At 56.1% G+C, this 54,804-nt stretch carries 59 protein-coding genes and 1 tRNA gene (2 of these 60 running past the window's edge); 39 read left to right on the top strand and 21 right to left on the bottom strand.

Going from position 1 to position 54,804, the window contains the following annotated elements:
- A protein-coding gene (locus tag ACXJGX_RS01445) for a winged helix-turn-helix transcriptional regulator (RefSeq protein ID WP_474778357.1) crosses the window boundary here: on the bottom strand, nt 1-321 show its 5' portion. The gene continues 51 nt to the left of window position 1, outside the view; 321 of the gene's 372 nt are visible here — the first part of the coding sequence; it begins with the start codon at nt 319-321; its stop codon lies beyond the left edge, outside the window.
- Nucleotides 322-417: 96 nt separating this feature from the next.
- Between ACXJGX_RS01445 and ACXJGX_RS01440 the strand changes: the two genes are divergently transcribed.
- The 7 genes from ACXJGX_RS01440 to rarD all read left to right on the top strand — a co-directional run bounded on the left by ACXJGX_RS01440 (nt 418) and on the right by rarD (nt 5,894).
- Complete coding sequence (locus tag ACXJGX_RS01440) at nt 418-1,554, top strand: NADH:flavin oxidoreductase (protein ID WP_474778356.1); 1,137 nt, start codon at nt 418-420, stop codon at nt 1,552-1,554.
- 98 nt (nt 1,555-1,652) lie between these two features.
- Nucleotides 1,653-2,441 carry an alpha/beta fold hydrolase gene (locus ACXJGX_RS01435; RefSeq protein WP_474778355.1) on the top strand — a complete coding sequence of 263 codons (789 nt, stop codon included), beginning with the start codon at nt 1,653-1,655 and terminating at the stop codon, nt 2,439-2,441.
- 121 nt (nt 2,442-2,562) lie between these two features.
- Nucleotides 2,563-3,162: a superoxide dismutase gene (locus ACXJGX_RS01430; protein ID WP_474778354.1), complete on the top strand. Its 600-nt coding sequence runs from the start codon at nt 2,563-2,565 to the stop codon at nt 3,160-3,162.
- Between the two features lie 120 nt (nt 3,163-3,282).
- Complete coding sequence (locus ACXJGX_RS01425; RefSeq protein ID WP_474778353.1) at nt 3,283-3,474, top strand: hypothetical protein; 192 nt, start codon at nt 3,283-3,285, stop codon at nt 3,472-3,474.
- Nucleotides 3,467-3,919, top strand: a complete 453-nt coding sequence (locus ACXJGX_RS01420) for a host attachment family protein (protein WP_474778352.1) — start codon at nt 3,467-3,469, stop codon at nt 3,917-3,919. The genes ACXJGX_RS01425 and ACXJGX_RS01420 overlap by 8 nt, the downstream gene beginning before the upstream one ends.
- A gap of 62 nt (nt 3,920-3,981) precedes the next feature.
- Nucleotides 3,982-4,959, top strand: a complete 978-nt coding sequence (locus tag ACXJGX_RS01415; protein WP_474778351.1) for a threonine ammonia-lyase — start codon at nt 3,982-3,984, stop codon at nt 4,957-4,959.
- Entirely contained in the window at nt 4,956-5,894 is a 939-nt protein-coding gene (gene rarD / locus ACXJGX_RS01410) for an EamA family transporter RarD (RefSeq protein WP_474778350.1), read from the top strand. The genes ACXJGX_RS01415 and rarD overlap by 4 nt, the downstream gene beginning before the upstream one ends.
- Here rarD and ACXJGX_RS01405 read toward each other — a convergent pair.
- A complete protein-coding gene (locus ACXJGX_RS01405) occupies nt 5,831-6,388 on the bottom strand; it encodes an LOG family protein (protein ID WP_474778349.1) in 558 nt (185 codons plus the stop codon). The genes rarD and ACXJGX_RS01405 overlap by 64 nt on opposite strands.
- 112 nt (nt 6,389-6,500) lie before the next feature.
- Between ACXJGX_RS01405 and ACXJGX_RS01400 the strand changes: the two genes are divergently transcribed.
- The 6 genes from ACXJGX_RS01400 (at nt 6,501) to der (ending at nt 14,497) form a co-directional block, all read left to right on the top strand.
- Nucleotides 6,501-7,670 carry a LysM peptidoglycan-binding domain-containing protein gene (locus tag ACXJGX_RS01400; protein ID WP_474778348.1) on the top strand — a complete coding sequence of 390 codons (1,170 nt, stop codon included), beginning with the start codon at nt 6,501-6,503 and terminating at the stop codon, nt 7,668-7,670.
- 64 nt (nt 7,671-7,734) lie between these two features.
- Nucleotides 7,735-9,561 carry an ABCB family ABC transporter ATP-binding protein/permease gene (locus ACXJGX_RS01395; RefSeq protein ID WP_474778347.1) on the top strand — a complete coding sequence of 609 codons (1,827 nt, stop codon included), beginning with the start codon at nt 7,735-7,737 and terminating at the stop codon, nt 9,559-9,561.
- A 152-nt stretch (nt 9,562-9,713) separates the two neighbouring features.
- Complete coding sequence (locus ACXJGX_RS01390; RefSeq protein ID WP_474779151.1) at nt 9,714-10,904, top strand: multidrug effflux MFS transporter; 1,191 nt, start codon at nt 9,714-9,716, stop codon at nt 10,902-10,904.
- A 116-nt stretch (nt 10,905-11,020) separates the two neighbouring features.
- Complete coding sequence (locus ACXJGX_RS01385) at nt 11,021-11,689, top strand: hypothetical protein (protein ID WP_474778346.1); 669 nt, start codon at nt 11,021-11,023, stop codon at nt 11,687-11,689.
- Nucleotides 11,690-11,708: 19 nt separating this feature from the next.
- Nucleotides 11,709-13,004 carry a PQQ-like beta-propeller repeat protein gene (locus ACXJGX_RS01380; RefSeq protein WP_474778345.1) on the top strand — a complete coding sequence of 432 codons (1,296 nt, stop codon included), beginning with the start codon at nt 11,709-11,711 and terminating at the stop codon, nt 13,002-13,004.
- 50 nt (nt 13,005-13,054) lie between these two features.
- Nucleotides 13,055-14,497, top strand: a complete 1,443-nt coding sequence (gene der, locus ACXJGX_RS01375) for a ribosome biogenesis GTPase Der (protein WP_474778344.1) — start codon at nt 13,055-13,057, stop codon at nt 14,495-14,497.
- On the opposite strand, the gene ACXJGX_RS01370 is transcribed toward der, so the two are convergent.
- On the bottom strand, nt 14,487-15,197 hold the full coding sequence (locus ACXJGX_RS01370; RefSeq protein WP_474778343.1) for a hypothetical protein: 711 nt from the start codon (nt 15,195-15,197) through the stop codon (nt 14,487-14,489). The genes der and ACXJGX_RS01370 overlap by 11 nt on opposite strands.
- A gap of 113 nt (nt 15,198-15,310) precedes the next feature.
- Between ACXJGX_RS01370 and ACXJGX_RS01365 the strand changes: the two genes are divergently transcribed.
- Nucleotides 15,311-16,507, top strand: a complete 1,197-nt coding sequence (locus ACXJGX_RS01365) for a DUF2235 domain-containing protein (protein ID WP_474778342.1) — start codon at nt 15,311-15,313, stop codon at nt 16,505-16,507.
- Here the strand turns inward: ACXJGX_RS01365 and serS are convergent.
- Both serS and ACXJGX_RS01355 read right to left on the bottom strand, forming a co-directional pair.
- Complete coding sequence (gene serS, locus ACXJGX_RS01360; RefSeq protein ID WP_474778341.1) at nt 16,504-17,796, bottom strand: serine--tRNA ligase; 1,293 nt, start codon at nt 17,794-17,796, stop codon at nt 16,504-16,506. The genes ACXJGX_RS01365 and serS overlap by 4 nt on opposite strands.
- A gap of 206 nt (nt 17,797-18,002) precedes the next feature.
- Nucleotides 18,003-18,359, bottom strand: a complete 357-nt coding sequence (locus tag ACXJGX_RS01355) for a cupin domain-containing protein (protein ID WP_474778340.1) — start codon at nt 18,357-18,359, stop codon at nt 18,003-18,005.
- Nucleotides 18,360-18,671: 312 nt separating this feature from the next.
- Here ACXJGX_RS01355 and yajC point away from each other — a divergent pair, with 312 nt between their 5' ends.
- From yajC to ACXJGX_RS01310, 9 genes are read left to right on the top strand one after another with little or no spacing between them, the layout of a single operon-like run.
- A complete protein-coding gene (gene yajC, locus ACXJGX_RS01350) occupies nt 18,672-18,950 on the top strand; it encodes a preprotein translocase subunit YajC (protein WP_474778339.1) in 279 nt (92 codons plus the stop codon).
- A gap of 19 nt (nt 18,951-18,969) precedes the next feature.
- Nucleotides 18,970-20,631 carry a protein translocase subunit SecD gene (secD, locus tag ACXJGX_RS01345; protein WP_474778338.1) on the top strand — a complete coding sequence of 554 codons (1,662 nt, stop codon included), beginning with the start codon at nt 18,970-18,972 and terminating at the stop codon, nt 20,629-20,631.
- A 1-nt stretch (nt 20,632) separates the two neighbouring features.
- On the top strand, nt 20,633-21,601 hold the full coding sequence (gene secF, locus ACXJGX_RS01340; protein WP_474778337.1) for a protein translocase subunit SecF: 969 nt from the start codon (nt 20,633-20,635) through the stop codon (nt 21,599-21,601).
- Nucleotides 21,602-21,610: 9 nt separating this feature from the next.
- Nucleotides 21,611-21,964 (top strand): Mth938-like domain-containing protein, encoded by a 354-nt coding sequence (locus ACXJGX_RS01335; protein WP_474778336.1) that lies wholly within the window; start codon nt 21,611-21,613, stop codon nt 21,962-21,964.
- Nucleotides 21,964-22,575 (top strand): heme ABC exporter ATP-binding protein CcmA, encoded by a 612-nt coding sequence (gene ccmA, locus ACXJGX_RS01330; RefSeq protein ID WP_474778335.1) that lies wholly within the window; start codon nt 21,964-21,966, stop codon nt 22,573-22,575. The genes ACXJGX_RS01335 and ccmA overlap by 1 nt, the downstream gene beginning before the upstream one ends.
- Nucleotides 22,572-23,228, top strand: a complete 657-nt coding sequence (gene ccmB / locus ACXJGX_RS01325; RefSeq protein ID WP_474778334.1) for a heme exporter protein CcmB — start codon at nt 22,572-22,574, stop codon at nt 23,226-23,228. The genes ccmA and ccmB overlap by 4 nt, the downstream gene beginning before the upstream one ends.
- A 31-nt stretch (nt 23,229-23,259) precedes the next feature.
- Nucleotides 23,260-23,988 carry a heme ABC transporter permease gene (locus tag ACXJGX_RS01320; RefSeq protein WP_474778333.1) on the top strand — a complete coding sequence of 243 codons (729 nt, stop codon included), beginning with the start codon at nt 23,260-23,262 and terminating at the stop codon, nt 23,986-23,988.
- The gene (ccmD, locus tag ACXJGX_RS01315; protein ID WP_474778332.1) at nt 23,981-24,124 is read left to right on the top strand and encodes a heme exporter protein CcmD; all 144 of its coding nucleotides are present in this window, start codon (nt 23,981-23,983) and stop codon (nt 24,122-24,124) included. The genes ACXJGX_RS01320 and ccmD overlap by 8 nt, the downstream gene beginning before the upstream one ends.
- Entirely contained in the window at nt 24,117-24,656 is a 540-nt protein-coding gene (locus ACXJGX_RS01310) for a DsbE family thiol:disulfide interchange protein (RefSeq protein WP_474778331.1), read from the top strand. The genes ccmD and ACXJGX_RS01310 overlap by 8 nt, the downstream gene beginning before the upstream one ends.
- Nucleotides 24,657-24,701: 45 nt before the next feature.
- Here the strand turns inward: ACXJGX_RS01310 and ACXJGX_RS01305 are convergent, their stop codons facing one another.
- The 3 genes from ACXJGX_RS01305 to acnA all read right to left on the bottom strand — a co-directional run bounded on the left by ACXJGX_RS01305 (nt 24,702) and on the right by acnA (nt 28,774).
- Complete coding sequence (locus ACXJGX_RS01305; protein ID WP_474778330.1) at nt 24,702-24,830, bottom strand: hypothetical protein; 129 nt, start codon at nt 24,828-24,830, stop codon at nt 24,702-24,704.
- Between the two features lie 285 nt (nt 24,831-25,115).
- Entirely contained in the window at nt 25,116-25,775 is a 660-nt protein-coding gene (locus ACXJGX_RS01300; RefSeq protein WP_474778329.1) for a MarC family protein, read from the bottom strand.
- Between the two features lie 227 nt (nt 25,776-26,002).
- Nucleotides 26,003-28,774 (bottom strand): aconitate hydratase AcnA, encoded by a 2,772-nt coding sequence (gene acnA, locus ACXJGX_RS01295; RefSeq protein WP_474778328.1) that lies wholly within the window; start codon nt 28,772-28,774, stop codon nt 26,003-26,005.
- 230 nt (nt 28,775-29,004) lie between these two features.
- Between acnA and ACXJGX_RS01290 the strand changes: the two genes are divergently transcribed.
- The gene (locus ACXJGX_RS01290) at nt 29,005-29,697 is read left to right on the top strand and encodes a DUF1223 domain-containing protein (RefSeq protein ID WP_474778327.1); all 693 of its coding nucleotides are present in this window, start codon (nt 29,005-29,007) and stop codon (nt 29,695-29,697) included.
- Here ACXJGX_RS01290 and ACXJGX_RS01285 read toward each other — a convergent pair.
- The 3 genes from ACXJGX_RS01285 to ACXJGX_RS01275 form a co-directional block, all read right to left on the bottom strand.
- The gene (locus ACXJGX_RS01285) at nt 29,694-30,572 is read right to left on the bottom strand and encodes a lysophospholipid acyltransferase family protein (protein ID WP_474778326.1); all 879 of its coding nucleotides are present in this window, start codon (nt 30,570-30,572) and stop codon (nt 29,694-29,696) included. The genes ACXJGX_RS01290 and ACXJGX_RS01285 overlap by 4 nt on opposite strands.
- Nucleotides 30,573-30,673: 101 nt before the next feature.
- On the bottom strand, nt 30,674-31,717 hold the full coding sequence (locus ACXJGX_RS01280; RefSeq protein WP_474778325.1) for a FliG C-terminal domain-containing protein: 1,044 nt from the start codon (nt 31,715-31,717) through the stop codon (nt 30,674-30,676).
- A 46-nt stretch (nt 31,718-31,763) separates the two neighbouring features.
- Nucleotides 31,764-32,279, bottom strand: a complete 516-nt coding sequence (locus ACXJGX_RS01275; protein WP_474778324.1) for an autoinducer binding domain-containing protein — start codon at nt 32,277-32,279, stop codon at nt 31,764-31,766.
- 113 nt (nt 32,280-32,392) lie between these two features.
- Here ACXJGX_RS01275 and ACXJGX_RS01270 point away from each other — a divergent pair, with 113 nt between their 5' ends.
- Together ACXJGX_RS01270 and ACXJGX_RS01265 are read left to right on the top strand one after the other, a co-directional pair.
- Nucleotides 32,393-33,001 (top strand): helix-turn-helix transcriptional regulator, encoded by a 609-nt coding sequence (locus ACXJGX_RS01270; protein WP_474778323.1) that lies wholly within the window; start codon nt 32,393-32,395, stop codon nt 32,999-33,001.
- A 124-nt stretch (nt 33,002-33,125) separates the two neighbouring features.
- On the top strand, nt 33,126-33,797 hold the full coding sequence (locus ACXJGX_RS01265; RefSeq protein WP_474778322.1) for an acyl-homoserine-lactone synthase: 672 nt from the start codon (nt 33,126-33,128) through the stop codon (nt 33,795-33,797).
- A gap of 51 nt (nt 33,798-33,848) precedes the next feature.
- On the opposite strand, the gene purB is transcribed toward ACXJGX_RS01265, so the two are convergent.
- Complete coding sequence (purB, locus tag ACXJGX_RS01260; RefSeq protein WP_474778321.1) at nt 33,849-35,156, bottom strand: adenylosuccinate lyase; 1,308 nt, start codon at nt 35,154-35,156, stop codon at nt 33,849-33,851.
- 79 nt (nt 35,157-35,235) lie between these two features.
- Here purB and ACXJGX_RS01255 point away from each other — a divergent pair, with 79 nt between their 5' ends.
- Complete coding sequence (locus tag ACXJGX_RS01255) at nt 35,236-35,667, top strand: DUF6314 family protein (protein WP_474778320.1); 432 nt, start codon at nt 35,236-35,238, stop codon at nt 35,665-35,667.
- A 61-nt stretch (nt 35,668-35,728) separates the two neighbouring features.
- On the opposite strand, the gene ACXJGX_RS01250 is transcribed toward ACXJGX_RS01255, so the two are convergent.
- Nucleotides 35,729-36,934, bottom strand: coding sequence for a bifunctional alpha/beta hydrolase/OsmC family protein (locus ACXJGX_RS01250; RefSeq protein WP_474778319.1), 1,206 nt, complete (start codon nt 36,932-36,934; stop codon nt 35,729-35,731).
- A 105-nt stretch (nt 36,935-37,039) separates the two neighbouring features.
- Here ACXJGX_RS01250 and ACXJGX_RS01245 point away from each other — a divergent pair, with 105 nt between their 5' ends.
- Nucleotides 37,040-37,912: an endonuclease/exonuclease/phosphatase family protein gene (locus tag ACXJGX_RS01245; RefSeq protein WP_474778318.1), complete on the top strand. Its 873-nt coding sequence runs from the start codon at nt 37,040-37,042 to the stop codon at nt 37,910-37,912.
- Between the two features lie 53 nt (nt 37,913-37,965).
- On the opposite strand, the gene glnA is transcribed toward ACXJGX_RS01245, so the two are convergent.
- Together glnA and ACXJGX_RS01235 are read right to left on the bottom strand one after the other, a co-directional pair.
- Nucleotides 37,966-39,372, bottom strand: a complete 1,407-nt coding sequence (gene glnA, locus ACXJGX_RS01240) for a type I glutamate--ammonia ligase (protein ID WP_474778317.1) — start codon at nt 39,370-39,372, stop codon at nt 37,966-37,968.
- 100 nt (nt 39,373-39,472) lie between these two features.
- On the bottom strand, nt 39,473-39,811 hold the full coding sequence (locus tag ACXJGX_RS01235) for a P-II family nitrogen regulator (RefSeq protein WP_474778316.1): 339 nt from the start codon (nt 39,809-39,811) through the stop codon (nt 39,473-39,475).
- Nucleotides 39,812-39,980: 169 nt separating this feature from the next.
- Here ACXJGX_RS01235 and ACXJGX_RS01230 point away from each other — a divergent pair, with 169 nt between their 5' ends.
- From ACXJGX_RS01230 to ACXJGX_RS01215, 4 genes are all read left to right on the top strand, one after another.
- Nucleotides 39,981-41,579, top strand: coding sequence for an NAD(P)H-hydrate dehydratase (locus ACXJGX_RS01230; RefSeq protein ID WP_474778315.1), 1,599 nt, complete (start codon nt 39,981-39,983; stop codon nt 41,577-41,579).
- Nucleotides 41,580-41,690: 111 nt separating this feature from the next.
- A tRNA-Leu gene (locus ACXJGX_RS01225) sits at nt 41,691-41,775 on the top strand.
- A gap of 19 nt (nt 41,776-41,794) precedes the next feature.
- Nucleotides 41,795-43,126, top strand: a complete 1,332-nt coding sequence (tig, locus tag ACXJGX_RS01220) for a trigger factor (protein WP_474778314.1) — start codon at nt 41,795-41,797, stop codon at nt 43,124-43,126.
- Nucleotides 43,127-43,269: 143 nt separating this feature from the next.
- The gene (locus ACXJGX_RS01215; protein ID WP_474778313.1) at nt 43,270-43,746 is read left to right on the top strand and encodes a hypothetical protein; all 477 of its coding nucleotides are present in this window, start codon (nt 43,270-43,272) and stop codon (nt 43,744-43,746) included.
- Nucleotides 43,747-43,790: 44 nt separating this feature from the next.
- Here the strand turns inward: ACXJGX_RS01215 and ACXJGX_RS01210 are convergent, their stop codons facing one another.
- Complete coding sequence (locus ACXJGX_RS01210) at nt 43,791-45,749, bottom strand: bifunctional 2',3'-cyclic-nucleotide 2'-phosphodiesterase/3'-nucleotidase (RefSeq protein ID WP_474778312.1); 1,959 nt, start codon at nt 45,747-45,749, stop codon at nt 43,791-43,793.
- Nucleotides 45,750-46,198: 449 nt separating this feature from the next.
- Between ACXJGX_RS01210 and ACXJGX_RS01205 the strand changes: the two genes are divergently transcribed.
- Nucleotides 46,199-46,690: an EF-hand domain-containing protein gene (locus ACXJGX_RS01205; protein WP_474778311.1), complete on the top strand. Its 492-nt coding sequence runs from the start codon at nt 46,199-46,201 to the stop codon at nt 46,688-46,690.
- Nucleotides 46,691-46,843: 153 nt separating this feature from the next.
- Here ACXJGX_RS01205 and rplI read toward each other — a convergent pair whose 3' ends face one another.
- The 3 genes from rplI to rpsF are packed head-to-tail and all read right to left on the bottom strand — an operon-like array spanning nt 46,844 to nt 48,046.
- A complete protein-coding gene (rplI, locus tag ACXJGX_RS01200) occupies nt 46,844-47,425 on the bottom strand; it encodes a 50S ribosomal protein L9 (RefSeq protein ID WP_474778310.1) in 582 nt (193 codons plus the stop codon).
- Nucleotides 47,426-47,438: 13 nt separating this feature from the next.
- Nucleotides 47,439-47,666, bottom strand: coding sequence for a 30S ribosomal protein S18 (gene rpsR / locus ACXJGX_RS01195; protein ID WP_474778309.1), 228 nt, complete (start codon nt 47,664-47,666; stop codon nt 47,439-47,441).
- Between the two features lie 26 nt (nt 47,667-47,692).
- A complete protein-coding gene (gene rpsF / locus ACXJGX_RS01190) occupies nt 47,693-48,046 on the bottom strand; it encodes a 30S ribosomal protein S6 (protein WP_474778308.1) in 354 nt (117 codons plus the stop codon).
- Nucleotides 48,047-48,318: 272 nt separating this feature from the next.
- Here rpsF and ACXJGX_RS01185 point away from each other — a divergent pair, with 272 nt between their 5' ends.
- Both ACXJGX_RS01185 and ACXJGX_RS01180 read left to right on the top strand, forming a co-directional pair.
- Nucleotides 48,319-48,897 carry a hypothetical protein gene (locus tag ACXJGX_RS01185; protein ID WP_474778307.1) on the top strand — a complete coding sequence of 193 codons (579 nt, stop codon included), beginning with the start codon at nt 48,319-48,321 and terminating at the stop codon, nt 48,895-48,897.
- A gap of 125 nt (nt 48,898-49,022) precedes the next feature.
- Nucleotides 49,023-49,598, top strand: a complete 576-nt coding sequence (locus tag ACXJGX_RS01180; RefSeq protein WP_474778306.1) for a YceI family protein — start codon at nt 49,023-49,025, stop codon at nt 49,596-49,598.
- Between the two features lie 59 nt (nt 49,599-49,657).
- On the opposite strand, the gene ACXJGX_RS01175 is transcribed toward ACXJGX_RS01180, so the two are convergent.
- Nucleotides 49,658-50,836, bottom strand: a complete 1,179-nt coding sequence (locus ACXJGX_RS01175) for a cytochrome b/b6 domain-containing protein (RefSeq protein WP_474778305.1) — start codon at nt 50,834-50,836, stop codon at nt 49,658-49,660.
- A 178-nt stretch (nt 50,837-51,014) separates the two neighbouring features.
- Between ACXJGX_RS01175 and fabD the strand changes: the two genes are divergently transcribed.
- The 3 genes from fabD (at nt 51,015) to ACXJGX_RS01160 (ending at nt 53,135) form a co-directional block, all read left to right on the top strand.
- Nucleotides 51,015-51,953: an ACP S-malonyltransferase gene (fabD, locus tag ACXJGX_RS01170; RefSeq protein ID WP_474778304.1), complete on the top strand. Its 939-nt coding sequence runs from the start codon at nt 51,015-51,017 to the stop codon at nt 51,951-51,953.
- A gap of 21 nt (nt 51,954-51,974) precedes the next feature.
- The gene (gene fabG, locus ACXJGX_RS01165) at nt 51,975-52,712 is read left to right on the top strand and encodes a 3-oxoacyl-[acyl-carrier-protein] reductase (RefSeq protein ID WP_474778303.1); all 738 of its coding nucleotides are present in this window, start codon (nt 51,975-51,977) and stop codon (nt 52,710-52,712) included.
- Nucleotides 52,713-52,901: 189 nt separating this feature from the next.
- A complete protein-coding gene (locus ACXJGX_RS01160; protein WP_474778302.1) occupies nt 52,902-53,135 on the top strand; it encodes an acyl carrier protein in 234 nt (77 codons plus the stop codon).
- Nucleotides 53,136-53,185: 50 nt separating this feature from the next.
- Here ACXJGX_RS01160 and ACXJGX_RS01155 read toward each other — a convergent pair whose 3' ends face one another.
- Nucleotides 53,186-53,956 carry a PilZ domain-containing protein gene (locus tag ACXJGX_RS01155; protein WP_474778301.1) on the bottom strand — a complete coding sequence of 257 codons (771 nt, stop codon included), beginning with the start codon at nt 53,954-53,956 and terminating at the stop codon, nt 53,186-53,188.
- Between the two features lie 273 nt (nt 53,957-54,229).
- Between ACXJGX_RS01155 and fabF the strand changes: the two genes are divergently transcribed.
- A protein-coding gene (fabF, locus tag ACXJGX_RS01150) for a beta-ketoacyl-ACP synthase II (protein ID WP_474778300.1) crosses the window boundary here: on the top strand, nt 54,230-54,804 show its 5' end (the start). 688 nt of this gene lie beyond the right edge of the window; only the first 575 of its 1,263 coding nucleotides appear in the window; it begins with the start codon at nt 54,230-54,232; the stop codon falls past the right edge of the window.

Here is a 54,804-nt window from a genome sequence, read left to right as displayed (position 1 = left end):
GATGCAGGTCCACTTGTAAATCGCACGGTACGGCGCGAGCAGGGAACGACCAAGCGGGGTCATCGCATATTCAACGGCAATCGGGGATGTATTGCGGACGGTGCGGGAAATGATTCCGTTGCGTTCAAGTTTGCGCAACGTCTGCGTCAACGACTTTTGCGATACACCCTCTAGACATCTTTTAATGCTGTTAAAACGGTGTGGCCCGGCGTCCAGAACCGTCAAAATCATCATCGACCATTTATCTGCGATCTCGGCAAAAAGAAGTCGGTTGGGGCAGTCAACGGTGAAATGACGCGTTTCGCTGGTGTCTTTGGGCATAAGGTTTCCTTTGATACACTTAGTGTAGGAATAGTGCCTAATTGAAACCAGGTCTACAAAATATACTTAGGTGCGATAGCAATAGGAGCATCACCAATGTCACTCGACACACCCGCCACCTCGGCCGAAGTCGCACCTCTTTTCCGTCCGTTCAAGCTTGGCGGGTTGAACCTCAAAAACCGCATCGTCATGGCACCGATGACACGTGCGATGGCCCCGAACGGGGTTCCGGCGCAGCAAAACGCCGACTATTACCGCCGCCGTGCGCAAGGCGGGGTTGGCCTCATCCTGTCCGAGGGCACCGTGATCGACCGGCCATTGTCGCGTAACGAACCGGGCATTCCTTTCTTTCATGGAGAAAACGCGCTGGCTGGCTGGAAAACTGTCATTGATGCTGTCCATGATGCAGGGGGCCGGATGGGACCACAGCTGTGGCACACATCCACCGCGCCAAGCTCCAGCGGATGGACGTCTGAGATACCGATGGAAAGCCCTTCTGGTTTGTTCGCGCCGGGCAAGCCCAGCGGTAAGGCCATGACCGAAAGCGACATCGCGGATACGATCGCAGCATTCGCAAGCGCTGCCGCTGACGCAAAGCGGCTTGGTTTTGACGTGGCCGAACTGCATGGCGCGCATGGCTATCTGATCGATCAGTTCTTCTGGTCCGGCACCAACCAGCGCGCCGATCACTGGGGCGGTAAAACGTTGCCAGAGCGGTCGCGCTTTGCGGTCGAGGTGGTCAAAGCTGTGCGTGCGGCGGTCGGCCCGGATTTCCCGGTGATCTTGCGGTTAAGCCAATGGAAACAGCAAGACTATGCGGTGCGGTTGGCCGAGACGCCAGCCGAAATGGAAGCATGGCTTGCGCCGCTCTCGGATGCAGGTGTGGATATTTTCCACTGTTCGCAGCGCCGCTTCTGGGAGCCGGAATTTGCCGACATCGATGGTGAAGACGGCTTGAACTTTGCCGGTTGGGCCAAAAAGATCACGGGCAAGCCCACGATCAGCGTTGGATCTGTTGGGCTGGACGCGGATTTCTTTACGGCCTTTGCCGGCGGTGGGTCTGCGAACGTTGGGTTGGACAAGCTGCTTACGCGGATGGACCGTGACGAATTTGACCTGATTGCGGTCGGGCGTGTGCTGCTAAGCGATCCGGATTGGGCCGAAAAAATTCGGACCGGTGATACCGACGCCCTGATCGGGTTTAACCCAGCCGATTTAGGCAAATTGACCTGATGTGACCCCATCGCGGCGGGCGCCCTACACGGTCGTGCTGCCGCAGATGGAACGATGTAAGCCGATTGGCGTTAGGCCTGTAAGAAAGGCCTAACGCCATGACCCCACCCATGATTTTCATCCCCGGACTTTTCGAGACGCCCGACATTTGGGCGCCCACTCAAGCCCGTCTTGGCCTGTCTGCCGCCCGCTGCCTGAACCTGCCGTTGCCGGGTCACGACCCGACGCGTCGCGCGCTGACTGTGGCGGAATGGACCAACGACGCGTCGGCCCGTATCGCAGACTTTGCGGGTGGCGAGCCTGCGATGATTGTGTCGCATTCCACAGGCGCAATGCTAAGTTTGCTTTTGGCGCAACAGAACCCCGCTGCGATTGACAGTATTGTAATGGCCGGCGGTCTGACGTGTGGACACCGCGGCCGCGCCGCATGTTTTTCAACCGAAGTGATGAAGTGGCCAAAAGTGGCGCGCCCATTGTTTGGTGTCTTGTGGCGCTATTGGCTGTCGAACCGCACACGCTTTGAACAGGGGCTGCGCAGTGTCACAACGCCTGCCGTCGCGGCAGAGTTTTCCGAACAGATGCGGTCATCGCTGCAGGCGTGCCGGGCAGAAGACATTCGACTGCTTGCGGACTGGGTGTTGCGGCATTCTTTAATCGACGTGCTGGAAAATATCTCGACGCCCGTGCTTGCCGTGATCGGAAGCGCGGATGCCGTGGTGCCAGCGCGGCACCAGTTGAATATCTTGCGCGGGGTGTCCCATGCGCAGGGGTACCTGATGGACGCCGGACATTTGCCGTTTCTTGAAAACCCGCGTGCCTTTGACAGCGCGTTACTGGGGTGGATGACAATGCGTCAGGCGGCGCGCCCATTTGCAGCTGCTGCCTGACAGATGTGCATCGGCGCACAGGTGATTGTGAACGACCCGCCAAGACCGATCTAACCCTTGACCTCTCGCAACCATGTGACATGTATCAATGCATACTGTCCCTAACACAGAAAGTAAGAAAATGGCTTTTACACTCCCCGATCTTCCATACGCACACGACGCTCTTGCATCAAAGGGCATGTCTGCTGAGACGCTCGAATTTCACCACGACCTGCACCACAATGCCTATGTGACCAACGGAAACGCCGCGATCGCCGGCACCGAATGGGAAGGCAAGTCCCTTGAGGAAATCATCACAGGCACCTACAACCCGACGGCTGTGGCGCAGAGCGGTATCTTCAACAACATTTCGCAGCTTTGGAACCACAACCAATTTTGGGAAATGATGGGTCCAAACGGCAATGCAATGCCTGGCGAACTTGAAAAGGCGCTTGTCGAAAGCTTTGGATCCGTTGACGAATTCAAAAAACAGTTTAGCGCAGCAGGCGCTGGGCAGTTTGGTTCCGGCTGGTGCTGGTTGGTGAAAGACACCGATGGCGCGCTGAAAGTGACCAAAACAGAAAACGGCGTGAACCCGCTTTGCTTTGGGCAGACCGCGCTGCTGGGCTGCGATGTTTGGGAACATTCCTATTACATCGACTTCCGGAACAAGCGTCCGGTCTATCTGACGAACTTCCTTGATAACCTTGTGAACTGGGAAAACGTCGCGGGCCGTATGTAATTTCCCATCGTGTCGCGTGTTTTTGGCCTGCCGCAATTTGCGGTGGGCCTTTTTTATGGAACGAACGGCGTGACCTTAGGGTTGTGTCAGTAATCGAACCAGAACACGGAAGGACAAGTTATGGCAGATCGCAAACGTTCCCAAGATGGCACGTCAGACACCGAACAAGAGGTGAATGGGGCGCCGCAGTCGAACGCAGTTCCGGGTGCACATGGTGGCGCTGACGGTTCGGACCGCCGCGCAACGGGCGTTTCTAAAGTCCGTAGCCAGCCTAGCGAAATAGCCCCGTCAGAGGATGTGTCTGATGACTGAGATCGCAAAGGGCACATGGGTATTGGTCGCGGATAGTGAAAAGGCGCTGTTTCTTGAAAACCAGACAGACGCTGAAAATCCGCATTTGCAGGTCGTCAGAAAGAAGGAGCAAGACAATCCTTCGAACCTTGAACAGTCCGCTAATCGCCCCGGCCGGATGAACGACGGCGGCCCCGGCCAAAAGTCGGCTTTTGATGATACTGATTGGCATGAACTTGCAAAAGACCGTTTTGCCGTCGAATTGGCTGACCTTTTGTATGGCCATGCGCACCGCGGTAATTTTTCGCAAATCGTTCTTGTTGCTGCACCGGGGGTGTTGGGTGCATTGCGCGACAACCTGCACCAAGAGGTGAGTGACAAAGTGATTGGCGAAATTCCAAAAACACTGACCAATCATCCGTTGAACGAAATCGAAAAAATCGTGATGGCGGACCTCGCGGGTTAATACCGGATGGACAAAGACTTAGACCCGTGGGACACCTGCGGGTCTTTTGCTTTGAGGCTACTATGTCCGGACCTTCACGAAACGAAATTCACGCGGCAGCCGCGATGCTGCGGGGGGCTGTCGTGGAAACACCTGTGCTGCCGCTGACATCGCATCGGTGGGGCGGCACGCTTCCTGACTGCGCCAGCGTCACTGTTAAGCTTGAATTGTTTCAGCAGACGGGATCGTTCAAGGCGCGCGGCGTTCTGTTGGGTATCCGCAAGTTAACCCAAGACCAACGCAAGGCAGGTGTCGTCGCCGCGAGTGGTGGCAATCATGCGCTCGCGGTGTCTTGGGCCGCGCATGCCGCAGGTGTCGACGCGGTCATTTGCATGCCCAGTACCGTGGACCCATCGCGGATTACCGGCTGCAAAGATCTGGGTGCCACTGTCGAACTTTATGACGATATGCCTGCGGCATTTGCCGCGATGAACGCTGCTGCTGACGGTGGGCGCACGCTGATGCACCCGTTTGAAGGGTCACACATGACGCTAGGGGCCGCGACATGTGGGTTGGAGTATGTGGATCAGGCCCCGCAAATAGATACATTTGTTGTGCCCATCGGCGGTGGCGGCCTGATAAGCGGTATGGCCTGTGCAATCAAACAACTGCGGCCGGGTGCCACCGTGATCGGGGTGGAACCTTATGGTGCTGACGCCATGTTCCGCAGTTTTGAAGCGGGCAGACCTGTCACGTCGGACCGCATCGATACCATTGCCGATAGTCTGAGTGCGCCATATGCGCTGCCTTATTCGTTTTCCGTCACCAAAACCTATGTGGACTGCGTCGTGCGTGTTGACGATGATGAATTGCGGCATGCGATGAACCATTACCAACGCATCTTGCGGCTGACCGCAGAACCGGCTTGCGCCGCGTCACTGGCCGCAATCCTTGGGCCTTTGCGCGATGAGCTGGGTGGTCGGCATGTTGGCATTATCGCCTGCGGATCGAATATTTCCATCAGCCGCTACACAGCAATTATGGGGGATCTGGCGCAGTGAATGACAGCACCAAAGGGATCGTCGCGATCATCGCCACATGTGTGATCTGGGGGTTGTCCCCGATCTACTACAAAGCCCTGAGCCATATTCCACCGCTTGAGGTGTTATCACATCGGGCCGTGTGGTCGTTTTTGTTCTTCGGGGTCATCTTGGTTATGCAGGGGCGGTTCAAACAAATGCTTGCGCTGATCCGTGACCAAAGTGCGCTGATGGTCGTCGCGGCTTTGATGATTTCCGCGAATTGGTTTTTGTTCATTCTGTCATCGCAAATTGATCGCTCCACCGAGGCAAGCGTGGGGTATTACATCTATCCGCTGCTGTCCGTCTTGATCGGGCGCTTTGTCTTGTCCGAACCGTTAAGCCCATTGAAATGGATTGCAATCGGGCTGGTCTTTGCGGCGGTGACCGTGTTGACCGTAGGCTTAGGTGTTGTACCGCTTGTGGCGCTGTCTTTGGCGGTGACATTCGCCATCTACGGGTTGATCAAAAAAGGCGTGTCCGCTGGGCCCGTTCTGACGGTCGCCGCAGAGGTGGCATTGGTGCTGCCATTGGCCGTTATCTGGCTGGCAGGCGTTCACTTCGCGGGCTTCGAAGGGTTCAAGCCGACGACAGGTGGCGCGTTCGGTCAGAACTGGCATGACAGTATCTTGCTGATATGCGCCGGACCGATCACATCGATCCCGCTGTTGATGTTCAGCTATGGCGCGCGCCGCGTGTCGATGGCGACCACAGGCATCGCATTCTACATCAATCCGACGCTGCAGTTTCTGGTCGCCGTCCTGATCTTTGCAGAGCCATTCGGCACCGTGCATATGGTCGCATTTCCAATGATCTGGGCGGCGGTGATCCTGTATTCGGTGACCGCCATCCGTCAGGATAAAGTGGCGCGCAGATTGGCCTCTAATGCGGCGACGTCCGGGACGATTGTCACATAAGACAGGATATCGTCGCCAGCAAAGCCTTGTTTGACGACGTGTTCCAACAATGTCCAAAGCGGGTCCCAGAAACCGTCGGTATTCAGCAGCACGATCGGTTTCGCGTGCAGTTTGAGCTGCCGCCATGTGAGCGCCTCAAAGAACTCGTCCAGGGATCCAGCCCCACCCGGCAGGACGACCACCGCATCGGCGTTCATGAACATGACCTTTTTGCGTTCGTGCATGGTTTCGGTAATGACAAAACTATCAAGGTCGCGCTTGCCGACCTCCCAATCCAGCAGGTGGGTGGGGATGACCCCAAAGGTTTTGCCGCCCGCAGACTGCACAGCATTCGCCACCCGACCCATCAACCCGACATCACCTGCGCCGTAAACCAGCCGCCAGTTGTTGCGGACCAGCATTTTGCCGGTTTCATCGGCAGCTACAGCATAGGTGGCGTTGGACCCGTCACGGGACCCGCAATACACACAGACAGATTTTTGATATGTTGGCATGATATGTCTTTTCTTACAGCTTCACTTTGACGCCTGAGGGTGGCGTTGCTACGGTAGGTGCACCATGTGAGGTGGTGGAGCCAATTACAATGGGCCGATCAGGGGAATTGATGTGAATAAGGCAACCAAATCAAACGCAATGCCATTGGTGCTTGGCGCGTTAGCTGCAATTGTGTTGGTTGTTGGCATTGTCATTTTTGTCCCCCAAGCACCTGTGCCGCAAACGTCAGGGGAGGCAGTTGTCGATAGCGGTGCCGCCGACACGGGTTTTGCCGCAGATACGCCCGCGTTACCTGTCCCGCAGGCCCCGCGGTTTGATACATTTCGCGTCGAAGCGGACGGCAGCATGGTTGTAGCAGGACGTGCAGAGCCGGGGCAGGTTGTTGCGATTGTACTGGGTGGGGATGTGATTGACACTGTGACGGCCGACGCATCGGGTTCTTTCGTCGTCTTCCCGACCGCTAGTCCATCGCCAGATCCACGGTCCCTGACTTTGGTGGGGGATCCGGACGGTGCGGCGTTGCGTTCCGACACAAGCTATATCGTGGCCCCGATTGCGCAGCCACAGGTCGTCATCGCCCAAGTCGCGCCGCCAGCCCCGGACACCGCACCCGCACCACTTGATCGTCCTGACGCGCCTGCGATGGTTGCCGAACCGTCCCCGACAGCGCCGGCACCACAGACGTTGCCAAATTTGGGCACGCCATCCGCCACGTTGCCGCAGGTCCCTGTCGCGCCGACTGTCTTGAAAGCAGACGGCGACGGGGTGCGTGTTGTTCAGTCAGGGCCAGACCTGTTGTCCCCCAATGTTGCGCTTGATGCGATCACATACGATCCGCAAGGCGAGGTGCAGCTGTCAGGCCGTGCGGTCGGTGACGGATCAGTGCAGGTCTATCTCGATAACCAGCCTGTGAATGCTTCTCCGGTGACGCAAGGGGGTGATTGGCGCATCGACCTACTGGATGTGGCGACAGGTGTTTATACATTGCGTGTCGACGAGGTAAACACGGATGGTGCTGTGGTTTCGCGCATTGAAACGCCATTCAAGCGCGAAGAACCGCGTGATGTCGCCGCAGTCTTGGCAGAAGAGACATCGCAAGACGGGTTCGACGTTGCCGTGCGGACGGTGCAGCCGGGGGCAACGCTTTGGGCGATTGCAGAGGAAACCTTGGGGAACGGCATCTATTATGTGCAGGTCTATGAAGCCAACGCCGATTTGATCCGCGATCCTGACCTGATTTACCCCGGTCAGATTTTCCGGATGCCTGACGTCAATCAATAGCGGCATAGGGCTGGTGTTTCTGAAGGGGCCATCCTAACTAAAGGGGCCATCAGCTGGAGTGCCAATGCGCCGTTTATCCACCACATCTGAAAATCTTGAAAATTCCAATGTCAAAGGATGGGCTGTCATCCGCAGGGTCGCGCCGTATCTTTGGCCAGACGGAGAGCCATGGGTAAAGCGCCGGGTCGTCATCGCGCTAATCATACTTTTCACCGCAAAGCTGATCGCGGTCGCAACGCCGCTGTTTTACAAACAAGCCGTGGATGCTTTGGCGCAGGACGGTGCGTCCGCCGCGACCATTCTTGGTTTAGGCGCGGTAGGGCTGACGCTGGCGTATGGATTGGCCCGCCTGATGAACGTCGGTTTCCAGCAGTTGCGCGATGTTATCTTTACCCCGGTGGGACAGCGCGCACTGCGTCAACTGGCGCTTGAAACCTTTACCCATATTCACCGTCTTTCGATGCGCTATCATATCATGCGCAAAACGGGCGGGCTGAGCCGTGTGATTGAACGCGGCGTCAAGGGCGTCGAATTCCTGCTGCGTTTCTTGCTGTTCAGTATCGGACCGCTTGTGCTGGAACTGCTGATGATTGCCGGCGTTTTGTTTTTTCTGTTTGATGTTTGGTACTTGGTCGTCGTTTTTGTCACCATCGCGCTGTATGTGGCCTTTACATTTACCGTCACGGAATGGCGGGTCAAAATCCGCAAAGTGATGAATGAACAAGATACCGACGCAAACCAAAAGGCGATCGATAGCCTGCTGAACTTTGAGACCGTCAAATATTTTGGCGCCGAAAAGTGGGAGGCCGACCGCTATGACAGCGCAATGGCCAAATACCAAAAGGCCGCGATCACCACAAATTATTCGCTGGCTTTCCTGAATTTCGGACAGTCGCTTTTGATCACAGGTGGTCTTGTGGCTGTGATGGTCATGGCTGCGATTGGCGTTGAAAAAGGGACCCTGACGGTCGGCGATTTTGTCATGGTCAATGCTTATATGATCCAGATCACCATGCCGCTGAATTTTCTGGGCACCGTGTACCGCGAAATACGCCAAGCGTTGATTGATATGGGGGATATGTTTGATCTGCTGGAACAACCCGCCGAGGTTCAAGATCGCGTTGGTGCCACCCCGCTCAAGGTTTCGGGCGGCAGGGTCACACTGGACAATGTCGTTTTCGGGTATGATGATGCGCGCCCGATCCTGAAAGGGGTCAGTCTGACGGTCGAACCCGGTCAGACAGTTGCGATTGTAGGGTCATCCGGTTCGGGAAAGTCCACCATCGGTCGCTTGTTATTCCGGTTTTACGACGTGAATGCGGGTGCATTAACCATTGATGGCCAAGACGTGCGGGACGTGACCCAAGACAGCTTGCACGCACAAATCGGCGTCGTGCCGCAAGACACGGTGCTGTTCAATGACACCGTGCATTATAACATCGCGTATGGCCGCCCGACCGCCACCGAGGCCGAGATCGTCGCGGCCGCCAAAGCCGCTAAAATTCATGATTTTATCATGAGTATGCCCGACGGCTATCAAACTACAGTGGGTGAGCGCGGTCTCAAGCTGTCGGGCGGCGAAAAGCAACGTGTTGGTATCGCGCGCACGCTTTTGAAGAACCCTCCGATCTTGCTGTTGGACGAGGCGACATCGGCGCTTGATACGCAAACCGAAATGGAAATTCAGGCCGAACTTAAGGAAATGGGCGAGGGACGCACCGTGATCACCATCGCCCATCGGCTGTCAACAATTGCTGATGCCGATTTGATCGTTGTGCTGGAAAACGGCGTGATCGTCGAACAAGGAACCCAAGACGCGCTGCTGGCCAAGGAGGGGCGTTATGCGCAATTATGGAACCGCCAATCCGAAGAAACCGTTGCGCCAGTTTAACGTGACCCGGCCAATTGTTTATCGGATATGACGCATTTCGGCAGGGTGATGGTGCATCTACGCACATCCCTTCGCGCTTTTTTCGAAGGTTGAGGTGCCGGTAACCTGTGGGTACGTTCAGGGGAAATTTTCAGTTAGGTCCTTCCATGCCCATGTTGCGCGCTGCCCTGATCCTCGGGCTTCTTTCTGCTGTCGGTCCCTTTGCAATCGATATGTATTTACCCGCTATGCCGAGCATCTCCGCGAGCTTGGACGCAGATGTCGCCTTGGTCCAGATGACACTGACCGCCTATTTCGTGGCCTTCGGGCTGGCGCAATTGTTTTACGGGCCTTGGGCAGATCAAGTCGGTCGTAAAATACCGCTTTATTTTGGGCTTGGTGTCTTTTTGATGGGGGCTGTGGTCTGCGCGGTTGCGCCGACCATCGGCTGGCTGATTGCGGGCCGGATCATTCAGGGGTTAGGGGGCGCCGTCCTGATGGTGGTTCCGCGTGCGATCATTCGCGACATGCATACCGGGACACAAGCGACAAAACTGATGGCGATGGTTATGCTGGTCATTTCTGTTTCGCCTATGCTGGCACCTTTGGCGGGCAGTGGCATGATTGCGATTGGCGATTGGCGCGGTATTTTCTGGATACTCGCATTGGCGGCGATCCTAAGCCTGACCTTGGTCGGGACAATTCTGCCTGAAACGCTCGCACCGGAACACCGGGTGCGTGTCAATCTGCGCAACCTTTGGCAAGGCACCAAGGTGTTGGTGCGTGATCCGGTCTTTATGGGGCTGACGTTTATTGGCGGCTTTGGATTCGCAAGTTTCATGGTGTTCATCGCCAGCGCCGCATTTGTCTATACCGAAGAATTCGGGCTTAGCCCGACGGGGTTCAGCATTGCATTTGCTGTGAATGCGCTCGGGTTTTTCGGTGCGTCGCAGGTGGCGGGGCCGATGGGCGAAAAATACGGGATTCTTCCAGTGATGCGCTGGGCCATCATGGGGTTTGCAGGGTTTACTGTCGCGCTCTTTCTGGTTGGTCTTGCCGGCTTTGCAACGCTGCCGGTGATCATTGCCGGCCTGTTTCTGGCGAACGCGTGTTTGGGGTTGATTTTGCCGACAACAATGGTTGTGGCGCTTGATCCACATGGTGATATTGCCGGGCTCGCGGCAAGTCTGGGCGGCACGTTGCAGATGGTTGCTGCGGGTGCGATGGTTGTGGTGACCGGGTTGTTCTTTGATGGCACGGCAGTCCCGATGGTCGGGGCGATTGCGTTGTGTGCTGTTTTGGCGCTGGTTCTTGCGCTGCGGACGTTCGCCGTGATGTCACGTACATCCGGTTCGACGGCGTAACGGGTTACAAAACTTCGTGTGTTTGGGATTAGGTGGCTATTTGGGCGCCTTCTGACTTGTCCACGTGGCGTGCTTCACGATATGAACGCGCCAACAGCATTTTGCTGATGCGTTAAATGGGGGCCAAGGTGAGCAACTCGGACAGTTTTATCGATGAAGTCACTGATGAAGTGAAACGCGACAAGCTATTTGCACAAATGCGCCGTTATGGCCCAATTGCGGTGCTTCTGATTTTGGCTCTTGTGGGTGGTGCGGCTTGGACGGAATATCGCAATGCGCGCGACGCCGCCGCCGCTGCCGCGACAGGCGATGCAATTTACGCTGCGATTTCAGAAGCTGATGCGACAGCCCGCGCTGCGGCGTTGTCAGCGTTGCCAGTCGCAGGGGACGCGGGCGCCATTGCTGCGCTTTTGGCGGCTGCGGCGCAGAATGAAGCAGGCGATACAGATGCTGCGGCCGCGGCGCTGAATGCCGTTGCCAGCAACGCCCAATATCCGCAAGCCTATCGCGATTTGGCTGCATTCAAAGCGGCGATGATACCCGGCGATGATGTGGCAGCGCGTATTGCGGCCCTTGAAGAACTGGCGCGCCCTGGTCAGCCTTATGCCCCGCTGGCACGCGAACAGATTGCCTATGCACAGCTTGAAAGTGGCGACACGGTCACTGCCTTGGCGACGATGCGCGAAATCGCAGAAGATGCGGCCACGTCGCAGGGCTTGCGTGATCGGATGCAAACCTTGATGCTGTCGCTCGGGGAACCGATGCCGCAACCAGTGACGCAGTAGGCCCGGATTGGAACGCACCGTGACAGTAAAAACAATCATTGGCGCAAGTCTATTGCTCGGCTCGTTGGCAGCATGCGGCGAAAAAGACGTGATTCTGCCCGGTGAACGCTTTTCGCTGCGCAATGCGCCGGTATTTGAAAATACAGTGCAAAGCGTATCGATACCCGTTGCGCAAGAAAATATCGACTGGACGCACCGCAATGGCAGTCCGTCACATCAAATTAGCCACCCAGCGCTTGGGCTAAGCCTGCGCGAAGTGTTCGCAGTGCCGATCGGAGAGGGCGATAGCCGCCGCGCACGTATTACGGCTGAACCCGTGGTTGCAGGCGGTGTGATCTATACCGTTGATGCACGTGGCACTGTCACCGCGACGTCGGCTGCGGGGCAAACGCTGTGGTCACGTGGTTTGGTGCCGGCAGCTGATCGGGTCAGCGATGCCTCTGGCGGCGCTGTGGCGGTCGGTGGTGGCCGGGTCTATGCCGCAACCGGATACGGGGAAGTCACATCGCTGGACGCCGCGACAGGCGCTGTGATCTGGGTTCAGGATTTGGGCGCCCCGGCACAGGCGGCGCCAACACTGCGTGGCGATTTGCTGTATCTGGTTGCGCGCGACAGCACCGCGTGGGCGTTGGATGTCAACGACGGGCGCATTCGCTGGCAGGTCAGCGGAACACCTTCGCAAGCCAATTTCGATGGCGGGGCGTCACCCGCCGTATCAGGCGAGACGCTGATTTTGCCATTCCCGTCGGGTGAGGTGATAGCGACCTATCCCGACGGCGGGTTGCGCCGCTGGTCGACCGTGATTTCGGGCGATCGGTTGGGCCGCGCCGTTAATCTGGTCAGCGGAATTGCCGCTGACCCTGTGATCGTCGGTAACCGTGTTTATGTCGGGAACTTTTCCGGGCGAATCGTTGCGCTCGATTTGACCGACGGCAGCCGTTTGTGGACAGCCCCAGAGGGCGCGATTAGCCCGGTTTGGCCGGTTGGTGACGCTGTGTTCTTGATCAATGACCTGAACGAATTGGTCCGTTTGAACGCGACAACAGGCGACCCGGTCTGGCGAGTGGGCTTGCCAAATTTCACCGATGGCAAAACGGCCCGCCAGCGCGCTGTTTTTGGGCATTATGGGCCGATCTTGGCTGGTGGCCGCCTGATTGTCACCTCGTCTGATGGCGTGATCCGACAGTTTGACCCGACCTCTGGTGCGTTGATTGGTACTGTTGATTTGCCCTCTGGCGCAGCCACTGCGCCTGTTGTTGCGGGGCAAACGCTGTACGTCGTCAGCAAGGACGGCAAATTGCACGCTTTCCGTTAAGCGCTGATTGGTGTATCGGCGGGCCTCAACATCCGTCAGGAGCCGAATAAATGAGTTTTACCCTTGCAATTGTGGGCCGTCCAAATGTGGGCAAGTCGACGCTGTTCAACCGTCTGGTTGGAAAAAAGCTGGCGTTGGTCGATGATCAGCCGGGGGTAACGCGTGATTTGCGCGAAGGCGAAGGGCGGATTGCCGACTTGCGCTTTACCGTGATCGACAGTGCCGGCCTTGAAGAGGCCACTGACGACAGCCTGCAGGGCCGTATGCGCCGCCTGACCGAACGCGCTGTGGAAATGGCCGACGTCTGTCTGTTTATGATCGACGCCCGTGTTGGTGTGTTGCCCGCAGATATGGTTTTTGCCGAAATCCTGCGCAAGAAAAATGCCAACGTCATTCTGGCCGCCAACAAAGGCGAAGGCCGCGCCGCTGATAATACCATTCTTGAAGCCTATTCGCTTGGCCTAGGCGAGCCGATCCGTATGTCTGCCGAACACGGCGAAGGCATGGGCGAATTGATGGACGTTCTGCGCCCGATCTTTGATGCCCATGAAGAACGTGCCGCGATTGACGCCCCAGAGGTGGACGTGGACGTCGGGGACGATGACGAAGACGCGCCGCGCGTTCCGACCAAAGCAAAACCTTTGCAAATTGCTGTTGTCGGACGCCCGAACGCAGGCAAGTCCACACTGATCAACAAGATCATCGGTGAAGAGCGGCTGCTCACTGGCCCCGAGGCCGGCATCACCCGCGACGCAATTTCCGTGCAGCAGGATTGGGACGGCGTCCCGATGCGGATTTTTGACACTGCGGGTATGCGCAGAAAGGCAAAGATCCAGGAAAAGCTGGAAAAGCTGTCGGTGTCTGACGGGTTGCGTGCTGTCAAGTTTGCCGAAGTTGTTGTTGTCTTGCTTGATGTTGAAATTCCGTTTGAACAGCAGGATCTGCGGATCGCCGATCTGGCCGAACGCGAAGGCCGTGCGGTGGTGATCGCAGTCAACAAGTGGGACACAGAAGACGAAAAGCAAGACAAGCTGAAGGAGCTGCGCGAGAGCTTTGAGCGGCTGCTGCCGCAGTTGCGCGGCGCACCTTTGGTGACGGTCTCCGCCAAAACAGGCAAGGGGATCGATAAGCTGCAACAGGCGATTATGCGGGCGCATGATGTCTGGAACCGCCGTATCACCACGGCCCAGTTGAACCGCTGGCTGGTGGGTATGCTGGAGCAGCATCCGCCTCCCGCGCCGGGCGGCAAGCGGATCAAACTGCGCTATATGACCCAAGCCAAGACGCGACCACCTGCGTTTGTCGTGATGACGTCGCATCCCGATCTGATGCCAGAAAGCTATAAACGCTATTTGGTCAACGGGTTGCGCGCTGACTTTGATATGCCGGGTACGCCGATCCGGCTTTATCTGCGCGATCAGGGCGACAAGAACCCTTACAAGGATAAAAAGTCGTCGCAGCCATCGCGTTTGTCAAAGCACCTTAAGAAATAACCTGGCGTTGGCTGACCATCAGGGTCAGCCCCGCCAGAACCATCGCACCCAAAGCCGCGAGCAGTGTGACCGACATTTGATCGCTGCCGTTGGCAACGATAATGCCCACCAATGCCCAGATCACGGCAAGCCCGTAGGCGGGACACCGGGTTTTGGTGATCACAAATGTGGCCACCGTTAACGCGCCGATGATCCCTGCGTAGGCCCAATAAACCTGACCCATCAAAACGCCGTATCCGGCTGCGGTTGTGCCCAGTGATACAAAGCTCGCCGCAGTAAGCCATCCAGCGTACAGCCCGACAGGGACTTTGAACGCCCAAAGATCATGCGGTGCTTTGAACAGCGCAACAATTGCTGATCCTGTCATGACAAAAATCAGGATGGTCGCCCAAATCGCGCTCGTGTTCGCAACAGCGAGCCACGGTGTACCGACAGCAAGGCTGACGATCAACGCGGGGCGCGCACGGTCCCAGCCCGGATGATCGGCGCGTTGCCAGACGCCATAGATCGCAGCGCCAACCAACCCTGCGTAGATCAGCCCCCAAATCGCAAAAGCATAGCCCGCAGGCTGAACGGGTGGGGCAATTTGTGGAATCGGCAATTGATCCGCCCGAAAGCCTGAAAAAGGGCGGGTTAATGCGGGCGACACGACAAATGTCACCGTAAAGAAAAGAGCCAGGTACGCGCGGAGATGTTTCATGGTTCACCAGATAGGGTCAATTCGCAGATATCAAATGCACAGTCAGGAATAGCTGACTTGCGCGGCCAGATGCTGTGTTCCAGCATGTTGCCATTGATAGGGATGAATTACCAATGAAACGCATCGCGATTTTTTGCGACGGGACATGGAATCGCCATGACGCCGCGCACCCGACCAATGTTGTGCAACTGGCGCAGGCCGTGAAACACACATCAGACGATGGCCACAAACAAGAAGTGTTTTACGTTCTCGGTGTCGGTGCAGGCCGCGGATCGACAAAATTAGCGCGCTTTGCAGATCGCAAGATCGGCGGGGCGCTGGGGATCGGCCTTGTCGAGAATATAGAGGATGCTTATCGCGGCCTTGTGTTTTCCTACGAGCCGGGTGACGAAATATACATCTTTGGGTTTTCGCGTGGTGCGTATACGGCACGGTCATTGGCGGGGTTGATCCGGTCGTGCGGGATACCTCCGCGCGGCAATGTCCACCGGATCAACGATGCGATTGCCCGGTATAGATCGCGTGATCCCAATACCAAACCGGACGATCCCGCCAGCTTTCTATTTCGCGCTGATTTCGCACCCTTTACCGCAACCAGCAACGCGGAATGGAATTGGCGGCTGAAGACGCGCCCGGGTCTATGTGTCAATCTGGAAATCAAATATCTGGGCGTGTGGGATACCGTTGGTGCGCTTGGGGTGCCGGCCCATTGGTTGACGGCAAAGTTTTTCAATCAAAAGTACCAGTTCCACGATCAGCACCTTAGCACCATGGTGAAATCTGCTCGGCATGCGGTCGCAATTGATGAACACCGCAAAACGTTCCCGCCTGCGCTGTGGTCTGAAAAGTTGGGGGTCATGAACCGGATGGCTTTGGGGGTAGAAAGCGATGTCGCGCTTGACCCGCGCAGCCGCGATGACTGGGCATACCGTCAAGAATGGTTTCCGGGTGATCACGGATCGGTTGGCGGTGGTGGCGACCGACTAGGGTTGTCGTCGTTTGCATGTGACTGGATTGCCGAAGGGGCGCAGCGCGTCGGGCTTGAGATGGACCCGCGTGTCTTGGACGCGATCCGCAACACACGAAATATCCGCGAACAGTTATGCAATAAGTCATCGCTTGATTTGATATCACGGCTGATGATGCGCAAAAAAGTTGACCGCGATGGTCCGATAACGATCGAAGATCTCAGCCAAGTCGCGATTGATCGCATTGCCTGCGACAAGGACTATCAGCCGAAAACTCTAAAAAACGTGCTGAAAAAACTGCAAGAGCAGATCACCCAAGATGATCTGCTCCCACGTGCTTAGGCCAATTGGCCGTCTGCGTTGATACGGGTTTTGTTGCCCAGGTAGCGGTGCAAAACGGCAGGCAGATCAACGGATCCGTCTTCCTGTTGACCGTTCTCGACCACCGCAATCAGGCAGCGCCCAACCGCAAGGCCGGAGCCGTTCAGCGTATGCACGAACTCTGGCTTGCCGCCACCCGAGGGTTTGAACCGCGCATTCATACGGCGGGCCTGATAATCGCCCGCGACCGAGATTGACGCGATTTCGCGGTAGGCATTTTGACCGGGCAGCCACACTTCGATGTCGTGGGTTTTGCGCATACCCGCACCCAGATCGCCTGTGCATAACACCACCGTGCGGTAGGGTATGCCGAGTTTATCCAAAATTGTTTCGGCCCGCTTTGTCATCGCGTCATGTTCTGACGCGCTGTCTTCGGGTTTGGTGATGCTGACCATCTCGACCTTTTCGAACTGGTGCTGGCGCAACATGCCGGATGTGTCGCGCCCGGCAGAGCCTGCTTCGGAACGAAAACACTGTGTATGCGCGACAAAGCGGCGGGGCAGATAGGATTCGTCGACAGTTAACCCATTGACAATATTTGTCAAAGTGACCTCGGCGGTGGGGATAAGCCACCAACCGTTGGTGGTTTGATAGCTATCGTCGCCGAATTTGGGCAGCTGGCCGGTGCCGTACATCATTTCTTCACGCACGAGTACGGGGGTGATGGTTTCCGTAAGCCCGTGTTCGTCGACATGGGTGTCGAGCATGAATTGCGCAAGGGCGCGGTGCAGGCGTGCGACGGCACCCGACAACAGCACAAACCGGCTACCCGACAGTTTTGCTGCGGTCTCGAAATCCATGCCCGGACGGATTGCGGGAATGTCGTAGTGTTCGACGGGGGTAAACGCAAAGTTGCGCGGGCTGCCCTGACGGTTGATTTCGACGTTGTCGTTTTCGTCTGCACCGTCTGGAATGGACGGATCAGGCAGGTTAGGGACCGCCAACAGCATGTCGTTCAGGGCGACATCTTGGGCCTTGGCAGCGTCGTTCAATGCCGCAATTTCGGCTTTCTTTTCAGCGACCAACGCGCGCAGGCGTTCAAATTCAGCGTCGTCGCCACGCGCCTTGGCGGCGCCCACGTCTTTGGCGGCTTTGTTGGCGTCGGCTTGGGCGGTTTCGGCGGCCAGAATGCTGGCGCGGCGTGCCTCGTCCAAGGCCAAAATATTGGAGGACACAGGGGCCATCCCACGACGAGACAGGGCCGCGTCAAAGGCAGCGGGGTTGTCACGGATGGTGCGGATATCGTGCATGGCATCGGTCCTTTTGGCGTTACAAGTGGCGCTGATATGCCCGATTGTGGGGGGCAAGTGAACCGAAAATTGGGGGTCGGCATCGCGTCGCCCCCGGCGCACGGTCCGAAGGCAGACCCGCGTTGGGAACTGGGCAGCAGGATCGCACCGCGGTCACTGTCCGTTTGGCGCTGGCTCGGACGATGCTGATCCGCCGCTCGGGGTCTTTAAAGACGCGTTTTGGGTGCGGGTTCTCTTGAGGAATCGCCAGAATTTGGTTCGCCCTTCGGCTCGATCAACAAAACCTTCACCTCGTGTTCGGCACGCGGTCTATGCACAACCCCTTTGGGCACGATGAACAGCTCACCGGCTTTTACAACTTGCGAGGCTTGCCCTTCGATATCCATGATCATTTCACCTTCCAGCACATAGAAAAAGTCGTCTGTGTCGTCATGTTTATGAAACGCGTATTCGCCTTGAAGTTTTACGACCATTACGTCGTTTTCATTGTAATCGGCAATAACATGCGGATCCCAATGGCTATCGAACATAGCAAGCTTTTCTGAAAGTTGGATTGGTTTCATGGCGCGCACCTTTCTAAATTGCTTCGTCACAAAGTGGACGAGACGCGCGGTTTGTTCAATGTCCCATCCGCATGATGCCAATCACCCGCTTCGCCGTCACACCCCAAAAGCACCGCGTTAGATGCCGCCCAGCCGGCGCGTTCCAACATCCGGTGGCGTCGGTCGAAATAACGGGCTGTCGGGCGGGCATTGCGGGCTGATTTGGTGCCGCGGACCGCTATCCACTTGCATCTCGTTGCCAATTGCTTATCTCGCGATTAACGTGCCGCCACTTCTTGGGTGGTGAGACCCGCAATATATAAGGATTTGGCTATGAGACCTGTTGACCTGATGTTTATCGTGACGCTCATCGGGATCATGTATCTTTTGGTGTTTCGTCCCCAGCAGAAAAAGCTGAAGGAACACCAGATGACACTTGATGCGTTGCGCCGGGGCGACCAGATCGTCACCCAAGGCGGGATCAAGGGCAAAGTAGTCAAAGTGAAAGACGACAACGAAGTTGAAGTCGAAATTGCGGCTGGCGTGAACGTCCGTGTGGTCAAATCCACCATCGCTGCGGTTCTGAACAAAACCGAACCTGCGAAATCCTGATCCGCCAAAGGACCGCGTCATGCTGAATATTTCTACGCCAAAGCAGATTTTGATCTGGGGCATCGTTGCGGTTGGATTGCTGTTTGCAATGCCAAACACATTTTATTCGCGGGTTGAGGCGCATAATGATGCGGTTGCAACGATCGCGGGTGGGCAGACTGATGCGGCACTAGAGGCGGATGCGGCGCTATGGCCCCGCTTTTTGCCATCGAACTTGGTCAACCTTGGGCTTGACCTGCGCGGTGGGGCACATTTGCTGGTCGAAGTGAATGTCGCCGATGTACATGCGACATTCCTGGAAGAATTCTGGCCCGCAGTGCGCGATGCCCTGGCGGTTGATCGTGACACCGTCGGGTTTGTGACCCGCGAAGATGGCCCGGTTGATACGTTGCGGGTGCGGATTTCCCAAGAGGCAGGGGCGGCACGTGCGTTGGAAATCGTGCGTGGATTGGGGACGCCTGTGGCGTCTTTGACCGGCGGCGCGGCCAGCAATATTGATGTGTCGATCAATGGTCCGATCCTGACGATCGAGCTGAGCGAGGCTGAAAAGGTTGCGATGAACGATCGCACGATGGGTCAGACGCTTGAAATCGTGCGGCGCCGGATTGACGAGGCCGGGACACGCGAGCCATCGATCCAGCGTCAAGGCACCGACCGCGTGTTGATCCAAGTGCCCGGTGTCGGGTCGGCGCAAGAGGTGATCGACCTGATCGGGACCACCGCGCAACTGACCTTTAACGCGGTGATTGCCGTGACCGGAGATGCAAATCAATCGCCCGGCACCGGCAACATCATTGCGCCGGACGCTGAAAACCCCGGTCAGTTTTATATCATCGAAAAACGTGCTGTCGTGACTGGCGAAGAATTGGTCAATGCGCAGCTTGATTTCGACCAAAACGGGTCACCTGCGGTTGCGTTCCGGTTCAACACGGCTGCGGCCCGCAAATTTGGCGACTATACGTTAGAAAATATCGGGTCGCCCTTTGCCATTGTTCTGGATGGCGAGGTGATATCGGCGCCACGCATCCAAAGCCACATTCCGGGTGGATCTGGTATCATCACGGGTAATTTTGGCGTCGAAGAGGCCACCAATCTGGCCATTCTTTTGCGCGCCGGGGCGCTGCCTGCGAAATTGACCATTTTGGAAGAACGCACAGTTGGACCCGAATTGGGGCAAGACAGCATTGATGCGGGCAAGATTGCTTGTATCGTTGCGGGTATTGCGATTTTGATCTTTATGGTTCTGTCGTATGGGCTTTTTGGCCTGTTTGCGGACATCGCGCTGATCGTGAACGTCGGTCTGATCTTCGGATTGCTGTCGATTATCGGCGCCACGCTGACGCTGCCGGGTATTGCAGGGATCGTGCTGACCATCGGGATGGCTGTCGATGCAAACGTCATTATCTTTGAGCGCATTCGCGAAGAATTAAAAACCGCCAAAGGAGCTGCCCGTGCGATTGAGCTTGGGTATGAAAAGGCGATGTCGTCGATTGTTGATGCCAACATTACCACCTTTATGACCGCTGTGATCCTGTTCTTTGTCGGGTCAGGCCCGGTCAGCGGTTTTGCGGTGACTTTGGGCTTTGGTATCCTGACGTCGGTCTTTACCGCCATCTTTGTGACCCGGTCGTTGATTTCGATCTGGTTCGCTCGCGCCCGTCCTAAGACAATCGAGGTTTGATATGCGCCTAAGACTTATTCGTGATAATACCTCGATCGATTTCTTCAAACACGCAAGGGTGTGGCTGGGGATTTCGCTGGTGATGATGGTTGTCGCCATGGGGTCGTTTGCCATGCGCGGGTTGACCTACGGGATCGACTTTCAAGGTGGTACAAGCATCCGCACCCAGTCTGAGTTGCCTGTTGATGTCGCCGCTTACCGTGCTGCGCTTGCGCCGCTTAATCTGGGTGACGTATCCATCGCCGAGGTGAATGATCCGACGTTTGCGGACAATCAGCACGTGTCGCTGATCCGCATTCAGGCGCAAGAAGGTGATGAACGCATCGCGTCCGAGACAGTAGACGCGATCGAGGCGGCAATGCACACGGTCGACCCCGCGATGACGTTTCCATCCGTTGAATCCGTGGGTCCGAAAGTGTCGGGAGAGCTGATCAAGACTGCGATCATGGCGGTGTCTCTAGCGGTTGGCGCGATTTTGATCTATATCTGGGTGCGGTTCGAATGGCAGTTTGCGGCCGGTGCTGTGCTGGCGCTGTGTCACGATGTGTTGCTGACAATCGGTATCTTTTCCGAGATCGGACTGACATTCGATCTGACCATTATTGCGGCTTTGCTGACGATCGTGGGGTATTCGATCAACGACACGGTGATCGTGTTTGACCGGGTGCGTGAAAACCTGCGCAAATACAAGCAAATGGAACTGAAGGACGTTCTGAACCTGTCGATCAACGAAACCCTAAGCCGGACGTTGATGACATCAGGCACCACATTGATTGCGTTGATCGCCCTTTATACGCTGGGCGGTGATGTCATCCGCGGCTTTGTGTTTGCGATGATTTGGGGTGTGATTGTCGGGACGTATTCGTCGATCTTTGTGGCGTCCACCATTGTGTTGGTGTTGGGCGTGAAACGGGACTGGTCGAAAAAAGACCCGGCGGCCGGTGGCCGTTACGCCCATATTGATACCTAAGGAGAGGCCATGCGTCTGAACGAAATCCGCTATAACGATTCGGCCCCGGTCGATGGCTATGGGCCGGGTTTCTTTCGGATCGGCGGCACGCGTTACGATGGCGCAGTTGCGGCGTTTGCGTCCGGGGTGAAACCGTGGGGAGGTTTCGCTGATACCGCGACGCTGCTGGCGCAGGCCGACACGCTGGATGTGTTGTTCATCGGAACCGGTGCGGAAATTGCGCATTTACCGGTCGATTTTCGCGCCGCCCTAGAGGAAGCCGGGATCGGTGTAGAGGCGATGGCATCCCCAGCAGCCTGTCGCACCTATAACATCTTGTTGTCCGAAGGGCGCCGCGTCGCTGTTGCCCTGATCCCCGTTTGATGCTGCATGTCAGCCATGTGACCTGTGCCCGTGGCGGCGTGCCTGTCTTGTCCGACGTCAGTTTTGATGTGGATGCGGGGCAGGCGCTTGTTTTGCGGGGGCCCAACGGCATTGGCAAAACGACCCTTTTGCGCACCTTGGCGGGATTGCAGCCAGCACTTTCAGGCCGCATTGCTTTCCCCGAGGATCAAGCTGCCTATGCCAGCCACGCCGACGGGATCAAGTCTGCGTTGACGGTGACCGAAAACTTGAAATTTTGGGCGGATGTGCATGGGGCCGATGTGCCCGGTGACATTTTGACCATGTTTGATCTGGTTGATCTGCGCGACCGTTTGGGAGGGACATTGTCCGCCGGACAAAAGCGCCGGTTGGGTTTGGCCCGCCTAGGGGTCATTGGCCGCAAAGTCCTGTTCCTTGATGAACCGACGGTGTCGCTAGATGGGTTTTCGGTGCGGTTATTTGCAGATTGGTTGCGTGGCCATCTGGCAGCGGGCGGGGTGGCCGTCATTGCCACCCATATTGATTTGGGGATTGATGCGCCGGAACTGGACCTGACGCCGTTTCAGGCCGCGCCCGATACGGGCGGCGGGTCGGACGAGGCATTTTTATGATCGCGCTGTTGCTGCGTGACCTGCGGTTGGCTGTGCGGGCAGGGGGCGGCTTTGGCCTTGGCCTCGCGTTTTTCCTGATTGTGGTTGTGCTGGTGCCCTTTGGGGTCGGACCGCAAAGTGATGTGCTGACGCGGATCGCACCGGGGATATTGTGGGTGGCGTCACTGCTGGCGGCATTGTTGTCGTTGGACCGCATCTTTGCCCTGGATTTCGAGGATGGATCGCTGGCTTTGCTGGCGACTTCGCCGCTGCCGCTTGAGGGTGTTGCCCTGGTCAAGGCGCTTGCACATTGGATCACCACGGGATTGCCACTGACGATCGCGGCCCCGATGCTGGGTTTTTTGCTATCGCTGGCGCCAAGCGCCTATCCTTATCTGCTGGTTTCGCTTTTACTGGGCACGCCTGCGCTGTCGATGATCGGCACCTTTGGTGCGGCACTGACTGTGGGATTGCGGCGCGGTGGGCTGTTGATGTCGCTTTTGGTGCTGCCTTTATACGTGCCGACGTTGATATTTGGGGCCGAGGCGGTGCGACGTGGCGCCGAAGGGTTGGACCCGACCGGCGCTTTGATGTTGTTGGGCGTGATCACGGCGGGCAGTTTTGCGTTGCTGCCGTTTGCAACTGCGGCCACGTTACGCATCAATCTGCGTTGAAGGCGCGCACTCGGAAGGTTAGGTAAACGGTATGTCGATCTGGGAATATGCAAATCCAAAGAAATTCATGGGCTGGACCGCACCCGTGCTGCCGGTGGTTTTCGGGCTGGCGGCGCTGTGCCTGATTGTCGGGCTGATCTGGGGGTTCTTTTTTACGCCCGATGATTACCGCCAAGGATCAACGGTCAAGATTATTTACCTGCATGTCCCTGCGGCGCTGATGGCTATCAACGCGTGGATCATGATGTTGGTCGCCTCGCTCATCTGGGTCGTCCGGCGGCACCATGTTTCGGCGTTGGCCGCACGGGCGGCGGCGCCTGTCGGGTTGACCATGACGTTGATTGCCCTGTTTACCGGCGCGATTTGGGGTCAACCGATGTGGGGCACGTATTGGGCGTGGGACCCGCGGCTGACATCGTTCCTGATCCTGTTCCTGTTCTATCTGGGCTATATCGCCCTGTGGGAAGCGATTGACGATCCCGACACTGCCGCCGACCTGACATCGGTGTTGTGCATGGTAGGGTCCGTCTTTGCGATCCTGTCGCGCTACGCGGTGTTGTTCTGGAACCAAGGGCTGCATCAAGGTGCGTCGCTGTCGATGGATGCAGAGGAAAACGTGGCGGATGTATTCTGGCTGCCGCTGTTGGTTTGCATCGCGGGCTTTGTGCTGCTGTTTATCGCGCTGGTGCTGCTGCGCACCCGCACTGAAATTCGTGCCCGTCGTATCCGGGCGTTAGAAGCAAGGACACGCCGTGCCTGATCTTGGAAAATACGCTGTTGAAGTCACCGCCGCATACGGAGTGAGTATTGTCTTGCTGTTGGGCCTGTTGGCCGGCAGCTGGCGGCGGTCTGTGCGGGTGCGCGCCGCCTTGGAACGGATTGAAAATAATGGCTAAAATATCTCCTTTGGTGATTTTACCTCCGCTGATTTTTTCGGCGCTTGCGGGCATGTTCGCCTTTAGCATGTGGCAGGGAAAAAGCGATGATTTGCCGTCGACATTTGTGGGGCAGCAGGCGCCCGGTGTCCCGCTTGAGGCGGTGACAGGCACGGTGCAACTAACTGATGCGGACCTGCGCAGTGGTGAGATCACGTTGGTGAATTTCTGGGCCAGCTGGTGTCCGCCCTGCCGCGCTGAGCATCCGCAACTGTTAGAGCTTGCTGAACAAGGATACCGGGTCGCAGGGATCAATTTCCGCGATGCGCAGGATCAGGCGTCTGCATATCTCACAGATTACGAAGACCCGTTTTTTGCCACTGGATTTGACCTGCGCGGCAGAGTGGCAATCGACTGGGGTGTCACGGCGCCGCCCGAGACATTCATCGTCGACGGCGACGGAACTGTGCTGTTCCGCTTTGTCGGGCCATTGGTCGGGTCGGATTACGAGCAGCGGTTTTTGCCAGAGTTGGCCAAGGCGATGGGCCAGTAACGTCAACCGGCGGCCATTTTCAGGTTTGGTCGCCAGTTGTTTCGCTTAGCTCACTTTCTTGCCAGCAATCGAAAGCGCGGGCTTACCAGCCTGAGAGTTCGCTGTAGCAGAAACTTTGGCCTTTTCCTGTTTCGGCTTTTTGGTTTCTTTTTTACTGTTTTTACCTTTGGACATTTTTAGTGCTTTCACTGTGCAGCTGCCCGGTGTCGGAACGACACGGGATCACGCTGTTGGTGTGCAGGGGGTCGCTTGCGACTCGCGATTTTGGTGCCCACCGACTGTCACGCGCAGAGTATAGCAGAGAAATGCAAAGATGGCGCGAAATCGCACATTTCGCCAAGCGTCACCTTTGTATCTGGAAAACGCAGGGTCATCGATTGCGGCGCCCGCCTGATAGGGTCGTTGGTCGCGTCAGATAGCGATAAGCGATTTTTCCCAAAATTGGCGATGGACCAAAGCTTATGTCCCAAACGGTCCTTCGGCCGATTGCGCTGCAGGTAGGTCGATCAGCGTCAAAGTCTCCATGCCGCCAATGATCGAATCGATGGCGATTGTTGCCAGGATCATTCCCATCACACGGCTGATAACGCTGGCTCCTGTATTGCCGATGATCCGGTGTACGTAGGTCGCCATCAGCAAAAGCCCCAGCGTTATGCCCATCACAACGATCAGCAGCGCAGCAGTCACAGCCTGTTCACCAAGCGCTTGTTCGTGGTTATCGGTCAGCACGACCACCGCCAGCATCGCGCCGGGTGACGCAATCGAAGGCATTGCCAGCGGAAACACTGCCCCCGCAAGATGGTCTTTGCCGGCTTCTTCGATTTCGGTGTCGGGCTTGGAATGGCCGAAGATCATTGTCAGCGCAAACAGGAACAAAATGATACCGCCCGCAATCTGAAATGATCCAAACCGTAATCCCAAGGTTTCGAGCACCGCCTGCCCCCCGATCAGGAAGGCCAAAAGCACCAATGTGGCGATAAAGACCGCCCGCACGGCGTAGCGACGATGTAAACGGGCAGGGACGGTTGCAACGGCGAACAAGAACACCGGAATGGACCCAACCGGGTCAATGACCACGAAAAGCGTGATGAATTCACGAAGAAGGTTGGACCAATCCACTGGGTTCTCAATTCTGACGGGGGCGCAAATTTTAACTAGCGAGACAACCGGCGGGAATCAACGTGTGACGGTTTCGATGACGCGGAATTTATGCAGGGGTATGATCGTCGGCATGACAGCACTGCGGGTTATCGGTGTCTTGTCAGGGCTTAATTCATCGTTTTGCCAGCGGACAAGAAAAAAGCCCGGACAAATGTCCGGGCTTTTTGCGTTGATTTGGTTCGCGGTTAAGACGACTTGGCCAAGTTGCGCAGCACGTAATGCAATACGCCGCCATTTTCGACGTATTCAATTTCGACGGCGGTATCGATCCGGCATTTGACAGTGATGTCTTTCACGGTGCCATCTGCGTAGGTGATTTGCGCGGTCATGTCTTGCAGGGGTTTCACCGCATCCAGCCCTTCGATGGTGACGGTTTCTGTTCCGGTCAGACCCAGCGTTTTACGGGTGTCACCGCCTGTGAATTCGAACGGCACCACGCCCATCCCAACGAGGTTGGAACGGTGGATGCGCTCGAAGGATTCCGCGATCACGGCTTTGACGCCGAGCAGGGCTGTACCCTTGGCGGCCCAGTCACGCGACGACCCAGCGCCGTATTGTTCGCCCGCAAAGATCACCAGTGGTGTACCGGCATCCTGATAGGCCATTGCCGCATCAAAGATCGAGGTCTGTGCGCCGTCCGGGCCGTTGGTATAGCCGCCTTCGACGCCATCCAGCATTTCGTTTTTGATGCGGATGTTGGCGAATGTGCCACGCATCATCACCTCGTGGTTGCCGCGCCGCGAGCCGTAAGAGTTGAATTCGCGCACGGGTACCTGACGGTCAAGCAGGTACTGGCCTGCAGGGGTGGTGTCTTTGAACGACCCGGCCGGGCTGATGTGGTCGGTGGTAACCATGTCGCCCAATACGGCCAGGACTTTAGCATCAACCACGTTGTTGATTGTGCCTGCGTCCTTGGACATGCCTTTAAAGTAAGGCGGGTTTTGGACATAGGTCGATGACGCGGGCCAGTCGTATGTTTCCGAATCGGTGGTTTCAACCGCCTGCCACTTTTCGTCGCCTTTGAAGACGTCGGCGTATTTCTTGATGAATGCCTCGCGGGTCACGGTTTTTTCGACCAGATCGTTGATTTCCTGATTGGTTGGCCAAATGTCTTTGAGGTAGACATCGTTGCCGTCGCGGTCTTGGCCGATCGGGTCTTTGGTGATGTCGATGTTCATGTCACCGGCCAGCGCGTAGGCAACCACCAGCGGTGGTGATGCCAGATAGTTGGCGCGCACGTCTGGTGAAATCCGGCCCTCGAAGTTGCGGTTGCCTGACAGGACAGAGGTCGCGATCAAGTCACCCTTGGCGATGGCGTCGGACAGTTCTTTTTGGATTGGGCCAGAGTTGCCGATACAAGTGGTGCAACCATAACCGACAAGGTTGAACCCGATTTTGTCGAGATCTTCTTGTAGACCGGCAGCCTCGAGATATTCGGACACAACCTGCGATCCGGGCGCGAGCGATGTTTTGACCCAAGGTTTCCGGTTCATGCCCAATGCGGCCGCTTTGCGGGCCACCAGACCCGCGCCGATCATCACGTAGGGGTTGGATGTGTTGGTGCAAGACGTGATGGATGCGATCACAATTGACCCGTCGTGCAGCGTATAATCTTCGCCTTCGACTTTCTGGCTTTTGTGATGCCCTTCGTCGCCGGGGATGTGGTGTGGTGCGACGGGTCCACCTTCAGATGCCATTTCGGCCTTTTCAGCGGCGGGCACTGCCTTTTCAGGGCGTTGACCGGTGATATATTTGCCAAATGCGCCTGCGGCTTCGGTTAGCGCGATGTAATCTTGGGGCCGCTTCGGACCCGAGATTGCAGGCACGATGGTGCCCATATCGAGGTGCAGCGTTTCGGTATAGACCGGGGCGTAATCGGCACCGCGCCAGAAACCGTTTTCTTTGGCATAGGCTTCGACCAGTGCGATGCGGTCTTCATCGCGACCTGTGTTGCGCAGGTAACGCAGGGTTTCATTGTCGATGGGGAAGAAGCCACATGTTGCGCCGTATTCTGGCGCCATGTTGGCGATGGTCGCCCGATCGGCCAATGGCAGCACGTCCAGCCCTTTGCCGTAGAATTCAACGAATTTGCCGACAACGCCAAGGTTGCGCAGCATTTCGACGACTTTCAAGACAAGGTCGGTGCCTGTTGTGCCTTCGACCATTTCGCCGGTCAGTTCAAAACCCACAACTTCGGGGATCAGCATAGAAACGGGTTGGCCCAGCATTGCGGCTTCGGCTTCGATCCCGCCGACACCCCAGCCCAGAACGGCAAGCCCGTTGACCATGGTGGTGTGTGAATCAGTACCCACCAGCGTGTCAGGATATGCCACGTCGACGCCGTTCTGGTCTTTGTCAGTCCAGACTGTCTGCGCGAGGTATTCCAGGTTGACCTGGTGACAGATGCCTGTGCCCGGCGGCACAACGCGGAAATTGTTAAACGCGCCTTGGCCCCATTTCAGGAACTGGTAACGTTCCATGTTGCGTTCGTATTCGCGGTCGACGTTCATCTGAAATGCACGCGGGTTGCCGAATTCGTCGATCATGACAGAGTGGTCGATGACCAGATCCACAGGATTTAGCGGGTTGATCTGCTGCGCGTCGCCACCCAGCGCGACAATCCCGTCACGCATCGCCGCAAGGTCAACAACAGCGGGAACGCCGGTAAAATCCTGCATAAGCACCCGGGCAGGGCGATAAGCGATTTCGCGAGGATTCTTGCCGCCATTATCGGCCCAGGCCGAGAACGCCTTGATGTCATCAACCGATACCGAAAATCCGCCGTCTTCGAAACGCAACAGGTTTTCCAGCACGACCTTTAGCGCCGCGGGCAATTTCGAAAAGTCACCCAAACCTGCGGCTTGGGCGGCGGGGATGGAATAATAGGCGACCGATTGGTTGCCAACGGTCAGGGTTTTACGGGTTTTGGCGGTGTCTTTGCCGACTGTGATCGTCATGGCTATCCCTTTCAAGGCAGTTGCTGTGCAAGGCTTCTTAAATGGGTTTTGCACGATGCCGGGCAACCGATCAAGTGGGTTACACGTATTTGTGTATACCGTTGCATACAATTATTCCCATTTAAACCTGTTGCCGCTGAAACATATATAACAAACTGTTCTCAAATCATTGATTGGTTATTACACAGTCATCGCGCTAAACCTGCGTCCAACTACTGATTGGACTGACGATGCGTGCCCCGCTTTTATCTTTTGCCTTGTTTGGCTTTGTTCACCTGACCCCGCAGGTCGCGCTGGCTGATCAGGTTGTGATCGAATTGTATACCTCACAGGGTTGCTCTTCTTGTCCGCCAGCTGACAAAATATTGCACGATTTGGCGCAGCGTGACGATGTCATCGCCTTGTCGCTGCATGTCGATTACTGGGATTATATCGGATGGACCGACGTGTTTGGGCGCGCCGAAAACACCGCCCGACAGCAGGCTTATGCGCGCGCCGCAGCAGCGACGACTGTTTACACACCGCAAATGATCATTGATGGCGTCGATCACGTCATCGGGTCGCGTCCGATGCAGGTGATGGATCTGGTGCAAAAACATCGTGCAGAACAGAATCCAGTGACGGTTGATCTGGTGCGTTCTGGCGATGATCTGCAAATTTCTGCCGTGTCGACCTATCCCGGTGATTATATGGTCGAAATGATCAGATATATCCCCGAGGCAACGGTTGATGTCGGTCGCGGCGAAAATGCAGGAATGAGCCTGACATATACCAATATCGTCAGTTCGCTTGAGCAGATTGCGACATGGGACGGTGTGAACGCACTTAATCTATCTGTGCCGGCAGCTGGCAGTGAGCCTGTGGTCATTCTGGTGCAAATGAATGGTCACGGGCCGATCGTCGGCGTTGCGCGGCTGCGCTAGCTATTTCTCCGCTGTTTCCACCGCCTGTGGACCCAAAACCACTGTTCTGGATTGCGCGTGACCTGTGCCTCCAGCCGCGCTGTGATATCTACCATCATGTTCTGCGGGGTATCGAGAGCGATGGGTGCTTCGACCTCGACGTTGAACGATAGGCCGTCGGGTTGTCGGATGCCAAAATAGGGAATCACCACAGCACCAATTTTGATCGCGATGTCCGCCGCAGAGGTCGCTGTGTGGGCCGGGTGACCCAGGAATGGAATTGCCGGGCCAGATGCCGACACATCGAACAACAGCGTGCCCATGCCGCCTGATTTCAGGTGCCGCACAAAACCCATTGTGCCCTTGCGCCCTTGGGCAAACACGGGGCCACCCCACGATGTCATTGTCTGCGCGTAATGTGCGTTAAAAAAAGTGTTTCCCATCGGTCGATACAGTCCGCCGATGTTATGCCCAAGCGCCGTAAGGACATGGCGTGGTGCCTCGTGATTGCCGAAATGTCCGGTGACGAAAATGACCGGTCGCTTTTGCGCGGCAGCGTCTGCGAGGGCCGCAAGCCCGGCACCGGTGGCCTGTGTGGCCTGCAGGCGTTGCCCGAATTCGCGCCACGAATAGTTTTCAATCAACGTGCGCCCAAAGTTGTCGCAACACCCATTCGCGATTTCGCGCCGCTGTTGCGCGGGCATGGCGGGGTAAATCATTGCAAGATTGCGTTCGGCCCGTTTGCGATATCCGGCCAACGGCGCAATACCGCCGCGCAGGATACGTCCCATGGCTGGCACACGCTGTTCATATGGCATACGCATCACGACCCCGATGACCGCACGCAACACGCGGTCGGCCAGCCAGTCCGACGTCTTGGTTTCACGCTTACCCATGCGACACGCTGTGCATAGGACGATCGCATATTAAGGAGCAAAGCGGCTTAAGGAACATGCCCCAAGATTTAATCACATCATATGGCAGTGTCTACGCGCTATTATTCGGCGTCGTCTTCACCCGGATCAATGAGCGTGATGACCCCGCTTTCTGCCATCTCGCGAATTGCGGTTGTGATTTCCGACAATGCGGCTTCAGCGTCTGATTTTTTTATGCGACCCATTTCCATGGCGTCTTCGCGGATTTGCGCAGCCATCCGTTGCGAAACGCTGCCAAGGATGAAGTCCGCCGAGGCAACCAGTGGTTCATCGCCGGCAAGCCCTGCGGCGATCGCCCGGGTCAACACATCGTTGTCGACCGAACGGATACAGCTTGGGATATCGGTGGGCTTTACCCGAAGTGCGATATCTTTGAAGGTAAAGATCGCCTTGCGTACGTCACTGGCGAATTCGGGATCCTTGACCCCCAATCCTTCAAGCACATCTTCGCGTGTTTCGGTCACTGTCGAATTCAGAATTGCGCCCAACCGCTGTACCGGCGCCTTTTCAAACGCGACTTGTGCGGGACGCGCATAATCTTTGGCGAGCGATTTGCCGATTCTTTTGACGGCATCGGGGGATATATCGGCGGTAAGTGACATGGCATAAGTGATCCGACGGGCGCGTTCCCCGGGGGTTTTCACCAATGCCTCGGCGGCTTGCCCGACAGGCAGCTTTGACAGGGCGACAGCACATATTTCAATGCTTTCTGCCATCATGATGTCAACAATGCGCGCGATGGGCAGGTCGATCACAAGCGGCCAATGGTCGCCATTGCGCACGCTGTCCATTTGGTTGCGCAGCCGCCCCGCAAGGGCAGGGCTAAGATGATCGGCAAGCGCGGCGATGGCCCCGTCGCGTGTGCCGGGCGCTGAAAGTCCCACCGCGTCCAGTTCGCGCACAAACTCTTCGGCGACGGCAGCAACCGTGTCACGATCAACAAGGCGAATCGCCCCGAGTTCGTCGGTCAAAAGTTCCTGAAGCGATTCGGGGAGTTGTGACAACGATAGGTTGCCGCCATCGCTGATCATTAAGTGAACGACCATCGCCGCCTTGCGGCGGCGAGAAAGCGCTGATGGCTGAGGCGTATCAAATTGAAAATCCATACCCCGTCTTACGCCGATGAGGTAAATGAACTGTTAGTCGTTGCGCTTAAGCACCGGGATGCGTGACCATAATCGACATTTTTTTCAATTGCTTCACCGTTTCAGGCTCCAGTTCGGCGTGGTTCGCAGTGCTGCGGTGTAAAAATTCTATTTTTTCGCTGATGATTGCGATCTCACTATCAGAGAATTCGCGATCATTTCGCGCAAACCCACATATGCTTAGGCTATTCTCAGATTTTGTTGCAGAGACAAGCCCATAGGATAGGCCATAGCTCGCCGCCTTTACCAGCACGCCAGCAGGGTCTTCTAGGTCTGACCACCGGGCTGAACCGATATTTTCGAATCCCCAGGCAACCATCGGATCCGACATCACCAACCCGTTTTGTGAGTAATAATCGAGCCACACTTTTGGGTAGGACTGAAACATATACATTGGCGTTGTGTATTCAATATGCAAACCCAGCGCGTAACCTGCAGGCGCTAGTTGGCCCAAATCGCCGAGTGTTTGACTGATTTCAAATTGTGTATGAGACATATTGTGTACTCGCTTTCCAGTTGCCAAGCCGCACCGAAACCACTTAGTGTCTGTCTTGGCATTGCGTATCTGCAGTCTACAGATAACAGTACACAAGCAACAAGGCCTTTGTCACACCGCAGAGGTCCGAGGTATATTTGATGGCCACACTTTTAGGTCCCGACGAGATTGAGCAGTTAGCACCGTCTGGATATTATATTGCGCTACGGATTGGGTTCGCCTTTCCGATGGAGGAGGTGAATGCCTTTCCTGCTGAGTGGGTGCGTCATTACACGACCCAGCGGTTTATGCTTTTTGATCCAATCATTCGATGGGCTTACAGCAATGTCGGCGTGTGTCGCTGGAGCGAAATCACCCTTGATGATCCCAAACGCATTATCGCGCAGGCGAAAACATTCGGGCTGCGTTACGGCGTCACGATATCTGTATTTGACGATAGCGTTGATGCGCAGCGTTCGTTTGCATCCTTTGCCCGCGCAGACCGTGAATTCACCGATCTTGAGGTGAAGCTGCTCAAGGCACTGTTGCTGCGACGTCACAGTGAAATGGCTCCGCCAACCAATCTGACCCGCGCTGAACTTGAAGCATTAGGCATGGTCAAGGATGGAAAGCGACTGAAGGAAATCGCGTATGAGTTGAGCGTGAGTGAGGGTGCTGTCAAGCAGCGGCTCAAGAACGCGAAACTGAAACTGGGGGCGAAGACCGGAACCCAAGCTGCGGCCTTAGCAAACCAATATGGTTTAATCTGACCCGTCGGAATAAATTTTTCTCACATTCATACAATTTGAAGCTAATTTGATGTAGTCACAGGGGCTGTGACAATCATCAGATGAAAAGTTGCGGCACCGTCGCTTATGGGTAGAGAGAACCACCATGGAAAATATTACGTTTAACTTAGTACAACTTCACCAATACGGCACCGCGTTTTACGAGTTCCTTGCATTACGCAAACGGTTTTTCGTGGATCAGCTGGGGTGGGACGTTCCGCACGACGATAAGGTTGAGATGGACCAGTACGACAATCCCAACGCATACTATTCATTGGTGTTAAAAGACGGAAAGGTGGTCGGCGGTATGCGCGCGATGGCGACCACAGCGCAATGGGGATCGCATACGTATATGTTGCGCGACGCGGTAGCCGGAAAGTTGATCGGCATTCCAGAAGACATCATAAAGGTCGCCACTGTTACGCCAAACGTCTGGGAAGCAACGCGTGTCGTCATTTCCGATGAGCTTACTACACATGCGGAAAGGTCAGAGTGTTTGGGTATGGTTCTTGATGGTATCGTTGACCAGGCCACTGCGGGTGGTGCAACAGAAATCATGGCGCTATGCCCACCAGTGTTTGCACGGACTCTGCGTCAGCTTGGATATCATGTGGATTTGCTTGGTGAATCATACGTAAATTGCCATGATAACCGGCGTTACGTCGCAATGAGCATGCCAGCCATACGGCGCAAGGAGAAGACCTCGCCGGTCACACAAGTTTCCAAATCTGGCCCAGCGATGGCACACGCACCGGTCCATGCGCCGTCTGTAAAGTAATCATATGATGTGACCGGTCGGGGTGGGGACTTGCGACCGGTCACGTCACGTTTAGCTATTGCCGAAAACGCGTTTGAAAATCGTGTCGACGTGTTTGGTGTGATAGCCAAGATCGAATTTTTCTTCGATCTCTTCTGCGGAAAGTGCCGCGAGAACGTCGTCGTCACCAAGCAGTTCAGTTTTGAAGTCAGCGCCTTTTTCCCAGACTTTCATCGCGTTGCGCTGGACGAGCTTATAGGCATCTTCGCGGCTGACGCCAGCTTGGGTCAGTGCCAGAAGAACACGCTGTGACATCACTAAACCACGGAATTTATTCATGTTTGCCAGCATGTTGTCGGGATAAATGACAAGTTTCTCGATCACGCCTGCCAGGCGGTGCAGCGCGAAATCAAGGGTGATTGTGGTGTCTGGCCCGATGGCCCGTTCGACCGAGGAATGGCTGATATCGCGTTCATGCCAAAGGGCGACGTTTTCCATCGCAGGCACAACGGACATCCGCACCAAGCGCGCGAGGCCGGTCAGGTTTTCCGTCAGAACCGGGTTGCGTTTGTGTGGCATCGCAGAGCTGCCTTTTTGACCGGGGCTAAAGAACTCTTCGGCCTCCAAGACCTCGGTGCGCTGCATGTGGCGGACTTCGATGGCGATGTTTTCGATGCTGGAGGCGATCACGCCCAGTGTGGCAAAGAACATTGCGTGGCGGTCGCGGGGAATGACTTGGGTGCTGATCGGTTCTGGTGTCAGGCCCAGTTTTTCGCACACGTGTTCTTCGACGGACGGGTCGATGTTGGCGAATGTGCCGACTGCGCCGGAAATAGCCCCGGTTGCGATTTCAGCACGTGCCGCGACCAGGCGGGCGCGCCCCCGGTCCATTTCCGCGTAAAACCGCGCAAAAGTCAGACCCATGGTGGTGGGTTCGGCGTGGATGCCGTGGCTGCGGCCGATGCGCACCGTGTCCTTGTGTTCCAGTGCGCGGGTTTTCAGCGCAGCAAGCACGCGGTCCATGCCGGTCAGCAGCAAGTCCGTTGCGCGCACCAGTTGCACGTTGAATGTGGTGTCAAGCACGTCAGAAGATGTCATGCCTTGATGGACAAAACGGGCCTCTGTGGAACCGATGTGTTCGGCGAGGTGGGTCAGGAAGGCGATAACGTCATGTTTGGTGACGGCTTCAATTTCGTCGATGCGCGCCACATCGAATTCGACGTCTTTGGCCTTCCAGACGGCGGCGGCACTTTCGGCGGGTATCACACCAATCGCGGCTTGGGCGTCGCAGGCGTGCGCCTCGATCTCGTACCAGATTTTGAATTTGGTGGCGGGTTCCCAGATAGCGGTCATTTCCGGGCGTGAATAACGAGGGATCATGAGGTAGCACCTTTTATTGGGGTGGGCAGCGTATTTCCCCAGCGTCATAAGGGGCGCAGCCCCAAGGCTCAAGGGAGAGATGACAGCAATGTTGACGGCGCGCGATTTCAGCGGGGTTTGGCAGCTAGAACGCACGATAACCGATGCGTTGAACCCGCATGCCGGCCGCTTCGCGGGCACGGCCACGTTTGCCGCGGATGATGCTGGCGTCTTGGCTTACATTGAAACCGGTAAGCTGCTTTATGGCGACGCCGCACCGATGGTGGCGACACGGCGGTATCGGTGGCTTTTTGCAAACACGGGTGTTGCGGTGCAGTTCGCGAACGGTGCGCCGTTCCACAGCTTCGTGCCCGCGGGACATGCGGCCGGCACGGACCATCCTTGCGGTGCAGACTTTTATCAGGTGCGTTATGATTTTACGTGCTGGCCCCAGTGGCGCGCGACATGGGCGGTGAAGGGGCCGCGCAAGAATTACGTATCCGTTTCGCATTATGCGCGGGCGGCGTGCTGACGCCCGCCCGACGGATCGGTGCCTTGTTTTCAAAAACCTGACCTCTGCATGATGGACGGCATTATGCCAGTGTGGTTGTCACATGGTTGCTGCGCTCAAGGGTCCGGTGGACCGGGCATTTGTCGGCAATTTCCAGCAGCCTTGCGCGTTGGTCACTGCTTAGGTCGCCAGAAAGCGCGATGACCCGCGTGAAATGGTCGATTTTGGCGCCCGGATCAGCGGCGTCTGCTGCGTGTTCTTTGGCGTGGCTGACATCGACGCGTACGCCGTCCAGCGGCCAACCCTTGCGGCGCGCGTACATGCGGATCGTCATCGACGTACACGCCCCAAGACCGGCTGACAGGAATCCGTAGGGCGTAAAGCCTTGTCCTGTTCCGCCGACTTTGATTGGTTCATCGGCCAGTACGTGATGCGGTCCGCTTTGGATGTCTTGCAGATAACCGTCAGGGTCGGCTTCGGTCGTGCGTGTGATCCCTTCGGGGATGTCGGGGGCCACCGCGGTTTCGGGCAGGTCAAGGTAGCGTTCGGACCACGCCGCAATGACACCGGCCGTGTATTCGGCGTCGGTGGCACGGGTAATCAAATGGTCGGCATCGTCAAGCGTGACAAAGCTTTTGGGGTGTTTGGCGGCCATAAAAATCTGCTGCGCGTTATCAATGCTGACTTCGGCATCGCGGGGGCTGTGTAGCACCAAAAGCGCGACCTTGAGATGCGCAATGGCATCGCCCAGTTTAACAGATGAAATATCATCCACGAAGCCTTTGGTGATGGTGAAGGGGCGGCCGCCTAAGCTGACTTTTGCGTCACCTTTGGCGTGGATGTCTGGCAGGGCGTGGCTGAAATGCGTGGTCACGTGACTGGGGTCATAGGGTGCGCCGATGGTCACGACAGCCTTGGCTGACGCAATCGCGCGCGTTGCCTTCAGAACAGCAGCGCCGCCCAATGAATGCCCAATCAGAAGGCTTGGGGCCATGTTGCGTGCTTGCAATGCCTGCGCTGCGGCAACCAGATCTTCGACGTTGGAGGAAAAGTCGGTGTTTGCAAATTCGCCTTCGGAATGGCCAAGGCCGGTAAAGTCAAATCGCAATACGGCGATGCCCATGGCCGCGAGCCGTCCCGCGATGCGGCGCGCAGCGGTGATGTCTTTTGAACATGTAAAACAATGCGCAAACAGCGCGGTGGCACGCTGTGTCCCGTGCGGCAGGTCAAGCCGTGCCGCAAGCGTATCGCCTGCATGCCCCTGAAATGTCAGCTTTTCGGTGCGCATCGTCCGTCCTTTGCTTTGCCCAAATCCTGCACAGACTATGGCGACCGGCTGCACAAGGGACAACGACATTCATGGACATGTCGCGCGAAGGTGAAAGGTGATGCCATGAAAAAGCTTGTGAGGGCAGTTGGGACGCTTGTGGCGCTCGCGCTTTGTGTGCTGGTCCTGTTGGGGTTTGCGGGTCGGGTCCATCCGTTGGGGGACACGATATCGTTGTTGCGGTTGCCGCTTGGGGTGATCTGTTTGGCCACGGGCGTACTGCCGTGGTCACGCGGGGTCCGTATTGCCCTGCTTGGGGCTGGTGTTGCGGGGATTGTCACCACGGTGCCTGCACTGTTGCATCAGCCGATACCGGGGGATTTCACGCTCTATAGCAAGAACTTGCTTTATAGTAACAGCGACCGCGAGGCTTTGGTGCAGGATATGCGTGCGAGCGATGCGGATGTACTGACACTTCAAGAGGTAGGGCGGCGCAACGACGTGTTTTTGACAATGCTTCTGCCGGACTATCCCCACCAACACCTGTGTCGGTTTGCGGGTTGGAGCGGCGTTGCCGTGTTATCGAAACGACCTTTTGTCAGTCCGCCGCAATGTTCTGCGCTGACAGGTGTTGCGGCGGCGCAGGTCGACCATGATGGTCGTCGCGTCTGGGTCGCATCCGTGCATCTGCCGTGGCCATATCCCTACCTTCAAGACCAATCAGCGCGCGCGGCGGTGCAGTTGTTAGAGAGGCTTGATGGGGCGGTCGTTGTTGCGGGGGATTTCAATAGTTTTCCGTGGTCATCGTCGCTGCGCGCCATCAGCATGGCGGCAAGGGCGCGCAGTGCGGGACCTTTGCGGCCAACGTTCGACTTGGGCGGTGTCCCGCTTTTTCTGGACCACGTGTATGCACCGGGCGGCGGGCAGGTGACCTATCGCCGGTTGCTTGGATCGGACCACCTTGGCGTGTTGGCGCGGGTCCATGTGACCCCCCGCTAAATGAAAAAGGCACCGCTTGCGCAGTGCCTTTTCCCAATCACGTAACTGCAAGATTAACAGCTGTAATACATTTTATATTCGATCGGGTGCGGCGTGTGCTCGTAAGCGTACACTTCTTCCCACTTCAGCGCCATGTAGCCTTCAAGCTGCGATTTGGTGAACACGTCACCCTGCAGCAGGAATTCATGGTCTGCTTCCAGCGATTCCAGCGCTTCGCGCAGGCTGCCACAAACAGTTGGGATCGCTGCCAGTTCTTCTGGCGGAAGATCGTACAGATCTTTGTCCGAAGAGGGGCCGGGATCGATTTTGTTTTTGATACCGTCAAGGCCAGCCATCAGCAGTGCAGAGAAGCACAGGTAAGGGTTGGCTGCCGGATCAGGGAAACGGGCTTCGACGCGCTTGGCTTTGGGGGATTCGGCCCATGGAATACGAACGCAACCTGACCGGTTACGTGCAGAGTATGCGCGCAGAACCGGGGCTTCAAAACCTGGGATCAGGCGTTTGTAGCTGTTGGTCGAAGGGTTGGTGATCGCGTTCAGTGCCTTGGCATGCTTGAGAATACCACCGATGAAATACAGCGCCTCTTGGCTGAGGTCCGCGTATTTGTCGCCCGAGAACAGCGGCTTGCCATCCTTGAAGATCGACATGTTCACGTGCATGCCCGTGCCGTTGTCGCCAGAGATCGGCTTTGGCATGAATGTCGCGGATTTGCCGTAAGCCTGCGCGACGTTATGGATCACGTATTTGTATTTCTGGATTTCATCCGCCTGATGGGTCAGCGTGCCGAAAATCAGGCCAAGTTCGTGCTGGCAAGACGCCACTTCGTGGTGGTGCTTGTCGACCTTCATGCCCATCCGCTTCATGGTGGACAGCATTTCAGAGCGCATTTCTTGCGCGTCGTCGATCGGGTTCACAGGGAAATACCCGCCCTTGATACCGGGACGGTGGCCTGTGTTGCCCATTTCGTATTCGGTGTCAGAGTTCCAAGCACCGTCAAGCGCGTCAACTTGGTAGGACACTTTGTTCATCGACACCTGGAAGCGCACGTCGTCGAAGACAAAGAATTCAGCTTCTGGGCCAAAGTAGGCTGTGTCGCCGATACCGGTGGATTTCAGGTATTCTTCGGCTTTTTCGGCTGTCCCGCGTGGATCGCGGTCGTAGGCTTCCATTGTGTCTGGTTCAACCACATTGCAGTGAATGCAAATGGTCTTTTCAGCATAGAATGGGTCGACATAAGCGCTGGATGCTTGTGGCATCAGTTTCATGTCGGATTGGTCGATGGATTTCCAGCCAGCGATGGAAGACCCGTCGAACATAAAGCCTTCTTCAAGGAAGTCTTCGTCGACGAGGTCGGAAACGACAGTCACGTGCTGTAGTTTGCCGCGCGGATCAGTGAAGCGGATGTCGACATAGTCGGCTTCCTCATCCTTGATCAGCTTGAGAAAAGCTTTGTTGTCCATTTTAGTAATACCTTTCTTAACGTATCTGTTGGTATCTGGCCCGGCCGCAAACATAGTTGCGCCTTGTCTGGTCGACGCGGCGGTGGTCCGGGGCGGGTGTTTAGAGTGCGTCGTCGCCAAATTCGCCGGTCCGGATACGGATGGCTTGTTCTACGGACGACACGAAAATCTTACCGTCGCCGATTTTATCGGTTTTCGCGGCACCAATGATGGCTTCGATGGCGGCATCGACCTGATCGTCGGGCAGTATAACTTCGATTTTGATCTTTGGCAGGAAATCGACAACATATTCTGCACCGCGGTACAATTCTGTGTGGCCTTTTTGACGGCCAAAGCCCTTCACCTCGATTACGGAAAGACCTTGCACGCCGACATCCTGGAGCGCTTCTTTCACTTCGTCGAGTTTGAATGGTTTGATGATCGCTTCGATCTTTTTCATTGGCCGCGACTCCCCTTGCGGTGTTTCATGATGGTCAGATCATTTTCGTTGCATCTGGACAATTCGTGGCGGACGTTCAGGGGGAATGCAAAGGGGTAAACTGTGCGGAGTGATTAAAATTTAGGCATGTTGGCGCGATATTGTGCTAAATACGAACTTGGGGTGGCTGATGACTGATTTACTGACCGCTGCGCAAATGCGCGCCATTGAGCAGGCTGCGATTGCATCGGGCGCGGTGACGGGCCTTGAATTGATGGAACGCGCGGGGCGTGGTGTCGTTTCGGCGATATTCGAGCAGTGGCCGGAGCTGGCGCCGTCATGGGGGCCAACCCCCAAACCCCTGGAGTATTTTTTGCAAGATGATGAGAAGGGCAAGCAGAGGGCGGTTGTTTTGTGTGGGCCGGGGAATAACGGCGGTGACGGGTTTGTTGTCGCGCGGCTGTTGTTTGAGGCCGGCTGGGATGTGGAGGTGTTCTTGTACGGCAATGCCGCGAAGCTGCCGCCGGATGCGCGCGTGAATTATGAGCGGTGGGCGGCGTTGGGTCCTGTGCGTGATATGGCGGCGTGCACGTCGGAACGCTGGATCAGGAGACCGCTTGTGATTGATGCTGTGTTTGGCATCGGCGTCAACCGCTCTCTTCCTGACGTGCTGCGCGACGTAATGATGGCGACTGTGAATTGCCCGCGGGTCGCGATTGATGTGCCAAGCATGTTGTCGAGCGATACGGGGGAGATGCTGTCGGTGATGTGGGATGCTGTTGGCGCATCGCGCCTGACTGTTACTTTCCACGCCCGAAAATTGGGCCATGTCTTACGATGCGGTCCCGAAAATTGTGGCAAGCTGCGGGTTGTTGATATCGGGCTTGCGCATCACACTTTGGCGCACCACACTTTGGCGCACCACGCGCATGTGGATCTGACGCAATGTCGCGCCATTGGCGCGTTGGGGAAGGGTGTTGGTCACAAATATTCCCACGGTCACGCCTTTATGATTGCTGGAGGGGTGGGTAAGGGCGGCGCTGCCCGGCTTGCGGCGCGGGGGGCTTTGCGGATTGGGGCGGGGGCCGTCACGGTGGGGTGTCCCGAGGCCGCGTTGGTTGAGAATGCAGCGCAGTTGACGGCGGTGATGTTGACGGCTGTCAGCGATGCGGATGCGCTGTCTGCGGTTTTGGCGGATGCGCGGATCAATGCGGTTTGTGTCGGGCCGGGGCTGGGGTTGGATGCGCGTGGAGCGGGATTGGTTGCATCCGTCTTGGAAAGTGGGCGTGCGGCGGTTTTCGATGCCGATGCGCTGACGCTGCTGTCAAGGGATGCGCGATTGTTTGCCAAGCTGCGGCCGGGTTGCGTGTTGACGCCGCACGCGGGCGAATTTGCGCGGCTGTTTCCGGATATTGCCGAAAAACTGAATGCGCCTGCCATGAAGGGCCTCGCTTATTCAAAGGTAGATGCCACGCGTGAAGCGGCCAAGCGGGCAGGGTGCGTGGTGCTGTTCAAAGGGCCCGATACGGTGATTGCCGATCCGTCTGGGCAGTGCAGTATCAATGCGTCTGTCTATGAACGTGCGGCACCGTGGTTGGCAACGGCGGGGTCGGGCGATGTATTGGCGGGCTTTATCACCGGGCTTTTGGCGCGCGGATTTGCACCGATGCAGGCGGCGCAAACAGGGGCGTGGTTGCATACGGAATGCGCATTGAAATTTGGGCCCGGATTGATTGCCGAGGATCTGCCAGAGCAGGTTCCAGCGGTTCTGCGCGATCTGGGCGCATAATTCTGCAGGTTGGACCGATAATCGCGATTTTTCCTCTCGCATCCCGCGAACAGCTTTGCTAGACAGCGGCCAACCGCGGGGTAGGCTTTAAGACCTGCCCCGTTTGATCATGCGGGTGTGGCGGAATTGGTAGACGCACCAGATTTAGGTTCTGGCGCCGCAAGGCGTGGGGGTTCGAGTCCCTTCACCCGCACCATAATAAAGAAGGACAGCATATGTCGGTCACTGAGACCCTGAACGAAGGCCTAAAGCGCGGCTATTCCATCACCGTTACCGCGGCTGAGTTGGATGCACAGGTTGTAGAAAAGCTGAAAGAAGCACAGCCGACCGTTGAAATGAAGGGCTTTCGCAAGGGTAAAGTACCTATGGCCTTGCTGCGCAAGCAGTTCGGCCAGCGGATGATGGGCGAAGCGATGCAAGACGCCATCGACGGCGCGCTGACCAAACATCTGGAAGTTTCGGGTGATCGTCCTGCGGCGCAGCCACAGATGAAGATGACCAACGAAAACTGGAAAGAAGGCGACGACGTTCAAGTTGACGTCACTTACGAAAAGCTGCCCGAGATTGCGGATACCGATTTCAGCAAGATCGTTCTGGAGCGCCTGGTCGTGAAAGCGGACGACGAATCAGTCAAAGAAGCGCTGGATAACTTGGCGGCTTCGCCACAGGCTGTGACCTATGAAGCGAAAAAGACCCAAGCCAAGAAAGACGACCAAGTTGTGTTGGATTTCGTAGGTAAAGTTGACGGCGTGGCCTTTGACGGCGGCGCGGCCGAAGATTACCCACTGGTGATCGGTTCCAACTCTTTCATTCCGGGTTTCGAAGATGGCCTGTTGAAGGTCAAAGCCGGTGACGAAAAAGACATCGAAGTGACATTCCCAGAGGATTACCAAGCGGAAAATCTGGCGGGCAAGAAGGCTGTCTTTACGTGCACAATCAAAGAAGTGCGCGCGCCTAAGTCACCTGAGATTGATGATGAACTGGCCAAAAAGTTTGGTGCAGAGGATCTTGAGGCCCTGAAAGCGCAGATTTCCGAGCGTCTGGAAGCCGAATACACAGGTGCGTCACGTGCAATTGCAAAACGCGCTTTGCTGGATGTGTTGGACGCGCAGGTGTCGTTTGATTTGCCGCAGTCGCTTGTCGATGCAGAAGCAAACCAGATTGCGCACCAGTTGTGGCATGAAGAAAACCCTGACGTACATGGTCATGACCACCCAGAGATCACCCCGACAGACGAGCATAAGACATTGGCTGCGCGTCGTGTAAAACTGGGCCTGTTGTTGGCTGACATCGGCCAAAAAGCCGAAGTGAAAGTGACCGATCAGGAAATGACACAGGCGATCATGAATCAGGCACGTCAGTACCCGGGCCAAGAGCGTCAGTTCTTTGAATTTGTGCAGCAGAACGCACAGTTCCGTCAGCAATTGCAGGCGCCAATGTTCGAAGACAAAGTGGTGGACCACATTTTTGCGAATGCCAGCGTCACGGACAAAGAAGTTAGCAAAGACGACCTTCAGAAGGCTGTTGAAAAGCTCGAAGAAGAGTAAAATTTTCACATATTCGTTGAAAAAGACGCCCAAATCGGGCGTCTTTTTTTTTGATTTTTTGATAAAATTATTTACGGTGACGCCACGTCCGGATGCGTCATATTTGCGCATACCATTCATCTATTTTTTTATCGGAGAGTTTTATGAAAACGCTTATCTTTGTCGCGATTGCGACGGTTGGTTTCACGTCAGCGGCGATGGCATGCCCGGACTATAATGCATCGCCAAGCGCATCTTACCAGGTATCTGGCAAGCGACTTTATCAAGAACAGCAGTTTGACGTCGTCGCCGGTGGCGAGAATTATATCTGGAATTGTTCGAACGTGCGCCCCGGTACCGATACAGGTGCGGGCTATTTCACGACGGCACCGGATTTTTCGTTTCAGGTGTCTGGCATGGGCGCATACCAACTGGTGATCAGTATGGTTAGCGAATGTGATTCCGCATTGCTGATCAACACGTCGTCGGCCAACTGGTATTACGACGATGATGACAATGGCAATCTGGACCCGCGGATTGTTTTGACGCGGCCCGTTGACGGGCGCATTGATATTTGGGCGGGGACGTATGATGGCGAATACTGCAATGCGCGGTTGTCGCTTGAAACATTCGATCGCTAGGCGGTTTATGTGCCCGGCACCTTTGTTGGTGCCGGGCAATATGTTTAAAGCGCGATGCGGAATTGGGCAAAGCCGGTGTCGCTGTTGCCTGCGGGCGTAATGTTCATGCCAGCGATACTATCAGCGTAGGTTGCCCCGGCAGGTCCGGTTTCAAAGATCACCGTCGTGTCCGCCAACGGCGCAAAGGACCAGTTGCCATCGGCGCGCGGGCTGACGGTGCCTTTGTCGACGATATAGCGCACGATCACGTCGCGGTTGGTGTCGGGGCCTTCGAAAATTACGGTAGAGCCATCTGCACCCGGGAAGCTGCCGCCGCCAGTTGCCCGGTAATTGTTGGTGGCCACCACAAATTCCTGTGACGGATCAATCGCAGCCCCGTTGAAGCGCAGATTCACAATCCTGTTGGTGTCAGGCGCGACAACCGCGCCGTCACGGTCGAATTTCGCGGGTTGTGACAGGTCGATCTGGTAGGTCACACCGTCAATCACATCAAAGTTGTAGCTGGGGAAATCGGGGTTCAGCAAGACAGCGTCTTGCGCGCCAGCGTCGATCTGGTTGAACATGCCGGCAGAGCGTTCCAACCAGTCTTTGACCTGCGCCCCGGTGATTTTGACCGCACGAACTGTGTTCGGGTAGAGGTAAAGATCGGCGACGTTTTTGATCGCCACATCGCCCACGGGCACGTCGGTGTAATATTCAGGGCCACCGCGCCCGCCTGCCTTGAATGGCGCCGCAGCGGAAAGGATTGGCAGTCCTTCGTAAGGGGTGCCGACCATTTGGTCGGCGATATACCAAGTTTGCGCGTTTGACACGATCTGCACCGACGGGTCATCGGCGACCAGTGCAAAGTAGCTGTGCAGCGGTGCATCTGTTTTGCCAACGGCGGTGCGGACATAGGTCAGGGTCTGGTCATGGATATTCTGGATTGACGCAAGCACGGGTGCGTAGTCTTCGACCAAGGGTGTGATGCTGCGGTCTTCTTCGCGGCGCGAAATCGGCCGTGCCTCGGAGGTGTGCGACAGGATGCGCCAACCGTTGCCGTCGCGTTCCAGCAGCAGATCAACAAGTCCCATGTGGCTGCCCCAAAATCCGCCCATTACGGCGGGTTTGCCGCTGATTGTCCCAGATGCGACATCAACCCCGGGCAGATCGTCGAAGGTAGAGGAGGGGAACACAAGATGGCTGTGCCCGGTCAGGATCGCGTCGATTCCGTCAACGGCGGCCAAGGGGATGGCGGCGTTTTCCATCCCGTCTTCGGCGTCTGCTGCCCCTATGCCAGAGTGGCAGAGGGCGACAATGATGTCCGCACCCTGTTCTTTCATTTGTGGCACATAGGCGCGGGCCGTTGCGACGATGTCGCGGGCTTGCACGTTCCCTTCAAGGTGCTTGCGGTCCCAGTTCATGATTTGCGGTGGTACAAAACCAATTAGCCCGATCTTGATGGGATGTGCGGTGCCGGACCCGTCGGTGATTGTGCGCTCCAGGATCACATATGGTGGCAGCAGGGTGGTATCAGCTGTGGGGGTTGCGCCCATTTCCTTGACCACGTTGGCAGAGACAACAGGGAAGGCGGCACCGGCGACCGATTTCATCAGGAACGGCAGCCCGTAGTTGAATTCATGGTTGCCCAATGTGGAGGCGTCAAAGCCCAGCGTGTTCATTGCGGTGATGACGGGATGCATGTCACCATCCTTCATGCCGCGTTCGTAGGCGATGTAATCGCCCATCGGGTTGCCTTGCAAGAAGTCGCCGTTGTCGAGCAAGAGCGAGTTGGTTGATTCGGCGCGCACCCCTTCGATGATGGACGCGGTACGTGACAAGCCGACAGTATCCACGGCTTTGTCGGCGTAATAATCGTATGGGAACACGTGGACGTGCAGGTCAGTGGTTTCCATCAGCCGCAAATGCGCCTGATTGGTCGCGGCATTGGCGGAAAATGGATGCAGCGCGATCAGCCCGGCAGAGCCCGCAAGAAAGTGGCGACGATTTAAGCGAAGTGACATGAGATAATCCCCCGGATTTCAAGATATAGGTCCAGTAGACATCTGGACGGGGATTGTAACAAGAGGGTGATTTTGCACCGGATTTTTTGACCTTCGCAGTGCTGGAAAAAACCCGATGCGGGACAGAAACTCAGGCGGGCTGCGGTGTTTTTCGCCCTGTACGATTGATCCTTGTCAATGCGCCTGTCCTTGCTGCTGTGCGAAGATCTGGACGTGCAGGTCAGCCAAGGCAAGGAGGTCACGCTGCTATTATGATGTAGGTGTCGCGCGATCAATCGGGCAGGCATCTTTCTGATCTGGAAACCCCCCATCTAAAATCCGCAATCGGGCACCCTGAGGCGGTTGGGGTGCTGACATCGCGACCGATAATCCATGCCAACAAAGGCTCTTTGTTGTTCGGGCGATGCGCGCAAAACCCGCTGAAGATTAGTCAAAACCAGGAGAAAATAATGTACAACTATCATTCAATGCGCCGTTTCATCGCGGCAATGACGATGGTGACAGCCGTCGTAAGTGGCAACGCCGTTTTGGCCGATGACGACGAGATCGCGCAGTTTGTGCCCTTCGGCTATGGGATGCGAAATGCGCCGATGATGGCAATTCAGGTAGACACAAACGACGATGGTATTGTCAGTGCATCCGAAGCATCCCAGCATGCGAACGCGGGGTTTATCCTGTTTGATAGCGACGGTGATAACCAAATCACCGAAGACGAATATATGGACAGTTCGCCAGTTGGCATGCCTGTGGGGCGGCGCGTCACGGAACGTCTTTATGTTAACCGTACGGAACGTTTCAAAGGGATGGATGCCGATGGCGATGGTCACCTGACATTAGCGGAGTTCATGGCCAAAGCACAGCAAAGCTATGAGGCCGCCGACGGCAACGGTGATGCCGTCGTGACTGTGTGGGAATTTCGTGCGCAGCAAAACCCGTTCTGATCAACGCGTTCCGCCAAAAGCCACGGCATGAAAACCCGCAGCGGTTCCGGGTGAGGCACCGTTGCAACGACGCATTAGGTCAGAACGTCTAAAACGAAAAAGGCCGCCCCATTTCTGGAGCGGCCTGATTAGTCTTACAAGTTCGGGACGAAATTATTCGTCGTCGCCAAATTCGTCGGCTGCGCCGCCGATATCGTCGAACAGTTCCTGAATTTCGAATTCAGCGGCTGCTTCTTCTTCGGCGGCCAGTTCTGCGATTGATTTACCGGCTGCTTGCAGCTCGGCTTCTTCGGCGGAACGGGCAACGTTCAAAGAGACTGTTGCGCTGACTTCGGGGTGCAGGTTGACGGTGACGTCGTGCAGGCCCAGGTCTTTGATCGCGCCAAGCAGGACAACCTGCTTTTTGTCGACGGAAAAACCAGCTTTGGTTGCGGCTTCGGCTGCGTCACGTGTTGTGACCGAACCGTATAGCGCGCCGCCGTCAGATGCAGAGCGGATGATGACGAAAGTTTCGCCGTCCAGCTTTTCAGCCAGCGCTTCTGCTTCTTTTTTGCTTTCGAGGTTGCGTGCTTCCATCTGTGCCTTGTCAGCTTCAAAGCGGGCCAAGTTGGCCGCGTTGACGCGCAATGCTTTGCCTTGTGGCAAAAGGAAGTTGCGTGCGTAGCCGTCTTTCACAGAAACGACTTCGCCCATTTGACCCAGTTTGGCCACGCGTTCGAGGAGAATGATATCCATGTGATCGGTGTCCTTACTTTACGGCGTATGGCAGCAGGGCCAAGAAACGCGCGCGTTTGATTGCCTGAGCAAGCTTACGCTGGTTTTTAGAGCCAACTGCGGTGATACGGGCGGGAACAATTTTGCCGCGCTCAGAGATGTAGCGCTGCAGCAAACGTGTGTCTTTGTAGTCGATCGTTGGAGCGCCTTCACCATCAAATGGGTCAGACTTGCGACGACGGAAGAATGGTTTTGTAGCCATGATTGTTGTCCTTATCTAAGATCTGATTAGCGGCGCTCGCGGCGTTCGCCACGTTCTTCGCGTTTCTGCATCTGGACGGAAGGGCCTTCTTCATGTGCGTCGACCTTGATGGTCAGTACGCGCATAACGTCGTCGTGAAGACGCATCAGGCGTTCCATTTCCTGAATCGCAGCTGCAGGCGCATCTGTGCGCAGCAGGGCATAGTGTCCCTTGCGGTTCTTGTTGATCTTATAGGCCATCGTTTTGACGCCCCAGTATTCGTTTTCCAGCAGCTTGCCATCATTGTCAGCAAGAACGGTTCCGAAGTGTTCGATAAGGGCTTCAGCTTGCGCGTTGGAAAGATCCTGACGCGCAATCATGACATGCTCGTATAGCGGCATGCGTACTCCAGTTCATATATCAGCGCATTTCAAAGTGTGGGGCAGTGACCCTTTCTGTACCCCACCCACGAGAGACTGCGCAGTTCAACATTACACAGAAAGGTTGCGGCCTTATACAGTGGGGCCCAAACGATGCAAGTCCGTAGTCTATTTTTTATTGACGATATGACGATTGTTTCGGGTTTTTTTATATCGCCACACCCTTGCCCAGATGTTGCCCCGATCTGGTATTAGCGAGGCATTAAATAAAAAGACCAAAAGGAGCCGTCGTGATGTCTGACACACAAGAGTCATCAGTGGACGTTCGGAGTTATATGTCAAAAACGGCGAAGTTTTCCATCGATGAAGTATTTTGGGGCTATCAGGTGCGATCCAACATGTCGCCTGACATCGGCGTAATCGTGGGACAAGTCCTGTCGTACTTCCTGGGTGCGTGTTTCCTAACTGCTGCGGCCGGTATTTTGCTGATGCCGGTTTTGATGTTTGACGGTGAGATCGGTGTTATTCGCGTCGGTGCGGCCGTTTTGTTCGCGGCGGTGGCAACATATTTGCTGTGGTATGCAAGCCGCGGCACCAAACCCGAACTGCATGTTGATACAAGCGTGGGCGAAATTCGCGAAGTGATTTGCAACCGCACCGGAAAACCAACCACAGTTGCGGTGTACGGTTTCGACAGCATCGCAGGCGTGAATATCGAGGAAAACCCGTCCCGCGACGGTGCCGTCCTTGTTTTGCAGTATCGGACAACAGATCAGGTCATTCGCGTTGCCGAAGGCACTGAAGCCCAGCTTATCAGTCTGCGCGATCGTCTAGCCCAAGATTTGCTGGTGTCGCCGCGATCTGCTGCCTGACTTTTGGGCGCTTTAGTGCGCGTACCCTGTGATGTCGAACACAAGTTGTTCATTATTGCAGAATTGCCTTGAGCAGTGAGATAGCTTCATTAGGGGACACATACGCTCACAAATGGAGATCCAAAATGAAAAACGTCCTTCTCGCGACCGCACTGTTTGCTGCCACCGCAGCGCCCGCTTTTGCTGCACCTGAGGCTTATACGCTTGATGCAAGCCACAGCCAGATCGTGTTCACATACAACCACCTTGGCTATTCGACCGGCGTCGGCATGTTCTCTGGCTTTGACGGCGAGATCAGCTTTGACAAAGAAGACCCTTCTGCGTCCAGCGTCACCGTTTCTTTTCCCGTTCGCAGCATGCTGACAGGCTGGGAAGCCCGCTTTGAACACTTTATGACCGCTGATTTCTTTGATGCGGCCGACGATGAAATGGTCACATTCACCTCGACAGCGATCGAAGTAACAGGCGACGACACCGCGCTGATCACGGGTGACCTGACACTGAACGGCGTCACAAAATCTGTCGTGCTGGATGCGAAATTGAACCAAGCGGGTATGCACCCGATGGCGAACCAAGAATGGGCCGGCTTTGACGCGACGACAACACTGTTGCGTACCGATTATGGTCTGGGCGCATTTGCACCCTACGTCAGCGACGAAGTCGAAGTGAAGATTTCTGTTGAAGCAATGAAAGCTGAATAAGCAAAATCGTTTTACGTGATTTTGGCGGCGCCTCTGGGATACAGAGGCGCCGCCTTTTTTTATGATCGCGTTGCCGAGAGGTTGATTGTCACAGCAACATCAAAGCCAAGGTTCGTCGCATCGGCCATGCTTTGCCCGACCTGAAAATCCCGCCGGTCCAGCAGAAGCGATCCTGCCATTGTCGCGGTGTCACCGTTCAGGTGAAGAACAAAGGGAAGGGTGACGGGCACAGTTATTCCTTTGACTGTTAATGTCCCGTTGGCCACGTAAGTCGTTCCGTCGGCGGTGATATCTGCGTCAAAAGTTGCTGTTGGAAAGGTTTCGGCCGCGAAGAAGTCTTCGCCCATTGCCTGACCCGACACTGATCCCAAATGCAAAGAACCGATCGCGATTGTCGCGGTGACGTGGCCCATCACGCCGGTTGCTTCTGGATCGAAGCTGATCGCGGCGGTCCAGTCATCGAACTGGCCTGCGACGGGATTGCCGAGTTGAGTAATCGTGATGGCGACCGCACCGTCTGTCACCGTCCAATCCGATGCCACAGCTTCGAGCGTCGCGGTTGGCCCGCCCACGTTTTCGGACAACACGCCGGTTGCCGCGGCCCCGGCAGCAGCGACTGCATAGATTGCGACGGCGATGATTGGCGCAGCAAAGCCGCTGTGCCGGGAGGAGGTTTCTGGCAGAACCGCGTCCTTGAACATCATGCGGCGCAGCGTGGCGTCTTTATCGATGAGGTGGTGTTTCAGCGCCCCGACAAAGTGCAGCAAGATCGACACAATCATGACTTTGCTCCACAACCAGTGTAGCCCGGCGAAGACTGCTGCGATGCTTTCGCTTTTGGGCACAAACGGCAGGTCCTGCCCGATGGGAAGCAAAATCGGGGCAAAGCCGGCTGTCGCTGCGTGGTGCAACCAGCCAGTCAGCGGTACGGCAACCAATGAAATGTAGAGCAGCCAATGGACGATATGGGCGACCATTGTTTCGACGCGGCGGTCGGGATGCAGGTCGCCCGGCTTTGTTTGGGTCAATGCCCACAAAATGCGCCCCAGCGCGACGACAAAGATGATGATCCCAAGGGTCTTGTGGATCGAGAAAAGTTGTACCTTGAGCGGGGCATCAAAAGGTAAATCTTCGGCGATCAGCCCAAGTGGAATCACAGTGAGGATCAAAAGCGCAGTGACCCAATGAAAAACTTTGGTGACGGTGCCATAACTGCTGGCGGTGTTGGATGCGGGCATTTTCTTCTCCGTTTCAATTCCGCAAAGGGTACCATCGGAACCATCGCACCGAAAGTGCGGTGATTGTGTGCCACGTCAGGGGCTGTGTGCGTGTTTAATCATTTGCCCAGTTGCTTGTGCCGTGGCGCGCCGCACGTTAAGTCTGCTTGCAGCAATGTTATGAAACAGGAGGGGCCAGATGCGGGCATTTGTATTTCCAGGCCAAGGGGCGCAAACGATTGGGATGGGTAAGGCTCTTGCCGAGGCATATCCGGCGGCCAAGGCCATTTTTGATGAGGTTGATGACGCGCTTGGTGAAAAGCTGTCTGATCTGATCTGGCAGGGTGACATTGCTGATTTGACCCTGACCCGCAATGCGCAACCCGCACTGATGGCGACGTCATTGGCTGCGATGCGTGCCCTTGAGGCCGAAGGTGTAGCGATTACGATGGCAAGCTTTGTGGCGGGTCATTCGCTGGGCGAATATTCTGCGCTGGCGGCGGCGGGGGCGCTGACCGTTGCGGACACAGCGCGGCTGCTGCGGGTGCGCGGCACTGCCATGCAAGATGCCGTACCCGTTGGTGTGGGCGCGATGGCTGCGATTTTGGGGCTGGATTTTGACACCGTCAAAGCCATTGCCGCCGAAGCCGCACAAGGTGAGGTGTGCCAAGCGGCCAATGACAATGATCCAGGGCAGGTGGTTGTATCGGGGCATGCGGCTGCGGTCGAACGTGCGACCGTGATAGCCAAGGACAAGGGTGCGAAACGTGCGTTGCTTTTGCCCGTGAGCGCCCCGTTCCACTGTAGTTTGATGGCCCCGGCCGCGAGGGTGATGGCTGAGGCATTGGACGATGTGAACATCAACGAGCCGCTTGTGCCGCTGGTTGCGAATGTCGAAGCGCGTGATGTGACCGACCCGGCGTTGATCCGGTCGTTGTTGGTTGAGCAGGTTACCGGGTCAGTGCGCTGGCGTGAAAGCGTGGCCTTTATGGCGGCGCAGGGCGTCACCGACGTGTTTGAAATTGGTGCTGGTAAGGCGCTGTCAGGGATGGTCAAACGGATTGACCGCAACCTGACCGCGACGTCTGTCGGGACGCCCGAAGAGGTGGTTGCAGCCGCCGCGCTACTGCTCGCTTAATGCTTGAATAAGGACCTATATATGTTTGATTTAAATGGAAAAAATGTTCTCATTACCGGCGCGTCTGGCGGCATCGGTGGCGCAATCGCAAAGGCATTGCACAGTGCCGGCGCAACGGTTTCTTTGTCCGGAACGCGCGTTGAGCCGCTTGAAGCGCTGGCTGCTGAGTTGGGAGAGCGTGCGTATGTCTTGCCATGTAATTTGAGCGATGCCGAAGCCGTAACTGCGCTGCCAAAGCAAGCGGCGGATGCAATGGGGTCGGTGGATATTCTGGTCAATAACGCCGGTATTACGCGCGATAACATTTTCATGCGGATGTCGGACGATGAATGGACAAGTGTTCTGGATGTGAACCTGACGTCGACCATGCGTCTGTGTAAGGGTGTGATCCGCGGCATGATGAAGTCCCGCTGGGGCCGGATCGTGAATATTTCGTCCATCGTGGGGGCAACAGGCAACCCCGGTCAGGCGAATTATGCAGCGTCCAAGGCGGGCATGGTTGGCATGTCAAAATCGATCGCATACGAGGTCGCAAGCCGTGGTATTACCGTGAACTGCGTCGCCCCCGGTTTCATTGCGACAGCGATGACGGACAAGCTGAACGATGAGCAGAAATCTGGCATTTTGACACAGATCCCTGCGGGCCGTATGGGCGAGGCAGAAGAGATTGCCGCTGCGGTCCTTTATCTGGCAAGTGCAGAGGCGGCTTATGTTACCGGGACCACCTTGCATGTGAACGGCGGAATGGCCATGCTTTGAGCGCGGTCATGAAACCGTTTGCCTAAGTGGAATTCTCTGGTATAGGCCACGCAGATTTGCCGAAAAGTGCATGTGACGTCACGTCCGATATTGCAGCGCAGATCGTGCAAACCCCGCAAGGGGAAAGTTAAGTCGGGCGAAAGCCCAAATCAGAACGGGCGAAAGTCCAGAAAGACATGAGGAATTGACATGAGCGACGTTGCTGACCGCGTACGCAAGATCGTAGTAGAGCATCTTGGTGTTGAAGAAGACAAAGTGACAGAAACTGCGTCATTCATCGACGATCTGGGTGCAGACAGCCTTGATACAGTTGAATTGGTTATGGCTTTTGAAGAAGAATTCGGGATTGAAATCCCTGATGATGCTGCTGAAACCATTCAGACATTCGGCGATGCAGTGAAATTCATCGGCGGCGCACAATAAGCGTCTGATGGTTTATTCGAAAAAGCGGCGTCCATTTGGGCGCCGTTTTTTTATGGTGTTGCGGCTTTTTTGGTGCCGCGCGATTTTCGTATCTCTTTTAAAACACCGCGTTGGATCGCGTTGGTAAAGCGCAACCCCGCATGCTGGCCATTGACCCACACGACCGTACCGGGCACCCACGCGTTGCTCAGTAAGAGTGAAACCTTTTGGCTTTTTTCCAGCTTGGTTTCTGCGTCCACCTGCACAGTTGCTGCTGATTTGCTGATGTTTGTGACGGTGCCAACCCTGATATTGCCGCCATGTTTAAAGGGCGAGGTATAGTTGGCCTTGTAACGCACAAACCCCGGCTTTTTCAGTGTGAAACGCGACTGCGACAGCAACCCGGCACCGAGTATGACCAGCGAGATCGACAAGATGTAGATCACATTCCTCAGCGATAGCGCGCCCTGAAAGTGTTCGATAAGAAGTTCCGGATCGATCAGTGGCTCGTCAGGGGCCATATACGCGAGCGGGGGCGCATCGGCAATTTCGGCCATGCTACAGCGCATTTGCGGAAGGTATTCCCCGACGGCAAAAACGCTATTTCGGACCGATGAACGAGAGAGATAGCGTGCCGCGGTGTCTGGATCATCTATGCTGACTTGGCCTGATAAAGATTTGGCGTTGTTGATGAAACGAATAAATGAGGCACCTTTTCGGGAATATGCGGGTTCGCCTATCGCAGTTAAGACGATTGTGCCATTCAGTTGGTTCGCCTGCCGGATCAGGCGCCTGATCTCGGACATAAAGAGCGCGGACCGGACATCGCGCATAAGGCGCATTTCAGTTGCATGCATGTTATCAAGTGTATCGATCACCCGGCAATTCGCCTGTACGGTTGTCGCGCAGCACAATGTGAGTATCGCAAATATTAAATTGCGCGGGCGCATGTGGGAAACCTGTTTTGCTGAATACTTAGCACACCCTATGCGGGAAACCGTTAAGGGTGGCTGAAAACAGGCCTGGGTTCGGGCGGAATTTGTTCCGGCTCTTGCCCCTGTGATGCAGGCTGGTCTATCACTGCATTCAAATACGCCAAAAGGTGAGGGCATCATATGCGTCGCGTTGTAGTAACAGGCTTGGGGTTGGTCACACCCTTGGCGGATGGAGTTGAAGAATCGTGGAAGCGGATTCTGGATGGGCAATCGGGCGCTGGCCGGATTACGGGGTTTGATCCTAGCCGTCTGACAACCCAATATGCGTGCGAGGTTCCGTTGGGTGATGGCACCGACGGCACATTTAATGCCGACAAATACATGGAGCCGAAAGAGCAGCGTAAGGTCGATACCTTTATCCTGTTTGGTATGGCCGCCGCCCAGCAAGCGATCGAAGACGCTGGCTGGATGCCGACCGACCGCGAGAGCCTTGAACGCACGGGTGTCATGATGGGCTCGGGCATCGGTGGATTGAATTCGATCGCCAATACTGCCGTGATGATGGCCGAAAAAGGACCGCGCCGTGTATCGCCGTTCTTCGTTCCAGGTGCGCTGATCAACCTGATTTCAGGTCAGGTGTCGATCAAATACGGTTTCCGCGGTCCGAACCACGCCGTTGTGACGGCATGTTCAACCGGTGCACATGCGATTGGCGATGCGTCCCGCCTGATTCAATATGGTGATGCCGACGTGAT

It is taken from the genome of Yoonia sp. SWMV100 (assembly GCF_056108365.1).
Note: the sequence above shows the minus strand (reverse complement) of the source record. Positions and strands in the feature narration are given on the sequence as shown.

Excerpts from the sequence above, each read along its gene's own strand:
- ACXJGX_RS01440 (WP_474778356.1), top strand. The coding sequence starts at position 418 with ATGTCACTCGACACACCCGCCACCTCGGCCGAAGTCGCACCTCTTTTC.
- ACXJGX_RS01435 (WP_474778355.1), top strand. The coding sequence starts at position 1,653 with ATGACCCCACCCATGATTTTCATCCCCGGACTTTTCGAGACGCCCGAC.
- ACXJGX_RS01430 (WP_474778354.1), top strand. The coding sequence starts at position 2,563 with ATGGCTTTTACACTCCCCGATCTTCCATACGCACACGACGCTCTTGCA.
- ACXJGX_RS01425 (WP_474778353.1), top strand. The coding sequence starts at position 3,283 with ATGGCAGATCGCAAACGTTCCCAAGATGGCACGTCAGACACCGAACAA.
- ACXJGX_RS01420 (WP_474778352.1), top strand. The coding sequence starts at position 3,467 with ATGACTGAGATCGCAAAGGGCACATGGGTATTGGTCGCGGATAGTGAA.
- ACXJGX_RS01415 (WP_474778351.1), top strand. The coding sequence starts at position 3,982 with ATGTCCGGACCTTCACGAAACGAAATTCACGCGGCAGCCGCGATGCTG.
- ACXJGX_RS01405 (WP_474778349.1), bottom strand. The coding sequence starts at position 6,388 with ATGCCAACATATCAAAAATCTGTCTGTGTGTATTGCGGGTCCCGTGAC.
- ACXJGX_RS01395 (WP_474778347.1), top strand. The coding sequence starts at position 7,735 with ATGCGCCGTTTATCCACCACATCTGAAAATCTTGAAAATTCCAATGTC.
- ACXJGX_RS01390 (WP_474779151.1), top strand. The coding sequence starts at position 9,714 with ATGTTGCGCGCTGCCCTGATCCTCGGGCTTCTTTCTGCTGTCGGTCCC.
- ACXJGX_RS01385 (WP_474778346.1), top strand. The coding sequence starts at position 11,021 with ATGGGGGCCAAGGTGAGCAACTCGGACAGTTTTATCGATGAAGTCACT.
- der (WP_474778344.1), top strand. The coding sequence starts at position 13,055 with ATGAGTTTTACCCTTGCAATTGTGGGCCGTCCAAATGTGGGCAAGTCG.
- ACXJGX_RS01370 (WP_474778343.1), bottom strand. The coding sequence starts at position 15,197 with ATGAAACATCTCCGCGCGTACCTGGCTCTTTTCTTTACGGTGACATTT.
- ACXJGX_RS01365 (WP_474778342.1), top strand. The coding sequence starts at position 15,311 with ATGAAACGCATCGCGATTTTTTGCGACGGGACATGGAATCGCCATGAC.
- serS (WP_474778341.1), bottom strand. The coding sequence starts at position 17,796 with ATGCACGATATCCGCACCATCCGTGACAACCCCGCTGCCTTTGACGCG.
- ACXJGX_RS01355 (WP_474778340.1), bottom strand. The coding sequence starts at position 18,359 with ATGAAACCAATCCAACTTTCAGAAAAGCTTGCTATGTTCGATAGCCAT.
- yajC (WP_474778339.1), top strand. The coding sequence starts at position 18,672 with ATGAGACCTGTTGACCTGATGTTTATCGTGACGCTCATCGGGATCATG.
- secD (WP_474778338.1), top strand. The coding sequence starts at position 18,970 with ATGCTGAATATTTCTACGCCAAAGCAGATTTTGATCTGGGGCATCGTT.
- secF (WP_474778337.1), top strand. The coding sequence starts at position 20,633 with ATGCGCCTAAGACTTATTCGTGATAATACCTCGATCGATTTCTTCAAA.
- ACXJGX_RS01335 (WP_474778336.1), top strand. The coding sequence starts at position 21,611 with ATGCGTCTGAACGAAATCCGCTATAACGATTCGGCCCCGGTCGATGGC.
- ccmA (WP_474778335.1), top strand. The coding sequence starts at position 21,964 with ATGCTGCATGTCAGCCATGTGACCTGTGCCCGTGGCGGCGTGCCTGTC.
- ccmB (WP_474778334.1), top strand. The coding sequence starts at position 22,572 with ATGATCGCGCTGTTGCTGCGTGACCTGCGGTTGGCTGTGCGGGCAGGG.
- ACXJGX_RS01320 (WP_474778333.1), top strand. The coding sequence starts at position 23,260 with ATGTCGATCTGGGAATATGCAAATCCAAAGAAATTCATGGGCTGGACC.
- ACXJGX_RS01310 (WP_474778331.1), top strand. The coding sequence starts at position 24,117 with ATGGCTAAAATATCTCCTTTGGTGATTTTACCTCCGCTGATTTTTTCG.
- ACXJGX_RS01305 (WP_474778330.1), bottom strand. The coding sequence starts at position 24,830 with ATGTCCAAAGGTAAAAACAGTAAAAAAGAAACCAAAAAGCCGAAACAG.
- acnA (WP_474778328.1), bottom strand. The coding sequence starts at position 28,774 with ATGACGATCACAGTCGGCAAAGACACCGCCAAAACCCGTAAAACCCTG.
- ACXJGX_RS01290 (WP_474778327.1), top strand. The coding sequence starts at position 29,005 with ATGCGTGCCCCGCTTTTATCTTTTGCCTTGTTTGGCTTTGTTCACCTG.
- ACXJGX_RS01285 (WP_474778326.1), bottom strand. The coding sequence starts at position 30,572 with ATGGGTAAGCGTGAAACCAAGACGTCGGACTGGCTGGCCGACCGCGTG.
- ACXJGX_RS01280 (WP_474778325.1), bottom strand. The coding sequence starts at position 31,717 with ATGGATTTTCAATTTGATACGCCTCAGCCATCAGCGCTTTCTCGCCGC.
- ACXJGX_RS01270 (WP_474778323.1), top strand. The coding sequence starts at position 32,393 with ATGGCCACACTTTTAGGTCCCGACGAGATTGAGCAGTTAGCACCGTCT.
- ACXJGX_RS01265 (WP_474778322.1), top strand. The coding sequence starts at position 33,126 with ATGGAAAATATTACGTTTAACTTAGTACAACTTCACCAATACGGCACC.
- purB (WP_474778321.1), bottom strand. The coding sequence starts at position 35,156 with ATGATCCCTCGTTATTCACGCCCGGAAATGACCGCTATCTGGGAACCC.
- ACXJGX_RS01255 (WP_474778320.1), top strand. The coding sequence starts at position 35,236 with ATGACAGCAATGTTGACGGCGCGCGATTTCAGCGGGGTTTGGCAGCTA.
- ACXJGX_RS01250 (WP_474778319.1), bottom strand. The coding sequence starts at position 36,934 with ATGCGCACCGAAAAGCTGACATTTCAGGGGCATGCAGGCGATACGCTT.
- ACXJGX_RS01245 (WP_474778318.1), top strand. The coding sequence starts at position 37,040 with ATGAAAAAGCTTGTGAGGGCAGTTGGGACGCTTGTGGCGCTCGCGCTT.
- glnA (WP_474778317.1), bottom strand. The coding sequence starts at position 39,372 with ATGGACAACAAAGCTTTTCTCAAGCTGATCAAGGATGAGGAAGCCGAC.
- ACXJGX_RS01235 (WP_474778316.1), bottom strand. The coding sequence starts at position 39,811 with ATGAAAAAGATCGAAGCGATCATCAAACCATTCAAACTCGACGAAGTG.
- ACXJGX_RS01230 (WP_474778315.1), top strand. The coding sequence starts at position 39,981 with ATGACTGATTTACTGACCGCTGCGCAAATGCGCGCCATTGAGCAGGCT.
- tig (WP_474778314.1), top strand. The coding sequence starts at position 41,795 with ATGTCGGTCACTGAGACCCTGAACGAAGGCCTAAAGCGCGGCTATTCC.
- ACXJGX_RS01215 (WP_474778313.1), top strand. The coding sequence starts at position 43,270 with ATGAAAACGCTTATCTTTGTCGCGATTGCGACGGTTGGTTTCACGTCA.
- ACXJGX_RS01210 (WP_474778312.1), bottom strand. The coding sequence starts at position 45,749 with ATGTCACTTCGCTTAAATCGTCGCCACTTTCTTGCGGGCTCTGCCGGG.
- ACXJGX_RS01205 (WP_474778311.1), top strand. The coding sequence starts at position 46,199 with ATGTACAACTATCATTCAATGCGCCGTTTCATCGCGGCAATGACGATG.
- rplI (WP_474778310.1), bottom strand. The coding sequence starts at position 47,425 with ATGGATATCATTCTCCTCGAACGCGTGGCCAAACTGGGTCAAATGGGC.
- rpsR (WP_474778309.1), bottom strand. The coding sequence starts at position 47,666 with ATGGCTACAAAACCATTCTTCCGTCGTCGCAAGTCTGACCCATTTGAT.
- rpsF (WP_474778308.1), bottom strand. The coding sequence starts at position 48,046 with ATGCCGCTATACGAGCATGTCATGATTGCGCGTCAGGATCTTTCCAAC.
- ACXJGX_RS01185 (WP_474778307.1), top strand. The coding sequence starts at position 48,319 with ATGTCTGACACACAAGAGTCATCAGTGGACGTTCGGAGTTATATGTCA.
- ACXJGX_RS01180 (WP_474778306.1), top strand. The coding sequence starts at position 49,023 with ATGAAAAACGTCCTTCTCGCGACCGCACTGTTTGCTGCCACCGCAGCG.
- ACXJGX_RS01175 (WP_474778305.1), bottom strand. The coding sequence starts at position 50,836 with ATGCCCGCATCCAACACCGCCAGCAGTTATGGCACCGTCACCAAAGTT.
- fabD (WP_474778304.1), top strand. The coding sequence starts at position 51,015 with ATGCGGGCATTTGTATTTCCAGGCCAAGGGGCGCAAACGATTGGGATG.
- fabG (WP_474778303.1), top strand. The coding sequence starts at position 51,975 with ATGTTTGATTTAAATGGAAAAAATGTTCTCATTACCGGCGCGTCTGGC.
- ACXJGX_RS01160 (WP_474778302.1), top strand. The coding sequence starts at position 52,902 with ATGAGCGACGTTGCTGACCGCGTACGCAAGATCGTAGTAGAGCATCTT.
- ACXJGX_RS01155 (WP_474778301.1), bottom strand. The coding sequence starts at position 53,956 with ATGCGCCTTATGCGCGATGTCCGGTCCGCGCTCTTTATGTCCGAGATC.